Below are 57,671 nucleotides of genomic sequence, written 5' to 3' on the forward strand. Positions count from 1 at the left end.
ACTGACCCTACACATTTGGTTTGTCTAAAACTTTGTTCAGTTTTCAAAGATCTACTTCTTTGTCGTAGCGACAACTTTTACATATTATCATTTCAAAAATATAAAAGCAAGTAAAAATTATAATTTCTTAGTAAAATCAAATTTTATACTTTTCATACGACATTTAAAATTTTAACTGACCTTGTCATAATTGTCAACAACCAATTAAAATTTTCTTTCAAGCAAATACTTTCGTATCAGCAACGAATATTATCTTACCAACTATTTCTTGGCCGGTCAATCTTTTTTTACAAGTTTTTTAAAAATATTTTAAAGCCCGAATTATATTTAAAATCAGATTAAAAAGTTCGTATTATTCCAATCTAATAACTTAAATTCATTAAAATCATTCGTTTCTAATACCGTAACACTCGTATTAGCCACTAACCCAGTAGCTCTAATTTCTTCAAAACTCTTTCCCAATAAGCTCTTAACAGCAAAAGAAATCACCAAAGCGTGGGCTGCCACCAAGACGTTTTCCTCAGCTTTAAATCCTTCTTCAAAAATCGACTTCAACCCAGCTTGCACCCGATGGGTAAATTGATAATAATTCTCTCCGCCTAGTTTTTCGCCTTCAAACTGACTAGGATACTTTAAAAATTGCTCAAATAATTCTTCTCCTTGATGGGCTGCTACTAAATCACCATCCCACTTTCCAAAGTTCATCTCCCTTAGGTCCGCTATTTTCTTAATCTTAGGAGCCACCTCCCACTGATCAACTATATTTTGGGCTGTAACTACCGCCCGTTCTTGTGGACTAGCAAAAGCCCCCGCAAACTTAAGATCAGCTAAATAACTACCGACCTTTTGGGCATTAATAATACTTTCAGGAAGTAATGGTGAGTCAACCGCCCCACCCTGAAACCTTTTTGCCAAGTTAAATTCCGTCTTACCATGTCTCACTAAATAAAATCTCATCTGCCTACCCCTTCATTTAAAGATAACTTTATAGTAGCAATAGTAACTAGCACTAGCAAATTTTGCAAATAAAAATGCCCACCGCCCCTAAAAACGGTAGACATTTTTCCTACTATACTAATAACTAACAAATTAAACCTTTTGACCAAAAATCTGCATTTTAATCTTTTGCCCGGTAGGTGTTCCGGCTAGCCCACCAATTCCAGTTTCTCTCAATGACTCAGGAAGGTTCCGGCCAACTTTATCCATCGCAGAAATAACTTCGTCTGCCGGAATTTTGCTTACGCAACCTGCTAAGGCCATATCGGCTGAAATAAGCGCATTACCTGCCCCAATCGCATTTCTTTTGACACATGGTAACTCTACCAAGCCTGCGATGGGATCACAAACCAAGCCCAACAAGTTACTGATAGCCATTGCCAAAGCCTGGGCACTCTGTTCAGCGTTACCACCAGCGGCTTCAACTGCGGCGGCAGCTCCCATTGCGGAGGCACTACCGACTTCGGCTTGGCAACCACCACTAGCTCCAGCAATGCAAGCCTGGTTGGCAATAATCATCCCAAAACCACCAGCTGTAAACAAGAACCTTATCATTTGTTCTTCACTTAAGTTTAGTCTTTCTTCCAACATAAACAATATCCCAGGTAAAGTTCCGGCAGAACCAGCTGTCGGGGTGGCACACACAACCCCCATTGCAGCGTTAACTTCGTTAGTAGAAATAGCTGCTTGGACCGCACTCATAACGGCGTCACCCGAGAGCGATTTGTGCTCTTGGCGATACTTCTTAATTAAGACAGCTTCCCCACCGGTCAAACCCGTCTTAGAGTAAACACCATCACCCGTTAACCCTCGTTTTACAGCGGCCCGCATCGTTTCGAGGTTATTTTTCATCTTATCCCATACTTCTTGTCTAGAAGCACCAGATGTTGCGCATTCCTCCTGAATCATCAGTTCAGAAATAGGAATATTTTGTGACATTGATTTTTCAACTAATTCTTTGACACTTTCCATTTTAAAAATCTCCCAACCTTATAGACAAATTATTCCATCGTACTTAGAGGCTAAGCTCTTCTTAGTCTTATCGCGCATATAGTTTTTGATATTGAACTCATAGATATTGCACTCTTTTCCTTGTAGAACTTGCCGATTTTCAAAGGGTGCTACTCTTTCGATTTCTTTTGTTAAGGCTAATTCTTTTTCCTTATTCTTATCGCTATCTATATAAAGAATAATTGGCAGTGGTCCGGCCGGTCTGATTTCCATACCCCGTAGCATTATTTCTCTGATTTCGATTGCCCCACCACCAATAGAGCAACCTGATACCCGCATCTTTTTATCACGACCTACCATATCTAAAACAGCTGTGTTAGGGTGATTAATCGGACTATCGCCCGGTTCTTCAATAAATTCAATCTCTAAGCCCATCTTCTTGGCTATCTCTTGAGAATTAGGAACACGAGGATCATCCGTTTCAAACCCCATTACCCCAGCGGTAATTGCATAATCTGTACCGTGACCCTTGTGGGTTTGTGCAAAGGAACCATAATAATGAACTGTTACTTCATCAGGAATTCCGCCAAATAATTTGTTAGCGGCTTACCCAATTGCAACCGCCCCCGCTGTATGAGAACTAGAAGGACCAATCATAACGGGACCGATAATGTCAAATACACTTCTGTAATTTCCACTCATCTTTCTTATCTCCTTTACTTGATTATGCTAGTAATTAAACAGCTGCGTGTCCATGAACTACATGGCCAGCTTCTTTTTCATCTTTAGCTTCGCGAATTTCATCAATGGTGTGAATCTTAATGTCGGCATGGTTGAAGAAGTAAGCCCCAACGTATGCCCAAATCGTACTATTGATAAATATCAAAATAACTGCTATTAAAGTTTTTACGAGCGGATTCATTCCGAAAACAACGATCAATCCGGCCCAAGGAGTAGCCATCCCTGTAACTCTCACTACCAAGCCAAACATGGTTACAATAATACCATTGATTGCCCCGGCTACCAAGTTAGTTACAAAAATCGGAATTGGGTTAGCTGAAATAATGTCTAATTGAGTTAGCGGTTCGATTGTGACCGCAATTGTGGTGGCGTCGTCTCCAAACTTCATCTTTCTAAAGAAGGAGAAGTTTAAGAAGGAGTTCCCTGTACAACCTAAGGCCCCGATAGCCATTGGTGTACCAACTAAGCCAATTAAACTCGTCAATACCATTGATGATAGTGGAGTCATTCCTACTAGCGGAATAATTGCCCCTAAAACGGCCCCCATCACGTAAGGGTTGCCTTTAGTTGCCGCTGTAATTGTACCACCAATTACAGTTAAAATTCCCATTACTCCTGGTTGGATTAAGGTTGCCACTAAATTAGTTAAGAGCGGAGCAACTAAAACCACGACGATTAAATCCAAACCACCGGTAACTCTTTTTTCGATTTCCTTAATTAAGAAGGAAATTAGGTAGGCAGCAATAAAAGCTGGTAATAATTTGAACTTCATCAAAGAAATTCCGACAATCATTGAAAAGACTGGGCTGATTCCAAACGCAAGTGGTACTAAAGCACCAGCTGCTAAACCACCCATTGAACCCATGACATCCCCGATTTGGCGTGCAATCTCAACGTGGAACACTTCACCAATCGCATAACTTAAAAATGCTTGTGGTAAGAAGGTAGCACAAGCTGCACCGGATAAAGCACTAACTGATTTACGACCATAAGGGGCTTTAAAAGTGAATAAACTCATAAGCGCAATTACTGCAAACAACATCAAAACGCCTAAAACAATAGACATAATTACTCGCCTCTTTTTTGTTATTTTGATAATTAATTATCTTTATGATAAAAGAGTATCACTTAGATAATATTTTTGCAAGCGCTCTCTTGTGGTTTTTTTCACTTATTAAAACTTTTATTATTTTAGTCCGCGATTTACCGGCTTTTTCCACAAAAAATCACCAATTATTAAACTTAAATTAGTTTTAGTTGCATAAACATATGTATCTTTAATCATATTTGTAGTAAAATGTTATATATAAGTATTATCAATCTGATAATAAACTATCATCTTATGGAGGGATAGCTATGGAAAGTAATGAAATTCGAACCTATATCGAATCTTTTATCCCGCTTGTTAAATTCATCGCAAGTATCTTGGGCCCTAATAGCGAAGTGGTCCTTAATGATGTTACAGACTTAGAACATTCTGTCATTCACATTGAAAACGCTAACATTACCCACCGTAAAATCGGTGACCCCGCTTCTAACCTAGCTTTGCGCACTATTAAGGCGGGTAAGAAAGAAAACCGCGATTTCATCGCTAATTACCGGGGCCGGGCTGGCAACACCAACCTTCGCTCCTCCACCTACTTCATCCGCTACCAAGGTCAAATTGTAGCCATGATTTGCGTCAACACTGACCAGTCCAGCTTAAATAATTTAACTAAACAACTAGAACTTGTCAACCAAGCCTTCAACCTACCGACCCATTCTTTGGAAGGCTATGATGACCCTAACCAATCACAAGAACCGGTGGAACACTTTAACCAATCAAATGACTCCTTTTTAAAGAACGTTGTTGCCGATAAGTGCCAGGAGTTAAATGTGTCCGTCAAGTACCTACGTAAAAAGGATAAACTAGCCATTATCCAGACTCTTTATAATGATGGCTACTTCTTATTAAAGGACTCCGTTGCCCATGTGGCTGCCGAACTAAGCACTTCGATTCCAACCGTTTACCGCTACTTAAACCAGGTTAAAAAATTAGATAACTAAGCAAAAACTGCCCCCACTTTAAAAGCGGAGGCAGTTTTTGTCTACCAACTAAGAAGCGCCGCTACTTTATCAGTAGCGGCGCTTCTTGCTTTATTAGTCTTGTTTAGTAATAACTTCTAACCCGTGTAAGTAAGGTCTTAATGCTTCAGGCACAGTAACCGTACCATCTTCGTTTTGGTAGTTTTCTAAAATAGCAGCTACCGTTCTACCAACGGCTAAACCAGAACCGTTTAGGGTGTGAACATATTGGAGCTTACCATTTTCATCCCGGTATTGAATCCGCGCCCGTCGTGCTTGGAAGGCTTCACAGTTAGAACATGAAGAAATTTCCCGGTAAGTATCTTGGGCTGGCATCCAAACTTCAAGGTCATGAGTCATAGCAGCACTAAAGCCCATGTCCCCAGTTGAAAGGGTAATTACGTGGTAAGGCAAGCCTAATTTTTCCATGATGTTACCGGCATTCTTAGTCATCTTTTCCAATTCAGCGTATGAGTCTTCTGGCTTAGTGTACTTAACCATTTCGACCTTGTTAAATTGGTGCATCCGAATTAACCCACGGGTATCGCGACCAGCACTACCAGCTTCAGATCTAAATGATGGTGTTAAGGCCGTGAAGTAAACTGGTAATTTTTCAGTTGGGATAACTTCTTCACGGTAGTAGTTAGTCAATGGTACTTCGGCAGTTGGAACCAAGGTCATATCTTCACCGTTTACTTGGTAAACTTGGTCCTTGAACTTAGGGAATTGACCAGTCCCAAACATTGCCTTGGCTTTAACAATGTATGGAGGTAAGACTTCTGTATAACCTTCTTTAGCGTGTTCATCTAACATAAAGTTGTAAACGGCCCGTTCTAATTTGGCACCTAAACCTTTGTAAAAGACAAACCGTGCTCCAGAAACCTTAGCAGCCCGATCAAAATCGAGAATACCTAAGTCTTCCCCAATGTCCCAGTGAGCTTTAGGTTCAAAGTCAAACTTGCGTGGAGTTCCTACCTTGTACAATTCTACGTTGGCATCTTCATCAGGTCCAACTGGAATGGTTGGGTTAGGCATATTTGGTAGGCGGGCAGCCATATCATTAACACGTTCTTCAACGGCTGCTAACTTTTCATCAAGTTGCTTGATTTGTTCCCCAACTTCGCGCATTGCTACGATTTGTTCTTCGGCACTTTCACCATTACGTTTAGCGTTAGCGATAGCTTCTGAAACTTCGTTACGATGCTTCTTCAAATTTTCTGCTTCAACCAACAATTCCCGCCGCTTCTTATCTTCAGCTAGTAAATCATCGATTTCTTTTTCTTCAACCCCACGGGTTGCTAAACGACGCTTATATTCTTCTACGTTATTACGCATGTCCTTCATATCTAACATAATAAAAACCTCCCTAGAGTTATATCACATCAAGGTTTACCTACCGTAGCTCAACTTTTTGCAAAAAATAAAAAGCCCTCTCATCCCCAACATTGGGACGAAAGGACTTCTTACGCGGTACCACCCAAGTTCAATGACAACTGTCATCACACTTAATTGAGTTAACGATCTCCCGTGCAGCATTACCTGCCCATACAACGAACGCTGGAGTTTCGGCTCATGATTCTCACCAACCATCATGTCTCTGGACTGCCTACTTATGGCGTACTCTGATGTTTCTTATAACTTACCTACATGGTAAATCATCTATTTTTAAAATTCAAGTCTTATTTTTATTTTTTGGTAATTTTTTATCTAAAAACTGATAATTATTTATCAGTTTGCTCATGTTCCAGTTCGTGCCGGGTTAAATCAATCTCGGTCAACGGAATTAACTTCGTCTTGTAACGGAGCTTGTAGTATAAATACAAAATAATAAATAACGGTACTGACATGTAGGTTACCGAAATGGCTTGCCAATCTAAGTTAGCAAAGGACTTAATATCCTGCCCAACGATGACCAATAAGCAAATGATTAAAGCTAGTAAGGGCCCGACTGGGAACCACTTAGCCTTGTAGCGCAACTGGGATAAATCTTTCCCCTGCGCTTTAAAAGCCCGCCGGAAGCGGTAGTGAGCTAAGGCAATTCCAACCCAAGCGATGAATCCAGTCAACCCACTAGCACTAACCAAGAAGGAATAAATTTGTTCGCCAAAAATACTGGAAAGAAATGTTAATAACCCAACTAAGGTCGTCCCTAATAAGGCTGGCATTGGAATTCCACGCCCGTTTACCTTACCGAAAATCTTAGGAGCATCCCCACTCACTCCAAGCGCAAATAACATCCGGGTGGAAGCGTACATACCTGAGTTAGCTGCGGAAACAACCGAAGTTAAAATAACGGCATTCATGACAGAAGCGGCCGAGGCCAGTCCTGCCCGTTTAAAGACTAGGGTAAAGGGACTAATGGTAATATCACTTGCATCAGACCCTAATAGGTTAGGACTAGTGTAAGGAATTAAGCACGCAATTACAAAAATAGCTAGAATATAAAATAATAAAATTCGCCAGAAGACTTGCTTAATAGCCTTAGGGATACTTTTAGCCGGATCTTTTGACTCACCAGCCGTAATCCCAATTAATTCCGTTCCTTGGAAAGAAAAACCTGCCACTACAAAGACCGTCAAAATGGAGGGAACTCCCCCTACAAAGGGCGCCTTTTTATAAGCAAAATTTTCCAAATAGGTCGCATGACCACCCATAATTCCCACGATTGTCAAAAAGCCGACTACCAAGAAGATCAAGACGGTCACCACCTTAATTAGCGACATCCAATACTCTGTTTCCCCAAAAGAAGCGACTGATAAAGCGTTAATTAAGAAGATGATAATTAATGCCCCTAAACTAAAGACCCAACTAGGTACATGGGGAAACCAGTAGCGTAAAACAATCGCCGCCGTTGAGATATCTACCGCCAGCGTAATCGCCCAGTTAAACCAATAGTTCCAACCCATTGCAAAACCTAGGGCTGGATCTACAAACCGCCGCGAGTAAGTCGCAAACGAACCGGTCACAGGAAGGTAGGTCGCCATTTCCCCTAGTGAAGTCATCAAGAAATAAACCATTAAGCCAATCCCGATGTAAGCCACTAAGGCTCCACCTGGTCCGGCAGTTGAAATTGCTGACCCACTGGCAACAAATAACCCCGTACCGATACTCCCACCGAGGGCAATCATCGAAAGGTGCCGTGTCTTCAAAGCACGCTTCACATTATTTTTTTCCGCCATTGCGAAAAAACCTCCTAAAAAATAATTTACTAGAGGTTAGGCACAATTAAGAAATAATAATTAATAAATAAAAGAGCGGACCTAAAGAAAAGGTCCGCTCTTACTAACAGTCATTAATCATCAGTGTCTGAATAGCGCTCCGCAGTCATAGGCTGCGACAGTCCCTAACTTATTCAGTTAGGGCCCAGCAAGTAAGCTTAAGGAACTCACTTGCTTCGGCATTCTCTCCTTTAGCCCAGCTTCTTTGCTACCTTACTAGCTCAGCTCGGTTACTCATATCGAATGCGACCTCTTTTCAATACTGACTATTGTATAAAATTTACTTGCAAAAAACAAGTTTTTCTTAATCGGCTTCTTCGGCACTCTTAATCTGTTGCCCCATACTTTCTAAATCGGCTTGATGTTCCATGAATTCCTGGTTATCAACCGGTAAGTGTTGCTCGATTGTCGCAAATGGTTGGAGGTAAACCTGAGCTTGGTCAATTTCAAAGCCCAAAATGTGGCCCCCCATCTTCTTAGCGTTGTTCAAGTAATGAAGGTGATAGCCGGCAGCTGCCATTCCTTGGAACAATTCTGGGGCAAAGTAGCCCACCACCGTTCCTTGACTATCCGCTTCTTCAAAAACAGCTTGCTTATTAGCCACTTCCACTAAGGTTGGGTAAGGTTTTACTTGCCCTTCTACCGCCCTAGTTTGCATGTGCTTGAACTTACCTACAATCTTAACGGCAAAGAAGATATTGTGGTAAGGATACTTGGCTAAAATCTGCTTACCCAGTGCTTGCATGGATAATCCTTGTGCAGCAAATTCAACCTGTGGCTGGTCAAAGTGAACGGTGGCAAAGGGAATCATCGTTTCCGCACTTAGGGTCTTAACTTGGCCGTTGGCTTGGACCAAATAAGGAGTGCCATCTAAAACAATCATTTCCCCATTTAAGCCCGTGGCCGTTCCAATCCCCGTATCACCATGCGCAAGTAGCTCGGCTAGCTTCATGGTTCCATCGAATAAACCTGGAACTAAGAGCGCAAGCGTGCCATGTTGGTAAACTTTTTGTCCATCTTTTGTCATTGTAAAGACCTTCTTTTAAAAAAATTAGTGTAATTGGTCGTCTAAGATTTGCTTACCTAATTCTTGGTTGTCGCTGTAATCAACCGGAACGTCAACGATGACTGGTCCATCGATTGCAAAGGCTTCGTCTAAGACCTTTTCTAAGTCAGCAGCCTTGTTGACCCGTAGCCCCTTGGCTCCAAAACTTTCTGCATACTTAACGAAGTCAACCGGTCCAAATTTAACCGCAGCTGATTGGCCGTACTTCATTTCTTCTTGGAACTTAACCATGTCATAGTTACCATCATTCCAAATAATGTGGACGATGTTAAGGTTCAAGCGGACTGCTGTTTCTAAGTCTTGGGCAGAGAATAAGAAGCCACCATCACCAGAAACTGAAACGATTTGGGTATTAGGACGAACTAAAGCAGCAGAAATAGCCCATGGTAAAGCTACCCCTAGCGTTTGCATCCCGTTACTAAAGAGCAAGTGCCGTGGTTCATAACTCTTGAAGTGGCGTGCCATCCAAATATAGAAACTACCAACGTCAACAGTCACAGTCATGTCGTCAGTCACGCGGTCTTGCAATGCTTGGATGATGCTTAGTGGGTGGCTCCGTACTTGTCCTTCTTCTAAGGCAGGCGGTTCATCCCGCAAAGCTTCTTCTTTTCTGATTGAATCCAAGTATGCTTGGGAATCTTCCGGTAGCTTGTAACCCTTCATGTATGGTAATAAGAAGTCTAAGGTTTGAGCAATGTCCCCAACCAATTCCTTTTCAGGTTGGAAGTTCTTATCAATTTCTGAACGCATTGAATCGATAACCACGATGTGAGTCTTACCATCTTGGTTCCAGTTACGTGGTTCGTATTCGATTGGATCATAACCAATGGCAATTACCAAATCACTTCGCTTAAGCAACTTATCACCGGGTTGGTTTCTAAAGAGCCCTACCCGGCCAAAGAAGTCGGCTTCCATATTGCGTGGGATAATCCCAGCCCCTTGGAAGGTTTCAACAACTGGTAAGTGGGTAGCAGCAATCAAGTTCCGGATAGCGGCAGTTGTATCCGGATCAGAAGCCCGCATCCCTAGTAATAAGACCGGCAACCGTGCTTCTTTAATCCGTTGGGAAAGCAAGGTTGATTCGATTGGACTAGCAGGTCCCAACTTAGGTGGAATCCGTGGTGCAATTACTTCAGTCTTAACTTCTGAATCAGTCACGTCTTGTGGAACTGATACAAAACTTGCCCCTTGCTTGGATGACTCTGCTTCTTGGTAAGCATTAGCGATAACTTCGGAAATGTTTTCTGGTTCTTGAACTTCGGCGCTGTACTTAGTAATTGGCGCAAACAAGGCAGCGTTATCCATGCTTTGGTGAGTTAAACGAAGTAAGTCGGTTCTTTGAACCTGACCTGCAATTGCTAAAACAGGGTCCCCTTCAGCAGTTGCTGTCACCAAACCAGTTGCTAAGTTAGACGCCCCTGGACCGGAAGTTGCAATTACAACCCCTGGCTTACCGGTAATTCGTCCAATCCCAGCGGCCATGAAAGCGGCGTTTTGTTCGTGGCGAGTAACAATTAACTTAGGTGCCTTAGGATTAACAGGATGTTCTAAACGTTCAAACACCCGGTCAATCTTTGCTCCTGGAATCCCAAAAACATATTCAACATCATGATTGGCTAAACTATCAACGATAGCATCAGCGCCAAAACGTTTCTTTTCTTCTGACATTTCATCCTCCTATTTTTTGCCCTTAACTACTTGTTTTCTTACCAATCTTAGCACCTTAAAAATAATAATTCCAACCTTAAGAATTATTGTGAAATCCTTAATTTTAACTAGATACTAAAAGCTTTTATAATCGACTCTAAACCCCTCTCAAAACTTTGTGAATTTGTGTAATTTTTCGCTTTTAAATGGTAACGCTTACCCGGTATATTTAAATAACTGTGCCCCCTTGCGCCAACTTCCTTGCGCTTCAAAGTTACACTTTTACAACAACCTCAGTGAGGCCTCATTATTAGGATACACGTAGGCCAGTACTTCCTTATCGCCCAAATTCTTACAAAGAGCTTGCAACGCTTCGGTCATATATCCACGCTGCCAGTAGTTACTATTTAGAGCGTAACCTAACTCAAATTTGCTACTAGCAAAGCTAGGGTAAAAGCTAATGTTGCCGATTACCTTTTGGTGTAAGTGACTGTAAATCGCTAGTGCCCCCTGATTTTGCAAGACTTCTAAAAATAATAACGCCCCCCGGATATCGCTAACGGCTGCCTGGGCAACCTTTTTTTGGCTGGCATACTCATAGACATCAGTCAAATCGTCAATCACATAGGGTCTAAGTAGTAATCGTTTCGTCTTAATTTCCATTACTTTTTCCTGGCTTTCCGCCGTTTTTTGGCCTCCCTAACAGGGTCGATAAAAGTATAGTCGTTGTTAGTAACCACTTGCTTTTTAGTCGCTAATATATAAGCTGCTATTTCGCCAACAACTGGGATAAAGACCATTACAATTGCAATGACTGGAATCTCCGCATCCCTAAAGCGTCTGATTAGGGCACTCATATTAGCAATCAAGATGAAGCCAATAAATACCCTCACCATAAAGTTCAAAAAGAAGTTGGCAAAATTAGGCTCAACGCTCCTAAGTCCCGTCACGACTACGGATAAGACTAGTGAAAATATAAAAGTCAAACCAATCATCCCTACAAAGCTCCACCAAAAATCGGCCCGGCCCATTCGTTTATTAATATTGAACCAGTCTTTTAGGTATAATTTTGTCGACGGGATTAACCCAGGCTTTTCATTTTCATTTGCCCGCGTTACTTTGCCCTTAAGCTTTTGCAACTCTGAGCGCTGTTCTTCTTCGGCTTTCAAGATGCGCTGGTAGCTTGCATTTAAATCGTCATAATCGCCTTCAAAAATCTGTTTGAAGATATTATCTTGGTCTGGTTGCTCCTCTTTTTCTACCTGGGGCGTCTCCTTTTTTAAGGGTTCACTTTGATAGTAATACTGAGCTTGGTCCGCCCCACAATGATAGCAATAATTAGAGTTTACCGGAATTTCTTGCTGGCACTTCTTGCAAGCTTTTTGCTCCTCATCATCCTTAAAACGATCCTGGCTAACCCCACAAGCCGGACAAACCCGCTCTGCCTCACCAATAATGCGACCACAACGTTGACAATAATAATCCATTACTTCCATCCTTCCTTAATAACACTAATAAATTCTTTCAAAATCGGCCGTAATTCCTTGCCCTTAAGCCAAATTAGCGCCATCTGTGTTTCCCAAGCTGGATAATCAACCGGAATAATGCGACAATTACGGGCTAATTTAGCAATCGATTCAGGTACAAGCGCCAGGCCTAGTTTCATCTCCGCCCAGTAAAGTGCGGTTCGAGCGTCATCACATTCCATCAACACATTGGGCTTAATCCCATAATGTTCAAATGAATCGGTGAAGATATTCTTAAACCGCCGATAGATAATGAGGGGATGTTCTTCCAAATTCGTTAAAGTAAAACTGGTTGGTAGCTGGGGGGAATAGCTATTAGCACTAACTACCACCATCTTTTCTTTAGTGAGGTAGTTTAATTTTAACCCCCGCTGATTAAAGGGCGTCCGCACAATGGCCAAATCCAGCTGGCCTTGGTGAAGCTTCTCGATAATTCCATAGGTATTGTCTTCGTAAATTTCATAACTAACATCCGGATAGCGTGCTTGAAAATCGGCTAAGGCTACAGAAGCCATAAACCCACCCGATGAAGAAATTAGGCCTAACGAAATTGTCCCAAGCTGTCCTTGATTAGCCTTACGGACTTTTTCTTCAGTCACCTGGGTTAAATCCACTATTTGGCGGGCGTAGTCCGTTAGCATCTTCCCTGCCTCAGTTAAAATTACCCCCTTAGCGGTTCGTTTAAACAACTTGACGTCTAAATCCTTTTCTAACTCCTTTAACTGATAGCTTAATGGCGGCTGGGCAATGTGCAGCCGCTTAGCCGCTGCCGTTACCTGCTTTTCTTCTGCCACGGCTAAAAAATACTTTAGTTGCTTTAGATTCAAAGCTCCACCCCCTAATATACTTTTTTTATATATCATCAAGTATAAATTAGTATTTTTCATATATCAATATTAGTGCTATCATTTAACAGAAGCTTTATAAAAAGGAGTTTTTTTGTTATGCTTACAACAGCTTTGACCATGTTACTAGTCGGCATCTTTGCCGGGACCATGGGTGCCATTTTAGGAATCGGGGGCGGAATGATTATCACCCCGATTGTTACCTTAGCACTAGGGTTAGACATTAAATACGCTATTGGCGCTAGTATTATCGCCGTAATTGCCACCAGTTCAGGGGCAACCATCGCCTACCTTAAAGATGATGTTTTGAACTTACGGGTGGCAATGTTTTTGGAAATTGCCACCACCATTGGTGCCATCGTTGGTGCCTTACTAACGGGCTATTTCAATGGCAACATCTTATACTTCTTGTTTGGCGCCTTACTGGTCTTTTCTAGTTGGAATATGTACCGTAAGTTGCGCTTGGGTAAGGAAGTCTTAAAACGAGCTAACCCTGATAAGCTTGCGACTAAATTTAAGTTAAATAGCTCTTATTATGATAAAAACCTCAACCAACAAATTGATTACCAAGTAGAAAATATCCCCTTAGGGCTATCAATTATGTTTGGCGCCGGCCTAGCTTCCGGAATGCTTGGAATCGGTTCGGGAGCCTTTAAGGTTATGGCCATGGATAACGCTATGAAGATGCCTTTAAAACCTTCTAGCGCCACCAGTAACCTCATGATGGGGGTGACCGCCGCTGCTTCTGCTACCGTTTACTTCTTTAACGGAGCCATCAAACCCGAAATAGCTGTCCCCTTAGCCTTGGGAATTTTAGGAGGGGCTGCCTTAGGAAGCAGAATTATGCCACACCTGCCCGCTAAAGTTATTCGGATGATCTTTATTCCCATCCTCCTTTACCTGGGCTTACAAATGATTCTTAAAGCATGTGGGGTGATGATTTAATGACTAAACACGATTTACAAACTGAAATGAATCAAGTTGAGCTCTTAATCGGGAAAATTATGCGGATTGGGGTTTTAATTGCCGCCTTCGTTATGATTATCGGTCTTGGTTTACTACTAGTCACCGGTAAAAGTGGTTACCCCGGTACCCTCTACCCAACAACTCTGCAAGCCATTATCGCCGGTGTCTGCGCTTTTAAGGCCGCTGCTTGGATGATGCTTGGCATTTTCCTACTAATCTTGACCCCAGTCTTGCGCGTTGTTATTTCAATTTACGCCTTCGCTAAGGAAAAAGATCACCTCTATGTTTGGATTACCTCCATCGTCTTAGTGATTCTCGTTATCAGCTTTATCATCGGTCATCACTAGGAGGGAGTTTAATGGAGAATAGTAATGAAAACTTACGGCGAAAAAAAGAATTAAGACGTCCTCGGCCGCAAAAGAAACAAGGCTGCTTTACCCTCGGTTTATTAATTTTTGTTGTACTGGCTTTGGTTGCTGGCAGCTACCTAAAAAAGCATCTAGCAACGGCTAAGCAAACGGCCGCCGATATTTACCAGTCTACCGACACGAAAAAAGCCCGCAACGTTGACGCAATCTTAAAACAAAATAAACCTGTCTCTATCCTGTTACTGGGAACGGACACCGGAGCCTTAGGAAGAACCTTTCAAGGGCGGACCGATACAATGATTTTAGCCGTCCTTAATCCCAAACAAAAGACGATGACAGTCGTCAGCATTCCGCGCGATACTGAGGTGGCTGTTTTTGGCTACGAACAGTATTTCCCAAGTAAAATTAACGCTGCCTATGCCTATGGTGGAGCTAAAACCGCACTCAAGACGGTACAAAAATACCTCAACATTCCCATCGACTACTACGCTACCATCAACATGGGCGGACTTGAGAACTTAATCAATGCAGTTGGTGGCTTAGATATTAAGCCTTTAATCACCTTTAGCTACGACAACCAAAGCTTTACCAAGGATCAGACTACCCACATGAACGGCAAGCGGGCCTTAGCCTACGTGCGGATGCGCGACGACGACCCCCTAGGGGATTATGGCCGCCAAGCACGGCAACGGCAGGTCCTAACTAAGCTCGCCTTCAAGAGCAGTAAGTTAATCAACCTCCTAGATGACGGTTTCTTAAAGACAATTAAAAGTCAAATAAGCACTGACCTCACCTTTGATGACCTAATCTACTTAGGAACTGATTACAGAGTAGCTACCCACCACATGAAGTCCTACTCAATGCAAAGTTCCACCGAGGTCATTGACGGGCAGGATTTCGAGGTGGTTGATACTAAAAACAAACAAGCTATTACCGATATCCTTAGGGCGGCCCTTGACTTAGAACCCGCTACTACCGGTAGCACGCTCGCTAGTGACAATACAATTGATACTCAAGCTAAAGACTAAAAAAGGCCTTGTAACTTACTAATTCGAAGTTACAAGGTCTTTTCTTACGATTTCATCCGGTAATAAGCTTGTCCTAATAATTCGGCTAGAAAAAAGCCCATTGCGATTGCACCAGCAATCATCGCCACCTGAACAACATAGCGTAAGGCGACGGTATTATCGTTTAGGGCAAAATACCTAACCGCCTGGTAGGCCTGGCCTCCTGGCACCAAGGGAACTAGGCTGGGAATGTTAAATAAAATCGTGGGTATCTTTTGCCAACGGGCCATAAAAATTGAACATAAGCCAATCGCTAGCGCAGCCCCTAAGTTGGCAAGCATTGCCCCTGCTTCCAAATTCTTGATGACTAAGTAGGTCAACCAGCCCAACATTCCGATAAAGCCACAGGCATTCAAGGCCCGGCGGGGAACGTTGATAATCACGCCAAAGCCCAGCGAAGATAAATAACTAAAAGCAGCATGCATAATCCATTCCATTTCCAGGCCCCCTACATAAATTTCAAAATAAAGGCAATCCCTAATCCTAAGGCACAGGCAGTTAAGATTGCCTCCATAGCGCGAGCCATCCCACTTAAAATGTGCCCCGCCAAGAGGTCGCGGACTGCATTGGTTAACGGTACCCCAGGAACTAAGGGCATCAAAGCGCCAATGATAATTCGGTCAACGCTATATCCCAGGTTAAACCGAACCAACATTACCGCACTAAAGCCTATCAATAAGGCCGCCAAGAATTCACTAACAAACCTAATTTTATACCGACTGTTGATGAAGTAAAAACAAGTATAGCCTAAAGCCCCAACTAAAGCTGTCGGTAAAAAATCACGCCAGGAAGCTCCGTACATGATAACCAGGGTTGCACTGACCAAGGCAGCAGCCATTAGTTGCCAGTAAAAGGCAAAAAACGGGGCACTCACATCAATGGCTATCAGTTTGAGATAAAAATTTGGTAAGCTAAGTTGCTTATTTTGAAAGGCTCGCGAGGCATCATTTACCCGGGCAACTTTTTCTAAATCAATCGTCCGCTTGTTGATTGGTTCTACCTGGGCTTCATGCCGGTCAGGAATTGACATGGTAATACCTGTGGTTGTCTCAAAAATCTTAGGATCTTTAATCCCTGCATTTCTAGCGATTCTTTTTAAAGTATCGTCTACCCGGGCCATATCAGCCCCACTTTCTATCATGATTCTGCCCGCCAACATGACCGTTTTGATAATTAACCCGTCAGTTTTTTGACTCATCTCAATCACCTATCTTCGCTTTTAGCCTGCGACAAAGAATTAGCCACCCTTCACTCATAAAGACCCCTAACGCCATTAACGTAAATAAAATTCCATATGAGTAATGTTCAATCACCACGCCACCAAATAAAGGCCCGATTGCATGCCCTAAAGAGGCCGCAATTCCGATTTGCCCTTGGTACTTACCTTTTTCACTAGCACTACTTAACTTATCCACAACCGTGGGAATCGCTGGAAATAAACACACTTCCCCAACTGTAACAATCACCATTGACATAATAAACATCCAGTAAGCATGAGCCACGATTAACGAGCTGTATGCCACCACAAATAAACCGATTCCCAGGTAAACTTTCTTAAAAATATCCACATTATAGTGTTCATCTATCCAAGAAATGATTGGCTGTAGGCACACAATAATCACACCGTTAATTGTCCACAGCAAGCTGTACTTGCTTAAAGATATCCCCAGTTTTTCCATGTACACCGATAAATTACTTTGCCACTGGGCATAACCTAGTTGGATGACGAAGTAAGCAATTAAGACCGCCGTAATAATATAGACCGCATAACGCCTAGTCTTCATTCCTCCTTGCTTAGCTTGCTTTAAGTGGTGCTTATCATTTTTTGGTACCTTATAAAAGAGACTAGCAATTACAAAGAAGACTGCAAACATGACAAAGTTAATTATAAAAATCAAGCGGACACTAATATTAATCACAAAGCCTACGCCCAGTGTTCCTAAAACCACCCCGACATTTGCCATGAAGTACATTAAATTAAAGACGTAACGTGAATCATAGCGCTTGATGGTGGTCGCTAACGAGTTGACAATTGTTCCTGAAACCCCAATTGCAAAGTTATTTAGGATAATCATTAGTGGATAGTAAGGCCAGCCACTTTCAAAAACTAAAAAGCCAGTCGCAAATAAACTCAGTGTTAAAGCAAGTAACAAGTAGTGACGGGCATCCTTATGATCATAGAGGTAGCCCCCAGTATAGTTACCAGCAATCATTGCCATTGAGCCAATAAATAAGACAACCCCCGCAACCGTCAAACTTTTACCTAGATAATCATGCATATAGATAGTCGTCAACGGCCAGATGAAACTCATCCCGGTCGATTCGACTAAGTTCCCAATTAATAACCAAATTAATGGTAACTCTTTGACTTGCTTTTCCATCGCCATCCCCCTTCTTTTTGCTTGCAATTATAACAAAAAGGCTGAGAAAGTAAAACTTTCTCAGCCTTGTTTTAATCTACTAAATTCAGCTTACGCTTTAACAACGTTAACTGCTTGTGGTCCACGTTGACCTTCTTCAACGTCGAAAGTAACACTTTGACCTTCGTCTAAACTCTTGAAACCTTCACCTTGAATAGCTGAGAAGTGAACAAATACGTCACTACCATCTTGACGAGTGATAAAGCCAAAACCTTTATCTGCGTTAAACCACTTTACTGTTCCTTGTTTCATTAGAAAAATCCTCCTATGCGCCAACCGGCACGTAATTATTTGTAGTTCTGAATTGGTGCAATGGAGAAAGTTAATTGAAACATCCTTACCATGTAACCTATACAAAAGTACAATACTCAGTATACCACGAAAACATTAAAAAAGATAGGTTATCAGCGAACAAAAATATAATGAGCCGCTTTGTAACCAATACTCATCTTTTCGCCAGAGGCCAACAATACCAACTCGATTGGGCCTTCAAACGGCGTATGTTTTGTCACCTTAATCTTATCACCAATGTTTAGCTTAACATCAGCTAGGTATTCTAAGAGGTCGTGGTTATCAATAAAGCGATCTACTACCGCTTCTTGACCATCTAAGACGCTTGCTAAGACTTTATGGCTATCTTCTTCGTATTGGCCATCTTGACGTGGAATCACCCCACCATGAGGGCAACGCTTAGGGTTACCTAAAAATTCTTCCAAATGATTCATCAAGTTGTTACTAGTAATGTGTTCTAAGACCTCGGCGTCGGTGTGGACGTCCTGGAGCTTATAGTTTAACTTATTCACTAAAAAGGTTTCCCAAAGCCGGTGACGTCTTACTAGGTCTTCAGCTGCCTTAGCACCTTCCGTCGTAAGTGAAATGCCTGCATAAGGTTCATGTTCAACCAAATGACTAGCAACTAATTTCTTCACCATTTCCGTCACGGACCCAGCCGCCACGTTTAAACTCAAGGCGATTTGCTTATTAGAGATTTTCTTTTTCTTACCACCTAATTCAAAAATGATTTTGAGGTAGTCTTCTTTTTTTGGTGTCATTTCTTCACCCCATCTTTAGTCTACTTTCAGTTTGGCAAGCACTGACTTCATATCACTTGGAAGTGGTGCTTCAACCACTAAGCGCTTATTAGTAAAGGGATCATTAAAGGCTAAGTGGTAGGCATGAAGCGCCTGCCGCTCAATCCCCATATCTAAAGGTCCCCCATATAACTCATCTCCCAAAAGTGGATGCCCCTTAGACTGAAAGTGCACCCTAATTTGGTGGGTTCTTCCCGTATGGAGCTTTACTTCCACTAAGCTTCCACCGGCTAGGTTGGCCTTTAACCAGTACTCAGTTACAGCCTGCCTGCCGTCGGGACTAACGATTTGAAAATTTTCGCCCTCTTTCCGCTTCAGCGGCGCTTCAATCAAGCCATGTTGCTTGGTAACTTGCCCGGCCACTATCGCATAGTAACGCTTATCAAATTCGTGGTTACTTACCTGTTTATCAATCAATCCCTGAGCAAAACTGTGTTTAGCCAGTAAGACTACCCCACTCGTGTAGCGGTCTAAGCGGGTAATAATATGGGGCACCACATTTTTGCGACCATTGCGTTCCAAATAATACTTAACTCGGTTCACCAATGTATCCTCCCGATTACTTGGGCCTGGAACACTGGTCAATCCGGCCGGTTTAGCCACTAGTAGCCAGTTAGCATCCTCATAGAGGACCTCAATTGGCTTGGGACTAGCTGCAATTTTGATGACTGGCTTTTCCTCAGGTAAAACCAGGGTCACTTGTTCGTTTTGGTGTAAGACCGTCCCAAAGGGGACCTTTTTGCCATCAACGAGCACGGCTCCCTTCTGCCGTCTAATCTTTCCCATCAAACGATGACTGACACCTCTAGCAGCCAAAAACTTTTTTAAGGTTTGTTGCTTACCTTCGTTTTGCCATGTGAATTCCATAATGTCCTACTTTCTGCTGAAATCTCATCCCAATTATTCCTAAAATTAACAAACCTAACGCTACGATTACCCCGGCAAAGACAGTGGCCTGTAAACTAGCAGTCACTGCCACCGCAATTTTTTCTAAAGGAATTGCGATTGTCCGCGCTGAATAAGGGATAAAACTTGAGTAAATTTGATATTTAGCTAGTAGCCATAACAATAGGTAAAAAGGAACCGTCGCCCAACAACCAGCTAAGCCTAGATAATAAGCCCAGTTAAATGGTCGCAACCCCTGTAAGAGCACTAGTATTACCGCCAAAATGATACTAAGCGTTAAGCCCACCTTAAACAACGTATCAACTATTTGCTTAGCTTTCATAAACTCGGTTTGAACATCATTAATATTAGCATTTTGCCCTAGGTTCCAGGCCAACTTTTCCTGGATGCCAGTCGTCACCGTACTTTTAAGGGCCAGGTATCTTTCAGAATTTGCATTTAAACCTAGTCCTAACTCACCGGTCTGCAGGTAGTTATCCATGTTAGTCGCCACCTGCTCTGCAATTTTCTTAGTGTCTAAGATGGTTTCCTTGCCCGCATAAAAGTTCTCTACCGCCAAAATTATATCTTCATTTATCTGCTGTTTAGTCAATAACTTACCTGGCTCAATTCCAAGGTCGCTCCGATAACTATCCAGTGCTAACATTAAATCAGTAGCTAATTCCTTATTTAAGCCACTGGTTTGTACTTCTTGTTTAGCAAAGTTAACGTTAAAGGCAGTGGTCTTCAACCCCCACCCTAGAAAGGTTATCGCTAACGAAAAAACCATAATAAAGGTTACCACCCAGCTCAACAGTGGCCACCTTTTTACCGTTTGCTTTGGTTTACTTCTTCTTGTTTCCATCTTGTTCCTTCTTATCAATCATGAACGCCAATACGACATCACAGCAACATCCAATAACATCACTGCTAGTAGTAACAGCCCCATTACTTGCATGTATAAACTTTCTGAAATACCTAAGGCTTGCTTAAGGTCGGCGGGACAAAGACTGTATAAAATTGTCACTAACAAAATTATCAGCATCTCTGCATAGTTTCGCTTAGGTAGTAGTTGCATTCTTTACACCTCGTGTTATTCCAATAAAAAAACTTAACAGATGTTAAGCATTTTCATATTCAATTATACCTTATTTTAGATTTACAACAAGCAATTTAATTCTTAAGGCTTATCTAAGTTTTCTTCGGAGTAGCACTAACTTAAAGTAAATATGCTAAAATTTGAAGGATTGATTTATTAAAAAGGAGTTCCTTAAATTGGCAAGCAAAAATAAAGCACACTTGTTAAAAGCCAGCTGTTTTTTAACCGGCTTTTTAATCCTGGCCGTCTTAGTTCATACTAACAACGTGCTCGTCACCAATTTTGATACGGCCATTCAAACCTTACTCAAACCACTGACCAATCCTACTAATACCAGGATTGTTGAGTTCATTACTAACCTGGGCGGGCCGGTAATGGCAACCATCTTTTCGTTACTGGTTATTATCTGCGTTTACCTTAAGTACTCTACCCGCGATGCCATTTGGGCGCTAGTAACCCTGGCTAGTGGTAACTTACTAGTCTTTTTGGTTAAAAACCTGATGCAACGTCCCCGCCCCAGCGATAAACTGGTTGCAATCGGTGGCTTTAGCTTTCCAAGTGGACACACCTTTGGAACGACTATCTTCATCCTCTTTATCGTCTACCTATTGATAGTCCACTTCCAAAGCCGCAACGTCCGCTTAAGCCTAACTTGCCTGGCAGCTATTTGGGCTTTACTAATCGCTTTAAGCCGGATTTACCTACACGTCCACTATCCCAGCGACGTTTTGGCTAGTTTTCTTTTAGCCGGTTTTACCTGGCAGGTTGCAAGAATGTTTCAACCTAAATCATCCTGGCACACACAAAGCTAACTAGTAATCCTAGGCCAATAAGGGTCTAGGTTTTTTTGTAAGCAAAAAGGCCCTAAGTAACCCTTAGTGACCTTTAGCCAGCTTATTTTTCTTTTAACACTTTCACAACGGACTTGTGCTCCTTGTCAGCCTTAATAATTAGGCGCTTCAATTCAGTGGGACTGAGTTTTTTGGTATTCACCCCCGCACGAGCTAACTCCTTTTTAGCTTGAGCTAGGCGTTCAGGACTAATAGCCTTATCGTTTTTAGGGGCCACCTTAGTTTCCGCGCTATCATCATCAACTTCGACGGTGTAGCCAAGACTACGTAAAACATAGTTATTATAGCCTTGTAATTTCTTAGCCTTTTGGCGAATCGTGCGGTAGTAATCTTGGTCAATGCTACCATAACCCAAAATTACGGCTAACTTCGTGTTAGAAGCACTGTACTGGTACCTACTAGAAAGTTTGTAGGCTTTATCATAAGCAGTTTCAAAGATTTTTAGTTCCTTGATTACTTCCTTCAATTCGGTCTGAAGGTTGGCTGACCGTCTAACCAACGTACTAGAACCACCATCCGTGGCGGCAACCATTTGAAAATTAAGTCTAGCCGCTTGATATTGCTTCTGCTTTAGCAACTTTAAGCCAGCTTGATAGGTAGCAATTTGCTTTAGGTAAATTTGAGCCGGCTTATCATTTTGCTTTTTCTTCAACGCATCTTGAAAATTAATCTTGGCCTGCTTATAATCGGCACGGTCAATATTAGCTTGGCCGCGTGCGACCAACTGTTCATAATCTTTTTGTGTCGCTACCTTTTTAGTGTAGCCAAAGCCGATAAAAATTACGGCCGTTATCACGGCCACTAACGACCACCAAACCCAACGCTTCACACTCTCTCCCCCTTATCACTTCTAATTGGACTGCCAGCTTTACTAAAAAAGGAACAAACTAAAAGCACAAATCACTTTTACTTCATTCCCCAAAAATTCTCTTAGACTGGAACTACCATCGCTAGTAAAGCAACTGCAATTAAACCAAAGACTACTGACAGCCCCATAGATCTAGTCTTATAAGCAATCGCCATTACAATAATGGCAGCTAAAATCTTAGCTACATTATCTAAACCTACAAAAGTGTAAGTTTTGGTATTAATAAAAATATCCTTTACCACCAAGGCAGTAAAAAGTGATACCGGTACATACTTCATCCACTCGTTGAACCAGTTAGGAATCTTTCTGGTTGCAAAAATGTGCAACGGCACTACCCGTGGAATAAAAGCTGCTATCATTGAAAAAACGACCAACAAGACGTGGTCAAGCGTTGAATATCCCATACTACTCTCCTTCTGAATCACTTTCAGGTACAGCTACCGGGCGTTTCTTGCGCCGCTTAATCTTACTTAACAAGTAACCCCGTTCACGCCCATGCTTAACAAGGTAATCTTCCATGGCAAAACCGATCAAAGATGCAGCTAAGGTAGCTACAATCAAGCCCATGGTACTCTTCAACAGGCACATAGCAATAATTGCAAAGCAAGCTGATACAAAGCTAATTAAAATCGTCAAGCGATTCTTAAGTTGCATCACAATCATGTACAAGAACATGGCCGTCAAAGCAAAATCAACGATTTCCAAGTTAATATGGATAAAGCCACCAATGATGCTACCAATTAGGTTGGCAACCGACCAAAACAGTAAGGTATAGTGCTCAACCATCAAGGCATCACCGGGACGCCACTCTTTATCTGTCGCAAATTTCAAATAATTGACAGCGTAATTTTCATCGTTCATGTGTAGGGCAAAAACATATAAAAAGCGCTTGCTAGTCCCACGTAAATACTGGGATAAACTAGAGCCAAGCAATGCATACCTTAATTCTAGGAAAAAGAGCATTAAAACAATCGTATGGATTGGCGCGTTAGTTACCAGCATTGATGCAATCAAAAATTGAGCTCCACCTGAAAAAACCATCAGTGAAACCAAAAGGGTCAAAATTGCATTAAAACCAGCTTTATTTAACAAAATCCCACAGGCCAACCCAATGGGAACATAACTAAGGCATAGAGGTAATGCCACGCGCAAAACCTCTAACCAGCGTGGTTCTTCTTTTTTCACAAAAAATAACCTCCATCAATAAATAAAAAAGTCCCTTTGCTGTTAATTATAACATATTACTTGAGAAAAATAATTCTTTTCCAAGCTATAAGAAGAATTTCGCCTAGAAGAAACAAGCTTAGACTATTTAGCTGGGAGTAACTGCATCTTTGAATACGAAATCACGATTAACTGCTTCATATCCATGGCTGTTGTTGTCTTAGCAAACTCCTGGTCAAATTTAAGAATGGCCGAGTTGCGTAGTTGCTTTTCAACTACCCCCGAAAAATGATGCCGGTGAAAAGTAAAGCTGACGTGGCTCCCCTTAACAAATGGCTTACCTAAGCTACTAACTTCAATTTCTTTACCATCCGTCCGGTTCTTTTCACTCATGATTAAATCCCCCATTCAAATTTTGAAACTAATTTAATTATAGCTCAATTATCTTAAGTAAGTAAAAAATCTGCTTGTGATAAAAAAAAGAGCACGGCCCATAAAAAGCCATGCTCTTTAAACTAACTATTAGTTTTGCTTAGTGTAGTTATTGATATCTACTTCTTCGACGTATTCAACGTTAGGACGAACCACAACCATTGCTACGTATAACAAGCCTAGTGAAATTACTAAGAAGAGTAGTGAAACAGAGTAAGAAGTAATCATTTGACTAGCACCTAACCCTGATGTCAAGGCTTGTCTGAACCCATAAATTGAGTAAGTCATTGGTAAGTATGGGTTAACAGCTTGGAAGAAGCCACCTAAGCCCTTGGTAATTTCAATTGGGAAGGAACCACCACTAGCCCCTAATTGGACAACCAATAAAATCATACATAAGAAACGACCAGGGTTTTGGAAGGCCACTGAGAAGAACATGATGAGGAACATCATTGCTAATGAGAAGAGGATTCCGTTAGCAAGCATTGCTCCCAAATGATCTGGGTGTAAACCAGCAGCTATCATCAATAATGCTTCCACTAAGGCATTACCAATTGCCACAATCGAACCGATTGTTACCTTAGCCATAAACCATTCAAAGGCTGTTTCATCTTCTGATTCCAGGCGTCTGATTGGGTAAACTAAGTTAAAGACCATTGCCCCAACAAAGAGTGCCACTGACAACATGTACGGTGCCAAGGCGTAACCATAGTTAGGTACGTAACTGTAGTGTTTTTCCACCAAGTTAGATGGAGCAGCAAACATCTTCGCATTATCCTTACCAGTCTTAACCTTCTTAATGGTGTTAGCCCCTTGCTTCATGCTCTTAGCTAACTTCTTGTTACCCTTGTAAATCTTGTCAGAACCATCAGTTAAGGCAGAACTATTAGCCGCCAACTGACCAGTCCCACTTGCTAATTGGTTAACCCCGTTAGTCATAGTTGGAATTTGCGCATTCAATGTACCCAAACCACCAGCTAATTGACTTGCACCCGAGTTAAGTTGACCATTATTAGCTACTAATTGACTAGTACCACTTGCTAACTGGCTAACCCCACTTGTAAGTGCTGGTACGTTAGCATTTAACGTACCAAGTCCACCGGCAAGTTGGCTTGCACCGGAGTTTAACTCAGCGTTCTTAGAAGCTAATTGGTTGGTTCCGTTAGCTAACTTAGTTACCCCGTTAGTTAATGCTGGAATACTATCGTTTAACGTACCCAAACCAGTTGCGATTTGATTAGAACCAGCAAGAAGGACCCCGTTATTAGCTGATAATTCCTTTACGCCGCTACTTAACTCAGCTAAACCAGCCACTAAAGTTGTGAACTTCTCTGTCGAAGGTCCAGCTAACTTAGCAGTATTTTGGGCAACTAATGCAGTTGTAGCATCGGAGCTTACTTGAGCTGTTTGCTCAAGTTTAGCTAGGTCACTACTACTCAAGTCTTGAACATTAATATCACTATTAAGCTTTTGAGCAATACTACTTGCCTTAGCAGCTGCTGTTTGTAATTGTTGTAATTGACCTAAAGCAGTTTGTAATTTATCTAACTTATCCTTGTCTAAGGCACCTTGCATCTTTGTCAAAAGGGCAAGTTGTGATTGCAAACCTTTAACGTCTAAACTACTTACTTGCTTTTGTAAGTCAGCCATTTGGGTCTTTAACTCACCTAAACTAGCCAGTGTTTTATCTAATGTACCTTTTAGCTGTGTAAGATTATTACCAACAACACCAACCTCGGTTAAACTATTAGTCGAATTAGTTTTAATAGTTGCAGTGTTCTTTATAGTATCTTGAAGTTTGGCCTTATCCGCTTCACTTAAGGTACTATTAGAACTAGCCAAAACGGCGTTAACATCACCGGTCACAACGTCAGCAAGTTTTTGGTTAGTCCCATTGTAAGTGGCAATTTTGCCTAGACTATCTGCTATCGCCTGTTGATTTTTGCTGATTGCTTGTTCCATAGCGGGTAGCCCACTTTGCATTTGGTTTGCCGTCGTTTGCAAGCTTTCCATTTGGCCCATTAGGTTATTCATTACCGTTAGACTTGTAGCTAATTTCTGGGTGTCAACTTGACCGACACCTGTTAATAAATCATTCAAAGATTGTTGATCAATTTGCTTTAGGCCATTATCAATGCTAGCAGACATAATGTAGTTTAATTGGTACAAAGCAGCTGCGGCTGCTGGTAATTGTTTTAGCGAAGTCAACTTTTCAGCTGGAATTTGACTTAAACCAGCATTTAATTTATCAACCCCGTTAGTGTATTGTGCAAGCTTGGTGTTAAATTCTTTAGAACCAGCTGCTAACTTACCAACTCCGTTAGCTAAGGTTGGTGTCTTGGCTTGCAATTCACCTACCCCAGCGTTAACTTGACCAACCCCAGCAGTATATTGGCCAATCCCATCCTTAAGGGAGTTTGAACCTGTTGCTAAGGCATTAACACCGGTTGCTAAAGTACCTGTGCTTGAATTTAAAGTTTGAACACCGTCATTGACTTGGCTAACCCCAGCCGTGTAGGTCTTAAGCCCGGTAGCTAAGGCCGTTGAGCCTGCAGTTAGTTTTTGGACCCCGTCACTTAGGGGTACAACGCCGGCTGCTAGTTGGATAACCCCGTTGTTAACTTGACCAACCCCGGCGGTGTAGGTATTTAGGCCATCGTTTAAAACCTTGGAGCCATCGGCTAATTGCTTAGAACCACTGGCTGCTTTGTTGAAGCCCTTGCCAACCTTTTTTACGACCTTGAACATTGTGTCGGCATAAGCAGTTGAGACGGATTCTCTAATTTCTGAGTTGACTTGCTTAGCCCCGGTTTCGGAAATAACCTTCCCAATGTAGTTTAAAGAGTCGTTGGTCTTGTATGTCAAATTCATTTTGTGGGGATGGCGATTCAAAACGGTTGTTGCATTCTTAGAAAAGTTCTTAGGAATGGTAATAACCATATAATATTTCTTATGGCTTAAACCGTCATTAGCTTCCTTTTCGGAAACGAAGTGCCATTCCAAATCATCATTATCTTTTAGTTTGGACACTAGGTCATGTCCAACTTGGAATTTCTTACCTTGATAGTAAGTAGCTTGGTCCTTATTAACCACGGCTACGGGTAAGTAGCTCGTGCTTCCATAAGGGTCCCAAACAGACTTTAAGAAGAATAGTGAATATAAGAATGGTAAACTCATAATCCCTAAAATGGTTGCGATTAAGATCTTATGCCGTTTAAGGTTCTTAAATTCTTCAATAATCATTCTCAAAAGCTTTTCCCCCTTATTCATAATTTTTTCGTCAAAAATTCACTTTAACATAGAATAATATACTCTTTTGCTTTCAAAAATACAAAGAACAAACTGCGACATGTGTTTTATTTTTCAGAAAAATTAGTCCCTTATTTGATTTAGCGTGAAAATTTTCAGTTTAAAAAGAAAAAACTGAGCCAATTTCCACCTAGTTTGAGTGGAGATTGACTCAGTCGTTAAAGAAAGCTGTTATTTAAATAAGCCGGTTAAAGCACGCCAACCAATCACAAAGATGTTAGCCTTATCAACTGCCACCTTAGTTTGGGCAGGAACCTTAAGCGCGTTAGCCCCATCTAGGAAGTAGAGCTCTTGGCCCTTGAGTTTCAAGTTGTAAGTTCCCACTGTTTGGCCCTTCTTAAGTGGTGCTTGCAAGCCACCCTTTTCATAAAGGCTCTTCTTGCCACTAACACTAGCAGTTACCTTAGCATCAGTGTCAGTATTCTTAACCCATAAGTGGGTTTCCTTGGCAGTTACAACCTTAGTAGTTAAATCTTTACCATTGTGCACTGGTAAAGTTTGCTTGTAATCAGATTGGGCTTTGATGGTCTTGTAAGTAAAGCCATTGTAAACATATGACATTAACTTTTGTGTTTGTTCAAACCGTGATAGGTCGGTATCACTGGAATGAGGTGCACCTAAGATGACGGTAATAATGCGGTGCCCATCCTTGTGAACAGTTGCAACGAAGCAAGCCCCGGCTGTATCAGAGGTCCCGGTCTTCAAACCATCGACTGGTAAGGCTGTGTAAGCTTTAGCTAAACCCTTTAACATCCAGTTCCAGTTTTCCATCATAGTCTTATCTGTGCCGTTGTTAAATTCTTTTTTAGTGATCGAAGTTGTTTGCAAAACTTCTGGGTAGTCGGTCAAAATCTTTTGAGCAATGATGGCCATATCTTGGGCGGAGAACTTGTTTTCATCGTCTTTAGTAGCACCCGGATATGCTGCTGAGCCAACTTCACCATTAGTTAAACCGTTAGCAGTGTAGATGCTAGCATCGTTGATGCCAAATTCCTTAGCTTGCTTTCTCATCATGTTGATGAAGTTTTGATGGGAACCACCCACCTTATAAGCCAAAGCCATTGTGGCCCCGTTAGCAGAATAGATTAACATTGCTTCATATAATGACTTAACAGTGTAGCTGTGGTCTGCTTTTAACGGTACGTTGGAAAGGGTCGTGTTTTGACTAACCTTTTGTGAGGCTTCATCAGGGGTAATCTTGTCGTTCCAAGATAACTTCCCTGAATGAATGGCCTTTAAAACTAAGTAAGTTGTCAATAATTTTGACATTGAAGCAACTGGCAAGGCTTCTTGGGCATTCTTAGAATACATTACCTGACCAGTAGTCGCATCGACTGCGATGGCAGCCTTAGCATCCAAATTTAGCGAACTGTCGCTATTAGCTGGTAGTGAAGCTGCAGAAACGGTAGTTAAGTTACCCAATCCTGCTGCGGTTGTTGCAAACAAGGTGACCCCTGCTAGCAAACCGACTAATGTTTTTTTCAAACCTTTGAAAAATTCCATGACTTTCGGTCCCTCTCAAATTAATAATTTCATGTATTAGCATAACTAAAAAAGCCTATTCATTCAAGCCCTAATTGCCGTATTAGACAATCTTAAGAACTTGTAAATAGACTTTACTGTGGTTACTTTTCTTCTTTTGGATGCTTGAGGGGTAGCCGCATTACAAATGAGGTCAATTTATCGTTAGAGGTAACGTTAATGCTACCATGATGCAAGTCGATAATTCCCTGGGCAATCGCTAAACCCAACCCGGTCCCCCCGGTTTTGCGCGAGCGTGATTCTTCCACCCGGTAAAAGCGTTCAAACACCTGGCCTAAAGCCTCGGTTGGAATCTTAGCGCCGTCATTAGCAATGGTGATTTCAGCCTCTGTTTCAGAAATTTGGGTCAAGTTAATGAAAATATTTTTACCGTCGCTACCGTACTTCAAGGCATTTGTTAACAAGTTATTGAAAACCCTGGCTAGTAACTCTGGGTCGGCTTCAATCATCAGCGGGGTTGTGGGTTCATCTAAGTGAATCACCATCCCCTTTTTCTGAGCTTCAAGTTCAAAGGAGGCCCCCAATTGTTCAAGCATTGCCCCCATATCGACACTCACGATGTTTAACGGCCGGTCTATCTGTCTAACCTTAGTATATTCAAAGAGGTCGTCTACTAAAGCTTTCATTTGCACAGCCTTAATGTAGGCCGTGTGCGTATACTTCAGCATTTCTTCTTCATTATGGTACTGCCGATTTTCAATCAAGCCTAAATAGCCAATAATCGATGTTAACGGCGTCCTAATGTCATGGCTGACGTTAGTAATCAATTCATCTTTAGAGCGTTCAATCCGCCTTTCTTCTTCCATCGAGTTGATGGTTGAATCAACCAAGGCGTTAACACTGGCAATAATTCGTTGGGTCTGCCCCTTAAGGGTAAAGGGAATCCGGTGATCAAAGTGGCCAGCCGCAATATAGTGTAGCTCCGCGATAATGTGGCGGACTTGCATTTGGCTGTACCTTCTCATCAAGCGCCAGTAGACGATGAAGCAGTCAATAATTGCCATCAAGACTACAAATAGCCAACCCCAACTCCAAATTTGAAAGTCACTCGGTCCAAATTTCAAGGACATCTTAATTTGAAAAATCCCGTTTTTCAAACCCGGATTGGTCGCAATCAGTTGACTTAAAATCACATAAATCGACATATTAAGCAAAATTAACAGGATGATGGTTACAATTCCTTCACCAAAAAGTTCACTCTTCTCGCGGCCTGTTAGCTTAAACTTTGCTGATTTCACCATTTAACCTCTCTTCTTAACGGGCTTCAATCTTGTAACCAACACCCCAAACAGTTTGAATCACCTTTTCACCATCCGTTGCTTCTTCAATCTTATCGCGCAAGTGACTCACGTGTACCATCACGGTCTTAGCAGAAACAACCGATTCTTGTTGCCAAACCCTCTCAAAGATTTCATCCGCTGAAAAGACCCGGTTAGGGTGGCTAGCAAGTAAGTGCAAGATTCCAAACTCAAGGGCGGTTAGCTGGATTGAATTCCCTCTAACGGTCGTCACTTCGTGCGAGTCCTTCTTAATAATCAACGGCCCAACTTCAATTTGATCTGGCTCATCGTTTTTAACTTCGTGTTGGGAACGGCGTAATAAGGACCGGACTCGCGCCATCACTTCTAAGGGGTTAAATGGCTTAGTTACATAATCATCTGCCCCTTGGATTAAACCTTGAATTTTGTCCAAATCATCCGTCTTGGCAGATAGCATCAAGACTGGAATTTGTGAATCCTTTCTAACTTCCCTAACAACTGACAAGCCATCCATTTGTGGCATCATTACGTCTAAAATCATGAGGGCAATGTCGGGATTAGTATTTAATTTAGTAATTGCCTCTTTACCATTGTAGGCTTTTTCAACTTCATAACCTTCATTTTTAATGTAAATAGATAATAATTCAACGATGTCTTTATCATCGTCAACAACTAAAATTTTCATATATCGATGTCTCCTTATCGGTCTCTTGCCTAGATTATAGCAAATCTCAATTCAATCGTACCTAAAGAAAGTTTTAAATTCAAGCATTTAGGTAACCCTTTCCAAAAATGTCTCTTTTTCTTCATAGAAAGGTTACACTTTCTTAGGCAAAACTTAAAAAAGTGTGTTCCTTGAAAAGATTTACTTCTCCAAAGAACACACTTAGTGAGTAGTTATTTTTGTTCGTAGGCAGCCGCCTTTTGCTTGTACATCTCAATTTCATCTTCAGCACAACGAACAAAGTGGTTCGGTGTGATTTCGTGTAATTTACGTGGCCGGCCTTCCTTATCTTCTTCAATTGAAGGATCGTAATCAATTTGCTTCCGATTACGTTCAAATTCAGGATCTGGCACCGGCACAGCTGAGATTAGGCTGGCTGTGTAATCATGTAGGGGCTTGAAGTATACGTCGTCGGCTGGACCAACTTCAAGTAGGCGCCCATAGTGCATAACCCCGATACGATCAGAGATATACTTAACCATTGATAAGTCGTGAGCAACAAAGAGGTAAGTTAAGCCCCGTTCCTTTTGCAAGTCCTTAAGCAAGTTAACCACTTGGGCTTGGATAGAAACGTCCAAGGCTGAAATAGGTTCATCGGCAATGATGAACTTAGGTTCAACCGCTAAGGCCCGGGCAATCCCAATTCTTTGACGCTGACCACCCGAAAATTCGTGTGGGTAACGACTAGCGTGGTCCTTATTAAGCCCAACCGTTTCTAGTAATTCTTCGACCCGGGCCCGTCGTTCTTCCTTATTCTTAACCAAATGGTGAATGTCTAACCCTTCGGCAATAATATCTTCAATGGTCATCCGGGGATTTAAAGAAGCGTATGGATCTTGGAAAATCATCTGCATTTCCCGAGCAAAGGCTAGCTTGTCAGCCTTAGTATGCAACTTACTTACATCCTTGCCATCGAAAATAATTTGGCCATCAGTTGGATCGTAAAGGTGAATAATCGAACGCCCTGTAGTCGTCTTACCTGACCCTGATTCACCTACGAGCCCAAAGGTTTCGCCTTCATAGATATCAAAGGTTACGTCATCGACAGCCTTGACCATATCAGGCTTGCCCACGCCGAAGTATTGTTTTAAGTGCTTTACTTCGAGAATTTTTTTAGGTTTTTCTGGCATGTGGTTTCCGTCCTTCCTTGGTCTAATCTACCTTTTTGGCTTGCATCTCTGCAAAAAGCTTCCGCCGTCTTACAATTTCATCTGGAGGAGTAATCTTTGGTGCATCTGGGTGTAATAACCAGGTAGCAGCATAATGCGTCTCAGAAACTTTGAAGAATGGTGGTTGTTTTTCCGCATCAATCTTCATAGCATAAGGATTTCTAGCCGCAAAGGCGTCACCCTTTGGTGGATCCAATAGATCTGGTGGGGTCCCTGGAATTGCTTCTAGTTTAGTAGAATCTAGGGTTGGCATCGAGTTTAGTAACCCCCAAGTATATGGGTGTTGTGGGTTATAGAAAATTTCGTCCACTGTCCCGTACTCGATAATCTGGCCAGCATACATAACTGCTACCCGGTCCGCCATCCCTGCAACAACCCCCAAGTCGTGAGTAATGAAAATGATTGAGGTTTCAATCTTAGCCTGCAATTCCTTCATCAAATCCAAGATTTGTGCTTGGATTGTTACGTCCAAGGCAGTCGTTGGTTCATCGGCAATCAAGATCTCTGGGTAGCAAACCAAAGCAATCGCAATCACAATTCTTTGCCGTTGTCCACCGGAAAATTGGTGCGGATAATCGTTAATTCGCTTTTCAGCATCCTTAATCCCAACTAACTTAAGAATTTCTAAGGCTTGTGCCAACGCCTTCTTCTTTTCCATGTGCTTGTGCTTGATTAATGGTTCAGCAATTTGCATCCCAATTTTCATGGTTGGATCTAGAGATGTCATCGGATCTTGGAAAATCATGGCAATATCCTTGCCCCGAACACTTTGCATCTCTTTTTCCGTCTTCTTTAATAAATCAGTTCCGTGAAAGAGGATTTCTCCTCCCTTAACCCGGGCATTGTTAGCCAATAAGCCCATTAAACTCTTAGTGGTAACTGACTTACCTGAGCCTGATTCCCCCACAATTGCTAGTGTTTCACCTTTATCAAGGTGGAAGCTGACATTACGAATCGCCTTAACCTCACCAGCATATGTGTGGAAGTCAATTTCTAAATTTTTAACATCTAAAATTCTTTCACCCATAATTCAGCCTACTTTCTTGTCTTTGGATCAAATGCATCACGAAGACCATCACCTAAGAGGTTAAAACTAATCATCAAGACACATAATACAATAGCAGGATACCACATTTGGTATGGTAAGAACTGGAAGTTCTTTTGCCCATCGTTAAGCAATACCCCTAATGAAGTTTCCGGTGCAGAAATCCCAATCCCAATGAAACTTAAGAAGGCTTCGAAGAAGATAGCCGTTGGAATAGTATACATCGTTTGGATAATGATGATACTTGAGAGGTTTGGTACCAAGTGCTTCCAAGCAATCTTGATTGGTGATTCCCCTAATGACTGGGCAGCCAATACATACTCTTGCGTCTTTAGCTGAAGTGTTTCCGCACGAATCATCCGCGCCATGGTTGTCCATGAAGAAATGGCAATCGCTGCGATGATTGAGGTCATCCCTGGCTTCATAACTAAGAGCATCAAAACAACAATTACTAAGTTTGGCACAGAGGAGATAATTTCGATAATCCGTTGCATAACGTTATCGACCCGGCCACCTTTCCAACCGGAGATAATCCCGTAGGTAACCCCGATGGTTAGGTCAAAGAAGGTCGCCACTAACGCAACGATTAAGGAAATCTTAGTCCCGTAAATAATTCTTTGGGCCAAAGAACGACCAAGGTAGTCAGTCCCTAAGTAGAAATACTTACCGCTCGCACCATTTTGGGCATATTGATCAACCCATTGGCCGCCAACCTTAAGCTTACCATTTAAACCGTTGATAAAGTCCAAGCCAGGTACCCGGGCAGGTAAGTTAGCATATTGGGGGGCAGACTTAACCAAAGTTGACTTATCAATAAATGGTGTTGACCCAAAGGCAATAATCACCATAATCAAGATGATAAACAGGGAGATTACCGCCCCTTTATTCTTTTTTAACCGCCGCCATGCATCCTGGGTAAAGGTTAGTGAAGGCGCCGCAATTTTTTCATTATCCAGTTCTTCTTCCTTGGGTAAAGGTTGAAAGCTGTCTGGACTTAATTTAATCTTTTCTTCCATAATCTAGTCCCCATTTCCTGTCAAGCGAATTCGTGGATCGATGATACCGTAAACAATGTCTGTAATCAAGATGATAACCACTAACCCAAAGGAGTATAACATTGTAACCCCCATGATAGTTGGGTAGTCATTAGTCAAGATTGACTTAACGAATTGTTCCCCAATCCCTGGAATTGAGAAGATATTTTCAATAACCATTGACCCTGTCATCAAAGCAACAGTATATGGTCCGATTAGAGTAACCAATGGAATCAAACTATTACGTAAAGCGTGGTGGAAGACAATCCCAAACTTGCTTAAACCTTTAGCCCGAGCAAGTTCGATATAATCAGAGTTCAAAACATCGACCATCCCGGTTCGAATAAACCGGGCCGTTTCCGCTAGGGGTCCTACCCCCAAAGCAATCATCGGCAAGATGGTGTATGAAAAACCACCCCAGTCGGCGATTGGGAACCAGCCTAACTTCAAGGCGATGTAGTATTGTAAAAGTACGGCCAAAACGAAGTTAGGTACTGATTTACCGATAATGGAAACAACTGTAGCCGTCGTATCAATCCAAGTATTGTGGTTGATGGCTGCGATAGAACCAATAATAATCCCAAATACCAAACCAAAAATCATTGCCTGTAACCCTAGCTGTGCAGAGGGTCCAATCCGGCTAAAAATCAAGTAGGTAACTGGTTGGTTACTGTATTGGAAGGAAGTTCCCAAATCACCATGGAGCATATCGGCAATATAAATTAAATATTGTTGCCAAACCGGCTTATTCAAACCGTACTGTTCGTTCATGATTTGAATTTGTGCCGCCGTCATTTTTTCTTGGTTAGAATATGGCGTCCCTGGCATTAACTTCATTAAAAAGAAGGTAATGGTTGCTACTAAAAAGAGGGTTAGCAGCATGTAGAACACCCTTTTTAAAAGGTATTTACGCATAAATTATTCCTCTCATTTCTCGGAATTTTTCTCTCAGAGAAAGCCCCGTATAAATTTATTTAAAATTATTGCTAATAATCAGAATAGGGAATTGACAATTCTATTACAAATTAGTCAATCCCCCACTGATTATAAGAATCTATGTCTTATTTAATATATGCTTCTTTGAAGTTGTAGTTAGCACCAGCTGAATTGTAAACGATGCCCTTAACTTTAGGGTTAACCATCCATGCTGTTGCTTGGTGGTAGATTGGTGAAATTCCGACGTCATTCATCAAAATCTTTTCAGCGTCAACCATATCATTCCAACGTTTGCCTGTGTTACCAGCATCTTCATTCCCAGCAGCTTCAATTAACTTGTCAAATTCGGCGTTCTTCCAAGCCCCATCGTTTTGTGGGTTATCGGATGTGAACAATTCCAAGAATGAAATTGGATCTGAGAAGTCAGCCCCCCAAGCAGAAAGAACGATGTCAAAGTCGCCACTTTCTGAGCGAGCAAGCCGAGTCTTGAATGGAACGTTAGTTGCAGTTACCTTAGCACCCTTCAAGTTAGATTCAATTGCACTTTGCAAGAATTCAGTTGATTGCTTTGCCTTATCTGAATCATCACTCATCACTGAGAAGGATAATTCTGATACCCCAAGTTCTTTCAAACCTTCAGCCCAAAGCTTCTTAGCCTTAGCAACGTTGTAGCTAACTGCAGCGGCTGTGTAAGCTTGGTCTGAGAAGTCTTTGCCATTGTAAGTTGCAAGTCCTGGTGAAACTAAGCCCTTAGCAACAGTTGAACCGTCCCCTAAAACCTTATCAACGAATTGCTTACGGTTAATTACAAGTGAGATTGCTTCGCGAATCTTAGCATTCTTGAAGTATAGATCTTTGTCTTGGTTGAATTGGAGATAGAAGGTAGAAGCTGCCCGGCGGATAGTGTAACCTTCCTTACCCTTCAATTGTTTTGCTTGTTGTGAAGAAAGTGGAGTTGCATCTAACTTACCAGATTGGTACAAGTTGTATGAAGTGGTGTTAGACTTGTTAACACTGAAGTTAATCTTAGCTAACTTAACATCCTTCTTATCCCAGTAATCATTGTTCTTAGCTAAAGTCCAGTTAAGGTCAGAACCAGTCCAGCCAGTTAACTTAAATGGACCATTGTAAACCATGTACTTAGATTGGGTCCCATACTTGCTACCGTACTTTTCAACCACTGCCTTGTCTTGAGGGAAGAAGGTTGGGAAACCCATCAATAACTTGAAGTATGGAATCTTCTTATCTAAGGTTACGACTAACTTGTAGTCACCATCGGCCTTTACCCCTAAAGTAGATACGTCGGCCTTACCATTCATAATGTCATCGGCGTTCTTAATCCCTGAGAAGAGGTAAGCATATTGTGAAGCTGTCTTAGGATCAACGGTTCTTTGCCATGAATAAACGAAGTCATTGGCTGTTACCTTGTCTCCGTTTGACCACTTAGAATCTTTACGCAATGTGAACGTATAAGTCAAACCGTCTTTGGAAACCTCTGTCTTAGTTGCCAAACCAGGTTCCAACTTAGAATCCTTGCCTAAACGATAGAGACCTTCCATCGTGTTATTCAAAGTATCAAAACTAACAACGTCTGTAGCTGTAGATAAATCCATGGTTGGTAGCTCAGCAGTCTCATCCCAATTTAAGACTTGTTGCGAGCTAGATGATGAGCTCTTTTGGCCACAGGCTACTAAGAAAGTAGCTGACAATGCAGCAACTGCACCGAGCTTAACAATCTTTGAAAGCTTCATTTCTAACAACTCCCTTAACAAAACATATATATTTTTACATAACGATTAACTCAATTCTATATGATAATGTTATTAAATACAAGTATATTTTTTAATTTTCTTCATAATTTTTACACAAAAAGCCCATATTTAGCCTTTTTCAGGTATTTTTAACCCCGGTTTTTTTTAATAATTCAGTAATTAAAAGGCTCACATTGCAAGCAATTTAATTCTTCCTAACATCAAAATGTGAGTTATTTGCTCATTATTTTGCAATCTAATTTCAAAAAACCTGTCCTTCCTTTCATTTTGGCTACTAATCCTCACTATGCTGGTTAATGGTATACTAGTTACGAGGTGAATTTTAATGAACACTATTATTGCAGGCATCGAAAACAATCAGGCTAATTTCGATTACACAATGGAAGAATTAGCCGCTTTAGCCAGCGCCGATAACTTAACGGTTGTTAAAGAAATCCGGCAAAAGCTAGAACAACCTGTAGCTGCCACTTACTTCGGTAAAGGTAAGGCGGAAGAAATTAAAACCGCTAGTGAGATTTATGACGCCCAGTTACTAGTCGTTAACGATGAACTCACGCCTACCCAAATCCGCAATTTAGAAACTATCACGAACCTAACCATTCTCGACCGGACCGCCCTTATTTTAGAAATCTTTGCTTCCCGTGCCCGCACCAAGGAAGCAAAACTCCAGGTCCAGATTGCCAAGCTCCAATACCAACTGCCGCGCTTACAGACCGGTAAAAAAGACCAGTTAGACCAACAAACAGCTGGAAATGCGGGTGGTGGTTATACCAACCGGGGGGCCGGTGAAACCAAGCTCGAGTTAAACCGCCGGGTCATTCAAAAGCGCATAAGCAATTTGCGCAAGGAGTTAAAAGAACTCACTAAAAATCACGCAGTCCAGCGGCAACAGCGGCAAAAAAATCAACTAAAAACCGTCGCTTTAGTTGGTTATACCAACGCAGGAAAGTCTACCACCATGAACCAGATTTTGGCTCTGACTGGCGCCAAGCAATCTAAGCAGGTCTTCGAAAAGGATATGCTCTTTGCCACCTTAGATACTGCTGTTAGAAAAATTAGCTTAGATGACAAGAAGGAATTCCTACTTAGCGATACCGTCGGGTTCGTGTCTAAACTCCCCCACCAGTTAGTCAAATCCTTTAGGGCTACCTTGGAAGAAGCTGCCCAGGCCGACTTGTTGATTCAAGTTATCGATGGGGCAGATGAACATGCTAAAGAGATGATTGCCACGACTGAGGCTACCCTAAAAGAAATCGGTGTGACTGACATCCCCATGATTTATGCCTATAACAAGGCCGACAAAAGTCAGCTAACCTATCCAGTGGCTGAAGGAAATCAAATCACTTACAGCGCCCGCCAAGTCGAATCAATCGAACTGTTACTGGAACTGATTAAAAAAGAGTTATTCAAAGACTACGAAGAACACACCTACTTAATTCCTTATGATCAAGGTCGCTATTTAGACCTGCTTAATCAACAAGCTAGCATCTCTAAGCAAGACTACCTAGAAACAGGCTATTTAGTTAAGGCAGAAGTTGCGCCTAAATTAGCTGGTCAATTGGCACAGTTTTTAAGTGAATAAAAGTAAAAAGCGGACGCAACTGGTCCGCTTTTTGTTAGCTTTTTAACTACCTCGCCCTTCGATCAACGAAGTATGTCTCCAATCCCTGTTCAACTCCAGCACTAAAGCCCAATTGGCGGTAAAACTTGGCATCCGCTTTGATTAGGGGAGAAATTACTACCTGTTCAATTGTTCCAAAGTAGTTCAATAAGTGGTGCATGAGGGTTTTATTAACGCGCAAATGTTGATAACTTGGTAACACTAGTAAATCTTGAATGTATACTAGCGTTGCGTAGTCGCTAACGGCTTTGACAAAACCAATTAGCTTTTTATCCTCATAAGCGGCTATTACATAAGATTTCTTTAACCCTTTTTTAAAACTCGCCACTTCCTCGGCATCAGCTTGCTGCTCCATTTCGGTAAAGAAACGACTGAGTTCCGACTTATTGATTTTCGGATTAACCACAATGTCCATGCTTTCATCCCCTATCTACATAAAAATAAAATTAGAAAAAAATTATAAAAAGACATTTTAATTATATTGTAAAAAATTATCTTTTTCAAGAATTTATCCGCATTTTTATGCAAATTTACTCATTTTTTCTTAAAAAAACTTGCATAGCTTGTAATTTCAATTAAAATTAACCTTAAGCAATTTTTAAATTCTTATTCAAAAAACTATAGAAAGCAGGAACTTAAAATGAAACAATCAGAAGAGCAGATTGGTCTTAACCGTTCTTTAGGACTAATCTCCTCCCTCTCCTTAGTTATCGGGACCGTTATTGGTTCGGGAATCTTTTTCAAACAAGCGGCGGTTTTAGACTACGCTCATTCAACCAACCTTGCTTTAGTCGCCTGGTTAGTCGGCGGCCTAATCACCATGGCTTCTGGCTTAACGATTGCCGAGATTGGTTCTCAGATGCCCCATACAGGCGGACTGTACGTTTACCTAGAAAAGATTTATGGCAAATTCTGGGGCTTTTTAGCTGGGTGGATGCAAATTATCGTCTACGGTCCTACCTTAATTGCGGCCTTAGGCTCCTACTTAGCAACACTTCTAGTGGCCTTCTTTGACCTTCCCAAGACAAGTACGCCCCTCTTGGCGGTCATTGTGATTGCTTTAATTGCAGCCTTTAACTTGCTCTCTAACCGTTATGGGGCAGCCTTTCAGGTAATCACTACCATCGGTAAACTCTTGCCAATCGCAGCGATTATCATCTTTGGGCTGCTATTTGGTAAAGCCAACGCTTTTAACCAGGTAGCCACTACCAGTGGCTCCGTCAGTTTCAATGGTTTTGGGATGGCGATTCTTGCCACCCTCTTCGCCTATGACGGCTGGGTCTTAATCGCCAATATGGGGGGCGAGATTAAAAATCCCCAAAAACTGTTGCCTAAAGCTATCGTCTTTGGAATTGGGCTGGTCTTAATCATCTATATGCTAGTTACCGCCGGTATCTTCCGGGTAGTACCAGCCAGTCTCATTCACAGGCTAGGTGACCAAGCCGCCGCCCACTTTGCAACCATCGCCTTTGGACAAGTCGGTGGCAAGTTACTTAATATCGGAATCATCATCTCCATTGCCGGTTGTATTAACGGTAAGGTGATGACTTTCCCCCGGATTATGTACGCCATGGCTAAAAATGACGAGCTACCTTTTTCTAAGCAGTTAGCCTACCTTAATAAAAGGATGCGCACACCGATGGTGGCAACCTTAACCGTCTGCTCAATTGCTGCTCTTATGGCCGTAACCGTCGATGCCGACCGCCTATCGGAATTATGTATTTTTACAATTTACTTATTCTACGTCCTGGCCTTCTTTGGTCTCTTCAAATTACGGCGCCTAAAGACAGCTAGTCCTTTCCGGGTACCCCTTTATCCCTTCACCCCGATTGTCGCTATTTTAGGCGGGGTCTTTGTCTTAGTAAGTGAACTAAATTCCGATTTAACGGGAGTGTTAGCCTCCATTTTCTTTGTGGCTTTAGGCATTCCCGTCTACCTGATTAAGTGTAAAAAATAATCCATAAGAAGGTCTAATAAATAACCAAGCCCTAGATAAAGCAGTTAGCTTCACCTAGGGCTTGGTTATTATACTTTTAGACAGACCTAAATTAGGCCAACCTTTTTTCTAAATAGCGTGCTACTAACGATAAGAGGTAACACACTACAAAGTACATGATTGCAATCATTAAGTACATCGGTAACATATAAGTCGTATTTTGACTATAAATAATTTGGGCGTGGTAAAGTAGGTCCGGTAAGACGATAATCGTCGCCAAGGAAGTATCCTTAATTAAGGAAATAAACTGGGATACTAGTGGCGGAATCATCTTGGTTAAGGCCTGCGGTAAGATAATGTGTTGCATTGCCTGCCAATAAGTTAAACCGTTGGCCCGGGCTCCTTCCATTTGACCGGGGTCAACTGCCAAAATCCCACTTCTCACAATTTCAGCCAGCATCATCGATTCAAAAATCACTAGGGCCATAATTGAAGCAGACACCGGATTTACCCGCAAACCCAACTCTGGTACTCCAAAGTAGGTAAAAAAGAAAATCAACAACAGGGGTAGATTTCTAATAATATCAATTATAAAGCCAACGATCTTTGACAAGTAAGGAAACTGAACGTACCGAATAATCCCGAAAATTAGGCCAAAAATAAAGCTTAAGATAATCGAAATTAGTGAGACTTTGATTGTTACCCACAATCCTTGGAACAAAAAGTTAATATTTTCAGCCGAATAAGCATGTGCTAGTAATGTCATCAAAATCCCCCCCTTAAGCTAATTTCTTTTCTAGGTAGCGCATGTAGTAGCTTAACGGCAAGGTCAAAACCAAGTAAAAGAAGCCAACGATAAAGTAGGCCGAGAAGGTTTTAAAGGTCGCTGAAGCCACCGTTTGCGCTTGATACATTAAGTCAAAGCCAGCCAAAAAGGCTAAGACAGACGAATTTTTAATCAAATTAATGAATTGGTTTCCTAGCGGTGGAATCACAATCTTATAGGCTTGGGGCAAAACAATGTATCTCATAGCTTGCCAGTAAGTTAAGCCGTTGGCTCTTGCCCCTTCCATTTGCCCTGGGTCAACCGCTAAAATCCCAGCGCGAACAGTTTCTGCGATAAAAGAAGACGTATATAGGGTTAACCCAATCGTCCCCGCCGTAAAGCCATCTAGCTTGACCACGTATTGGGGAACCACAATGTAAAAGAACATCGCCACTACCAAGAGCGGGATATTTCTAAAAACTTCAATGTATATGTGAGCTATTACTCGTAATAGCCGACTTGGCAACAGTTCCATAATCGCAAACGCCGAGCCGATTATTAAACTAAAGACTAACGCTATTATGCTGGCCAAAATGGTGTTGCCAAAGCCGGTCAAATAAGTTTGCCAATTATCTAAAAATAAAGTTATCATTCTCCCTTGGCCCCCTTCAAATCAAAACCAGCAACGTCGCCAAACCACTTGGTGGCAATGCGGTCATAGGTTCCATCAGCCTTCAATTCGCTTAGGGCTTTATTGATTGCCGCAAGCAACTGCTTTTGGCCCTTATTAACCGCAATTCCATAAGGTTCATTGGTAAAGGTACCACCTACCACCGCGTAACCAGGGTTTTCCTTAGCAATTCCATATAAAATCCCGTTATCGGTAGTCATGGCGTCACCTTGCCCGGATTTCAGGGCGGTAAACGTTTGGCCGTAATCGTCATACTCTAATACTTTAGCCTTAGGAGCGTACTTCTTAACGTTTGCAACCGCGACAGAGCCTTTAACCGCTAAGACCACCCGCCCTTTTTGATTGAGGTCCGCAATGCTTTTTACAGGGCTGCCCTCCTTGACCAACAAGGATTGCCCGGCGTTAAAGTAAGGCTTAGAAAAGTCAACGTATTTCTGCCTTTCCGGTGTGATTGTCATCGCCGCGATTACCGCATCGATGTTGCCATTTTTTAATAGCGGAATCTTCGTGGTGATGGTAGTGGTCTCAAATTTAGCCTGGGCATCTTGACCGTAGATTTTCTTAGTTAAAGCCTTGGCTAAGTCAATATCAAACCCTTCAGACTTACCGTTCTTAATGTTCATCAAGCCAAATAACCTAGTATCACTCTTTATCCCCCACGTAATCGTTTTGGTCTGTTGATCCGCTTGGTAAAGGTTCTTTTGGCTACTTTTGGAACAGGCGCTGGTTGCAAACAGACAGACCAACCCTACCGCCATTAAAGCTAGCTTTTTAAAATTAACTCTCAATTTGCTCACCCCGCTTACTTATGGGTAATGATCTTACTCAAGAATTGCCGTGCCCGTTCTTCTTTAGGATGCTTAAAGAAATCTTCAGTACTATCATCTTCAACGACTTGCCCTTGATCAAAGAAAATCACTCGGTCTGCCACTTCCCGGGCAAAACCCATTTCGTGCGTGACAACCACCATGGTCATATCACCTTTCTTGGCAATCTCTTGCATAACATTTAACACATCATCAATCATTTCCGGGTCTAAGGCTGAAGTGGGTTCATCAAATAAGAGCACCTTTGGTTTCATAGCCAACGAACGGGCAATTGCCACCCGTTGTTTTTGCCCCCCAGATAACTGCCGGGGATATGAATTTGCCTTTTCAGCCAAACCAACCGTTTCCAACAGCTCCATCGCTAGGCGCTTATTTTCTGCTTCATCCCGCTTAAGTACCAATCTTGGAGCCAACATAATATTTTCCAACACGGTCTTGTTAGCATAGAGGTTAAAGTGTTGAAATACCATCCCCACGTTACGCCGTAATTCATTTAGATTAGTCTTCTTATCAGCAAGGTTAAGGCCATTGACAACTAGGCGACCAGACTCGATTTCCTCTAACCCGTTGATTGTCCTAATCAAAGTACTTTTACCCGAACCAGAAGGTCCGATAATAACGACAACTTCGCCCTGGGAAATCTCCAAGTTAATATCCTTTAACGCCTGGAATTTGCCATAGTATTTGTCAACATGACTAAATTCAATCATTGCCATCTTCATCCCTGCTTTCTTAAAATTAAGTTACTTTTTAAGTATAATTTCTAATTCTAATTTTAGCAAGAATTTTTTGCGATTTAATGTAATGTTTTATCACGTGACTTCTTTGCTTTCAGCCATCAAAAAAGCCCGCGCAAGGAATTTGCGCGGGCTAAAACCAACCCGATGTTAAAAGATATTACTTGTTTTTTAATGACGCCGCCGTCTGTAGGTCGGGGTCGCTTGGGCAGATACATTCACCGAATTCTTAGGCTGAGCTTGGCTTCGCTTTCTATAAGCCACTTGAATCTCTAAGCGGTATGGTTCCACCTTTTCAATCACATCAACCCGGCCAGCTACTTTTACCGGTCCCCCAGTAATCATCGCCGTCGCTAAGTAGAGGTGGTAAGTCTTATAAGCCTCTAAGGCCGGCATTAAACCTACGGTGGTTATTTCTCCTAAGACCATTTTCTCCATCTGATTTAGCCCCCCATAGATTAGCAGCTTCTTTTCGCTAGCCACTAATTCAAAGTAAGGTAATGCCTTAGGCTGGCCGAGTGCTCGTTGAGCTTGGCCTTGCTTGGCTAATTTAAAGAGTACCTCGTCACTTTGACCATCATAATCCAGGCTTAAATAACCAACTTGCACTAAGGACTTAACCAATTTTTCTAGGTTTTCCTTAGCTTGCGTATCAAACTTCACTTCGGCTGGGAGGAAATCCTCATTTTTAAAAATTCCATTTGTTTGGACAAAACCAACTTGGCTGGCTTTCTTTTTAGCAGCCTCAGTTAGGGGATCCTTAGGTGTTAGATGGAATGTCTTCTCAATCCATGGTGAAATATCATACCGTGACTTTTTGTCCTTTGTAAAGTAATACAAGATATTCAGGTAGGCGAAGTAAGCTATTAGCAAAAAGGCTAAGATAAATAATAAGCCCCGCACAATAAAGCCATTCACAAAGAAACGGTAAGAAACGTAGAGTAAATAAAAATTCCCAATCGTCGCTAAGGTCGTATAGACTTGATTTTTAATTTTAACATTTAAGTTGATATAAGATAGGTAACTGTTAATCATGCTTAAAATACTAACCACTCTATTTTCCCCCTAACTTATTGATTATTGGTAGTTGTATTATCATTAGTCGTCGTCCCACCGTCATTGGTGTTAGTCGTGTCCGTAGTTTGATTGGAACTAGCAGTTTGGTCAGTGGCCTGGCTTGAAGAACTAGCCTTAGCTGTACTTGAAGAAGAGCTGACCTTGTCTGCGCTGGAACTAGCTGCGTCATCATCAGTCGTTGTTGGCGTGTCATCATCGACCTGGGAAGTAGTCGTTTTGCTACTACTTGACCGCAACTGCTCCTCACTGGAGGTCATACTAGACTTACTTGCGCGTTCGTCTTCCGGCTTAGATTTTTCAGAAACCATTGAACTGCTTGCTTGGCTAACACTACTAACCGCAGAACTACGAACCTTTCCTTCCGAAGTATGTGTAACTGTGTTAACAGCCACGTTAGTTGCACCTAAAGCTAAAACGGCTGACATAATTGCAAATGGTGTTATGAAAGGTGCAGTACGATATGCCATTAAAATTCCCTCGTTTCTAACTGATTTCTAGCTAATTGTACGTCAAAAAAACCTAGATAGCTAGCTTATTCATTAATAATTTACGAATTCTTAGCCTGCTTGTTAGCACAGTCAGCGCACAAGCCGTGAAGTTCAAAGCGGTGTTCTTCTATTTGACAACCCGGCAACTGACTTTCAAAGACTGTCATTGGGCACATTTGTACCTCCTTGACTAGCCCGCACTTCCGACAGATGAAATGGTGGTGATGCAAATTACTAAAATCACACTGATACTTGACGCAAGCACCGCTAGCCTTAGTTTTCATTTCAATAATACCAATTTGAGCAAACTCGCGCATGTTACGGTAGATGGTATTGTGGCTCATTCCCGGGTAAAGCTTGCGTAACTCGGCATCAATCTCGACTACGTCAACGTAATGGTGGCGACACTTACTATAAAGACATTCAAGCAGACTCTTTCTTTGTTTAGTTACTTTATAGTTGTGGGACTTTAATAAGTACAGGGCTTCATCTAACATAAACTCACCTCTAAATAGTAATTATTACCCTTAAAAGATTTTAACATAGACCGTTTCCAATTGCGACCACCTTAATCTTAAGTTAATATTGTAAAAAAAATCACATTTCTCATTGACATCTAATCTTAACTTAAGTAAGATAAGTCTATCCTATTAATATATCTAAGGAGGAAAAATCATGGGGATTAGAGAGCGGATTTTTCAAAAAGAAAGTTTATCACGCTATCTCGACAAAGATAAAAAATTAGTCAAAACCCTTAACGCCCGCGACTTGATTGGGATGGGAATTGGGGCCGTTATCGGGACGGGGATCTTTATCCTGCCCGGGACAGTAGCCGCCGTCCATAGTGGGCCAGCCATCATGCTCTCCTTTGTCTTGGCAGCTTTAGTCTGTTCTACCGTAGCGATGTGTTACGCTGAATTTTCATCTGCCTTGCCAATTGCTGGGAGTGCTTATTCATTTGGAAATATCATTTTCGGTGAAGTTGTCGGCTGGTTTTTAGGTTGGGCTTTAATTTTGGAATATATGTTAGCCGTGGCGGCTGTATCTACTAGTTGGGCCGCCTATTTCAACTCACTGTTAGCAGGCTTTGGCATTCACATGCCTAAAGCATTAACAGCCAACTTTGATCCAACTCATGGAACCTACGTTAACCTTGTTGCTATTTTAATCATTTTGTTTATTGCCTTTATTTCCAGCCGCGGGGTTAGTTCGTCCATTAGGCTTAACAATATCATGGTTTTAGTTAAGATTGCGGTCATCGTCCTCTTCTTACTAGTCGGGGTCTTTTACGTTAAGCCAGCCAACTGGTCACCATTTATGCCTTTCGGTGCTAGCGGGATTTTCAAGGGGGCTTCCTTAGTCTTCTTTGCCTACCTTGGTTTTGACGTAGTTGCCGCTTCTGCTGCCGAAGTTAAGGAACCTAAGAAAAACATGCCCCGCGGGATTTTAGGAACCCTAATTATTTGTACCGTCCTTTATATCCTGGTGTCCATGGTCTTAACCGGAATGGTATCTTACACTAAGCTAGATGTCGGTGATCCTGTTGCCTTTGCCTTAAACGTAGTTAACCAAAACTGGGTGGCTGGTATCATTTCCTTAGGGGCTTTAGCCGGGATGTTTACCATGATGTTTTCCATGATTTTTTCATCATCCCGTTTAATCTACTCAATTGGACGCGATGGCTTGTTACCTAAGTTCTTAGGGCAAGTTAATGAAAAAACTCATACCCCTGAACACAGTATGACGGTGGTCGTCATCATCGTGGCTTTGATGGGGGGCTTTGTTTCCCTAACACAGTTAATCAACCTGGTTAACATTGGGACTTTAATCGCCTTCACCTTCGTTTCATTAGGGGTCATTCCTTTAAGAAAGCGGACTGACATCCCTAACGAGGGTGGTTACAAGGTACCATTTTATCCAGTTTTGCCTTTGATTTCCGTGTTCTTATGCCTCTTCATGTTAAACCAACTTTCACTAGAAACATGGATTGCTTCCCTTATCTGGTTTGCAATCGGGGCGGTAATTTACTTTACTTACGGAATTAAACACAGTCTCTTAAATAAAGACTAAAAAATAACGACTTTCCCACTTACGAGAAAGTTGTTATTTTTTAGTTAGCTTCCAATTTACGTTGGCGGTTAATTGCCCCTTTAAGCATAAAGGGTGCAATCACCGTCGTTAAGATAATTACGATAATCACGCCTGAATAGTATTTGCTACTCAAAAGGTGGGCCTCATAACCGACTTGAGCGATAATTAATGCCATTTCTCCGCGCGAAACCATCCCCGAGCCGATAATATTTCCGGATGAAAAGTCCATCCCGAGTAACTTTGCACCTAACCCACAACCGACCCACTTGGTTAGTAAGGCCAAAATGGTTAGGCCGATGATAAAGACTAAATCATCAAAGAAGCCTTTAAAGGTCATATTTAAGCCGATGCTAATAAAGAAGACGGGAATAAAGACCGCATAACCAATCGGCTCAATGTTTTCATCAATCTTGTTTTTAGCTGGGGTTTGGGCAACAGCCACCCCCGCAAAGAAGGAACCGACAATTCCACTTAAACCAACCATTTCTGCTAAGTAGGCCATGCCTAAGCAGATTACCAATGAAACCAAAATGACAGCAGAGGGGATAGTCATCTTCTCGGCCACCTTAATCAAGAGGGGCGCAATCCACTTGAAGAGTAGGTAAATTACCCCAAAGAAGAGCACTTGGTAGATTAACCCCGCCCAAAGATTGGTTTGAACGTGGCCCCCTTCAGCTTGAGCCACATCGCTGAAGACACTGACTAAAGCACCTAGGATAAGCACGGCTAAAATATCGTCGATTACCGCCGCCCCCAGGATAGTTGTTCCTTCTTTCGAGTCCAACTTGTGAAGCTCCTTAAGCACTTCGACCGAGATGCTAACGGAAGTCGCCGCAAAGGTTACACCTAAAAAGATAGCCTCTTCGTTGTTAAAGTCAAACAAGCGCCCGAAACCATAAACTAAGATTACCGGAACAATCACGCCCATCACGGCTACCGACGTCGCGGGTTTAACATATTTTTTCAATAAACCGAGGTCACTTTCCAACCCCGCCATAAACATTAAGATAATTACCCCAATCTCTGCAAAAATTTCTACAAAATCATTGGTTTTGATTAAGCCTAAGACAGCTGGACCTAAGATAATCCCGACTAATAATTGTCCAATGACGGCGGGGATCCCAAACCTACGACAGAGCTGGCCGGCTAATGCTGTCGTAATTAAAATTAAACTTAGGGTCCCTAAATATGCCATATTTCCTTCATCCTTCCTTTCAATTTACATACATAAAAAAACTTTCCCTTTAATTATACAAAAAAGCCCTAGCCTAGGCCAATTTTTTGCCACCTAGGCTCTAACCGTCCTTCTTCATATTTAATATACGCAAAGAAAGTGGCAATTAATTTCAGCTTTAGAAAAATTTAATAATTAACTTCTGCTACTAAAAAAGAAGTCAAGCTCCTAATAAGTAGCTTAACTTCTCGATTATAACTTATTACTTGATGGTTACGTCACGATAGAAGAGCATCGTCCCGTATGGTGAGATATTTAATCCATGAACCTTGTCTTTCAATAGGTAAGCCATTGCCCCTTGGTAAACCGGTGCGGTAAAGGCATCGTCTTTAATTAACTGCTTTTCAGCCTTGATTAACGTTGCCCACCGTTTGTTAGTATCGGTCGCATAGGTTGTGGCCGCTTGGTTCAACAAGTTTCTGTAGTTGGCATTGTGGTAATCATCATCCAAGTGGTATTGACCCCCGTCGCTGATGAAGTTAACTGGGTCGGCGTAATCCGGTTGCCAAGTTCCGTAGACAATATCGAAGTCATAGTTAGTTGTGGCCTGTAAGCGGGACTTAAGCGGAATAGATCTAACCGTCACTGTTAAACCTTTGAGGTTAGCCTCCAACTGGCTTTGGAGGTATTCGCCGACTTGCTTAGACTCAGTCGTATCTGAGGTTAAAATTTCAACGCTTAACTTATCCTTACCCAGTTCCTTTTTAGCTAAGGCCCACTGCTTGCGCGCCGCCTTTAGATTGTAGGTTAACATGTCACCGGCATCTTTGCGGTAATCCGTGTCCGTTTGGCTATTAAAGGCAAAGTTAGCTGGCACAATTCCGTTTAATGGTGAACCAGCGTGAAGCACCTTTTTCACCAATAACTGCTTATCGTAAGCCTGTGCAATCGCCTTTCTAAAGTGAACGTTGGCGGTATCTGGCCGGTGAACATTAAAGGCCATGTAACCAATTAAAGGAATACTCTTAGTGTGATAACCCGGGGTGCTCTTGTATTGTCTAATATAATCAGTGCTTAAAGCGGTGTAGTCGAGCTTACCGGTTTGGTAAAGCTTGGCTGCCGTTGAAGTATCTTTAACCACTTGCACGTTAACTTGCTTCAAGCTAACCGCCTTTTTATCCCAGTAATCCTTATTCTTGACATAATTCCACTTGAGGTTTGTTCCCGTCCAGTTCTTTACGACAAAGGGACCATTAAAGACGGTCTTAGCCGCGCTAGTTCCGTAAGCAGAACCGGTTTTTTCAACAAATTTTTGGTCTTGCGGATAAAATGGCGCCCCGGTTAGTAATTCTGGTAAATATGAGATAGGAGCTTCTAATTGAACTTCCAGTTGGTACTTGCTAAGTGCCTTAACCCCCAATTGGTCAACCGGTAACTCACCAGTAGCTGTTTTCAAGCCATTTTTAATTGGTAAAAAGCGTTGGGAGTTAGGGGAAGCTTGCTTAGGATCAACCATGTTGCGCCAAGCGTAAACATAGTCGCTAGCCACAACCGGATCACCATTAGACCACTTGGCATCTTTTCTTAAAGTAAATGTATAAGTTTTCTTATCTGCACTAACCTTGACACTTTGGGCCCCGGCTAAGACTGGCTTACTCTTAGTGTTGAAGCGATACAAACCTTCAAAGGTATTTTGTAAGGCTTCTAGACTAGAAGTATCGCTATACTTCACGGTGTTTAACGTAGCCATTTCCGCCGTGGTCGCAACGTTTAATTCTTGCTTATTACTAGCCTGTTGGCTTTTTGTCTGACCGCAAGCGGCCAAAAAAAGTGTCCCCACTAAAGCCGTACTAACTAAGGCTAGCCACCCTTTCTTAATCATAACATTAACCCCTCTCTTATCTTTGCTAAATTTACCTACTAATTGTAAGTTATTTTTTCTGAAATTGCACGCAATAACCCTCGTCTACCCCAAGAAATTTTTTAGTTGTAAGTGGTATAATAATGCTAATTAATCTTACGGAGGGTTGTTTATGCGTTTTAATCAATTTGGAAAAGTAACCGTTTCTTACCCCCAAGCTTTAAAAGAGCTTCAAACTATTCGCTTTTTAACTGGGGTAGAGCTTAATAAAATTACCCCTAATGCCTTATGGCTCCACTTCTTGGCCCAAGCATCGCCCTTAGCCCACAGTCAAAGCGCGAAGAAGGCCCGGCTTAATAGTCTGTTAGCTAACGAATACCAAACGGTCCTAGAATATACCACCACTAATACCGTTAACGCCGCAAGTTTCTACGCGGTGGCCTTACAATTGCTAGGCTTTGAAGTCGACGAAGACTTTGACTTAGCGGACGTTTTTACAGCTTTAAAACGGCTAAACCTCGCTTACCACCCTACTATTAATAGCAAGGAAGACTTGCTACTGGCTTGGTATGATTTGCTAGAAACCGTTGGTAAAAATGGGCGTACCCTCTTAGATAACCTGGCTAGTGCCGGCTACTTCACCTCGTTTTATGAATTAGCTGCCACACAAAAGCCCCTCTTTTTCAACGGCAAATCCCTGCCGATTTTTGATACCAGTAAGCTCATTTCCGAAGTTGTTTACGTCGAATCGGACCTCGACAGTGACCATGACGGCCGCGCAGACTTGCTTAAAGTTGAAATCATTCGGCCACTAGATACTAACAACGGTTTGAAGGTGCCCGCTTTATACACAGCTAGTCCCTATAACCAGGGAACTAACGATCAGCTTGGTAAAAAGCTAACCCATAAGGTCGACGTTAAGCTAGCTACCAAGTCGGTCACAAACACTAGCTACGAAGAGATTGCCTACCATGCTCCTAAAGTTGGGCCAATCGAAAAAAGACCGGTTGCTGGCCACGCCCAATTTGCAGAGGAAAGCTTGGAGCGTGAGCTATCATACACATTTAATGATTACATGCTCGCTCGGGGCTTCGCTGCCGTTTACGCCGCCGGAATTGGTACTAAGGACTCAGATGGCCTAAGAACCTGCGGGTCTCCGGCAGAAACAGCCTCAACGGTTGCAGTTATCGAGTGGCTCGCCGGAAGTCGTAAGGCCTTTACTAATAAAACCGATAATATCGAAATTAAAGCCTGGTGGTGTAATGGCGCGGTAGCAATGACCGGTAAATCCTACTTGGGAACACTTGCAACTGCAGCAGCTACTAGCGGGACCCCTGGACTTAAGACCATCATTTCCGAAGCCGCTATTTCCAACTGGTATGACTACTACCGGGATGGTGGGCTAGTAGTCGCTCCCGGGGGCTTTCCTGGCGAAGATGCCGACGTTTTAATTGCCGAATGTTTTAGCCGGAAAAAAGAGGCAGCCGATTACCTGCAAATCAAGGCCAAATTTGAAGCTGACCTCAAGCAGGTAACAACCGACCAAGACCGGACCTCGGGAAACTATAACCGCTTTTGGGATGCCCGTAATTACCTCAAGGATTTGCACAATATTAAGTGCGGCATCGTCATGGTTCACGGTCTAAATGACTGGAACGTTAAGCTCAGAAACGTCTTTAACCTCTACAAACAAACTGAAAACCTCAAGCTCAAGCGCAAACTCATCTTACACCAGGGCCAACACATTTATATCAATAATTTCCAATCTTTGGATTTCTCAGATATGATGAACCTGTGGTTGAGCCATAAACTCTACGGCCTGGATAACCAGGCTCCAGAAATCTTGCCAGATGTTTTAGTGCAAGATAATACGTTAGAAGGAACTTGGCATCAATTTGCTGATTGGGATGGCGCTGAAACCGAGCTTCATAGCTTGCACTTTGATCAGCATCAACTAGTCGCTAAGCCTAATCCGGCCGCTGGCCCGGCTAGTTTTACTGACCACCTACCAGCCGAGGCTTTCAAGCGCTACAGTCAAAATTACCACCAATGGCAAGCCGACCTCCTAGCTAGGAAGGCCCCGCTAACAACTAGCTCCCTTCTATTCGAGAGTCAACCGTTAACTACCGCTATTTACCTACAAGGGACTCCCCGCTTAAAACTTAGGGTCGCAGCTAGCCAAGACCACGGGTTATTAAGCTTTATGCTCGTCGACTACGGTCAAGCTAAACGTTTAGGCAAGACCCCGGACCTCCTTTTAAGCAAGGGCTTAAATGCCGGCTATCGTTTCCGGGAAGATAACCTGGTTGAATTTAAGTTAAAAAAGGCTAGCCCTTACCAACTGATTACCAAGGGCCACATCAACCTCCAAAACCGGACCAGCCTTTGGCAAAATGATGAACTGAAGCCTGATACCTTCTACGATTTGAATGTGGTCTTGCAGCCAATGTTTTATAAACTACCAGCCGGCCATAAACTAGGCTTAATTGTTTACAGTAGCGACATGGAAATGACTGTCCACGCTAACGAAGAGCTTAATTACAGCTTAGACTTAGCCGCTTGTCGTTTAGATTTTGATGCCAGCAGGATTGCTGACTAACTAAAAATGGTCGAAGATAACGTTTTAAGTAACGCTATCTTCGACCATTTTTAATCTGCACCAAACTCTGGGTGCGAGTGCTTTCGCGCCTGGAGTTTGAGACAGAATCTATAAGTCATGTATTAGCCTTCATAGCCTGCAAATAGGTCGGTTGAAAGGTAACGGTCACCACCATCGGGAGCAAGCGTTACAACCTTCTTACCCTTACCTAACTTCTTCGCCACTTCAATGGCCCCATAAATATTGGCACCGGCAGAAATTCCTGGTAAGAACCCTTCCTTGTAGGCAACTTGACGGGCCATGTTAATGGCATCGTCACTAGCCACTTCAAGGACGTCATCGTAGATTTCTCTGTCTAAAACTTCTGGGATAAAGCCAGCAGAAATCCCTTGAATCTTGTGCTTACCACCCTTACCTTCTTTTAGGAGGGGGGATTCAGCTGGTTCCAGGGCATAAACTTGAATATTCTTGTCGGCTACCTTTAAGGCGTGCCCTACCCCGGTCAAGGTTCCCCCAGTTCCAACCCCTGCTACAAAGGCGTCTAACTTACCGTCAAAGGCTGCTAAAATCTCTTGACCAGTTGTTTCTTCATGGACAGTCGGGTTAGCTGGATTTTCAAACTGCATGGGCATAAAGTAGCCATTATCTTTAGCCAACTGGCTAGCCTTAGCAATTGACCCCTTCATTCCATCAGCTCCTGGAGTCAAGATTAGCTTGGCCCCGTAGCCTTGCATTAACTTCCGCCGTTCCAAGCTCATGGTTTCTGGCATCACAATAATTACTTGGTAGCCCTTAGCTGCCCCAACTGCAGCTAACCCAATCCCAGTGTTACCTGAGGTTGGTTCGATAATCGTGCCACCAGGAGTCAACTTACCAGCCTTTTCAGCATCTTCAATCATTGCCAAAGCAATCCGATCCTTAACGGAACCAGCCGGATTGAAGAATTCTAACTTAACGTAGACATCAGCCGCATCTTCAGGGACTAAGTTATTTAATTTTACAATCGGAGTGTGTCCAATTAATTCTGTTACTGAATCATAGATTTTATCCATAGTATAGCCTTCTTTCACTTTTTACTTATTCGTTACACTTACTCTAACATGCCGCGCCACTAATTGAAGCCAGTTGGCGAAAAAGGCTTGCTGCGCTTCTTGCCACTTAAACAAGGGCCCTTGCATGCTTGCGGGCTGTGCGAAGTAATTTTGCGGCCGGGCCAAGGTTTGGGCCTGGTCTGGATAAGCCGCTAGCTCCCGCTGATACTCTTTTAGTAAGGCGTCACCTTCATATTCAAGGTGGGAGAAAAGATACGCCTGTAGGCCATCCCTACTCTCCATTGCAAAAAGCTCGTCTTTTGCCGTCGTTGCAAGCAACCTTAACTCAGGGGTTTGCTTAATCTGAGCTAGACTTAATTCCGCATAGCGCGCATGTGGTGCCAAAAAGCCAGGAGTTAATCCGGCAAGCAAAGGCGAGTCATTAACGATGACTTGGGGATAGATTCCAAATAGCTTTTGGGCTAGGAGGTGCTTTTCTATTCCATAAAAGTAGTTGGCAGCCGCCATCGCCCCGAAGCAAACATACAGCTGACAAATCTGCTTAGCTTCTAAAAAAGCGAACAGCTCATGTAACTCAGCCATATAGGTTACTTCACTAAAAGCTATTTTTTCAATCGGAGCCCCAGTCACAATGAAAGCATCTAACTTGGCAACTTCCTCCAATTCTAGCGGGGCCGCCATTGCGCTTACTTCCGACGGAACCGGCCTACCTTGATAGTGATCCTTAGGATAGAAATACTTTAATTCCACCGGCATTTGCGCCCTGGTTAGCACGTAGTCAAACCTCTTTTTGGTATCAACCTTATCGTGCATAATATTAAGAATTCCAATTTTAAGTGGACTACTGCTTGCCATGAAAAAAACTAACTCCTTAATGTTAAAATTAATCTGCTTACTTTTTGTACACGGCTTTTATTATACAAGACCTCTCCCTGTCTACGCAAGCGTTTACCTTTGGACTGACTTGCTTAATTAAAAAAACTATTTCCTAAAAATTTTCTCTTTAAGAAATAGTTTTCCAAGCTTTATTCCGTTAAGAACTCTTGCCAGCGCGGACCCCAACTAACTAAAATACTGTTTAGACCAAAGGTAAGCGCCGTTGCTACCCCCATTTGGGCGAACTCTAACTTAGCTTTGGGGAAATCTTGTCTTAAATTAGGCACCCAGTGGTCACGAAAGGCTTCGTTGTCGTAATCACCCACAATGGTAATCTGCATCCGGTCTTCAAGCGCATCGTAGTTAGCATAAATCCAACTTTGAAGCTCCGCATAGGCATTCTTGGCCCGGCGCTTGGTATTGAACACTTCAAATTGTCCCTGTTCGTTAATCTCACCTAGAGTCTGTAACGGTAAGATTTTCTTACTTAAAAATGACTTGCCATTTGAAACGTAGCCCTGTTTTTGAAGGCTCTTCAAGTCGGTGAGAGCTATAAATGTTTGTAGCTGACGGCGCATCCGGCCCAGCTTTCTCAAGATAGTCTGTATATCATCACCCCTGGCAATCATTTCCGCACTTGCTTCAACAAACTGCCCTTGTAGGCGGCCAATGGTTTGCGTGTCAAAAGCATGAATAGTTAGCCCGGCAATTTGACCGCTACAAGCCTGGAGGTGGGTGGCAAGTGTGCTTAGGCCGCCGGCAGGACATATTCCTAGGACGGTATCATATCCTTGTGCCACCAGTTGCTCTAAGTTCTTTACAAGTTCAGCCACCCGAACCTGAGCGATACTTCCTACTAGCTTATCTGCAAGCATGTCCCGGTATTGTTCTAAGTTCAAGTCCCGGTCCTCATAATACCGGACGCCATTGATTTCTAGTGGTACCGGGATTACCTTGACCTGATATTTCTTAAGCAGCTGCGGTTCTAATCCAGCCGCACTATCCGTTAAAAGTGCTATCTGCATCCCTGCTTACCTTCACTTTCTATTAGTCTACTATGCTATTTTAACACGTTTTTCCCAAAAACAAGCCGGCTAAGGCTAAAGCCAGCCCCCCAAGGTAACTAATAACCAGGTACAGCACGGCTAAAGTTTTTAGTCCCCCATCACCTAGGGCAAAGACCTCGGTATTAAAGGTAGAAAAAGTAGTAAATCCCCCCATAAATCCTGCCCCTAAAAAGGGGTTAACCATCTGACTTCCAGTCAAGAAGCCTAAGCAAAAAGCCCCGCTTAGGTTAATCAATAGCGTTGCCCAGGGAAAGTTAAAGTGTGAGTGCCTTTTAATTAAGGTTGTTACTAGGTACCTTAGACATGCCCCTAAGGCAGCCCCCGTTCCGACTAGCATCATCTGTTTAGCCCCCTTAATCTTTGGGCTAAGAGGTAGCCTAGCCAAACTGAGGTTAAGCCCCCAACACTAGAAAGCAAAAAGTAAGCGCTAGCTGCACCCCATGCGTGGGCCAAAAGTAACTTGCTTAGCTCTAAGCTAAAAGTCGAAAAGGTGGTAAAGGCCCCAATTAAGCCGGTGCCTAGTCCGGTTGTTAGCCAGCTTGGAACGTGGCGTCTGTCAAATAGATAGTAGGTCAAAAAGGACAACAAAAAGCAGCCACCTAGGTTAACACTAAGTGTGCCGACTAAGCCTAACGCTTGCCCAATTAAGTAACGTAAATTACCACCAATAAAGGCGAAGAAAGCGACACTGAGTAGGTTAGTTAGTTTCATTATTTTTCTGCCAACTTACTGTCTAAATACTTTTCCATTGCCTCTTGAGGCTTATAACCCACTACTTTTTCCTTGGCCACTCCGTCTTTGAATAAAATTAGCGCAGGGATACTCATAATTTGATAACTTTGGGCCAAAGCTTGGTTAGTATCAACGTTAACCTTGGCAAACTTGATTTGCCCCTGGTACTTCTTTTCTAACGCCTCTAACACGGGATTCATCATGCGGCAAGGCCCACACCATTCTGCCCAAAAATCTACCAAGGTCAAGCCTGATTGTGTTTCTGCTTCGATGTTACTTGCGGATAAATTTTTTGCCATTTTAATCAAACCCTTCTCACGTAATATTGATAACTACCCTAACTTACCATAGTTTTTACAATCTTACCAACTAAAAAACCCGTCCCCCTTGCTTAACAAGAAATACGGGTTGTTCACACTTAGTCTGCTGGGTTTAAAATAAATTTTTCAATGACCTCTGCTACCCCATCGTGATTATTATCATTTTGGGTAACGTATTGAGCCTTGGCCTTTAAGAAGTCACGTCCATTAGCCATACTTACTCCTAAGCCACAAGCTTCAATCATGGATAAATCGTTGCCGTTATCCCCAATCGCAATAATTTCCTCGCGCTTAATTCCGAGCATTTCCCCTAGTTTCAAAACGGCTGCCCCCTTTGTGGCCGCTTGATCGTTAAATTCGACATAGCGGTCAGATGAGAAGGTAATATTTAGGCTAGCATCAATTTCAGCGTTTACAGTTACTTTTACCTCAAGCCGTTTTTGTTCATCTAGGACTTCATAAAGCACCTTAACGATTGGAGTGGTTGCTAAGATGTCAATGGCTTCCTGCGGCAATTCCCAACCGGCAACCCGGCCAGTTAAATAGGCTGCATCAGTTTGGGATGGATTCCAAATATAAAGCTTATCAACCGTGTAGACATGCACGCAGTACCCCCGGTCCATTCCAAGTTGCCACAATTTCTTAGCAATTTCAAAGTCTAAAGCCTGGGTTGTTAAAACTTTAGGGCCCGCATTTTCAAC

57 protein-coding genes, 1 pseudogene and 1 riboswitch (1 of these 59 running past the window's edge) are annotated in these 57,671 nt (G+C 42.3%); of the genes and pseudogenes, 9 read left to right on the plus strand and 49 right to left on the minus strand.

The window, feature by feature from the left end; genetic code table 11:
• Window positions 1-333: 333 nt before the first annotated feature.
• From FC14_RS04345 to FC14_RS04360, 4 genes and pseudogenes are all read right to left on the minus strand, one after another.
• The gene (locus tag FC14_RS04345) at window positions 334-957 is read right to left on the minus strand and encodes a histidine phosphatase family protein (RefSeq protein ID WP_056976625.1); all 624 of its coding nucleotides are present in this window, start codon (window positions 955-957) and stop codon (window positions 334-336) included.
• Between the two features lie 132 nt (window positions 958-1,089).
• On the minus strand, window positions 1,090-1,968 hold the full coding sequence (gene sdaAA / locus FC14_RS04350; RefSeq protein WP_050611249.1) for an L-serine ammonia-lyase, iron-sulfur-dependent, subunit alpha: 879 nt from the start codon (window positions 1,966-1,968) through the stop codon (window positions 1,090-1,092).
• A gap of 18 nt (window positions 1,969-1,986) precedes the next feature.
• Window positions 1,987-2,649, minus strand: a pseudogene (locus FC14_RS04355) (serine dehydratase beta chain).
• Window positions 2,650-2,683: 34 nt separating this feature from the next.
• The gene (locus tag FC14_RS04360; protein ID WP_056976626.1) at window positions 2,684-3,754 is read right to left on the minus strand and encodes a PTS sugar transporter subunit IIC; all 1,071 of its coding nucleotides are present in this window, start codon (window positions 3,752-3,754) and stop codon (window positions 2,684-2,686) included.
• Between the two features lie 290 nt (window positions 3,755-4,044).
• On the opposite strand from FC14_RS04360, the gene FC14_RS04365 reads away from it, so the two are divergent.
• Window positions 4,045-4,734: a helix-turn-helix transcriptional regulator gene (locus FC14_RS04365; RefSeq protein ID WP_056976627.1), complete on the plus strand. Its 690-nt coding sequence runs from the start codon at window positions 4,045-4,047 to the stop codon at window positions 4,732-4,734.
• Between the two features lie 93 nt (window positions 4,735-4,827).
• Here the strand turns inward: FC14_RS04365 and serS are convergent, their stop codons facing one another.
• The 7 genes from serS to FC14_RS04400 all read right to left on the minus strand — a co-directional run bounded on the left by serS (window position 4,828) and on the right by FC14_RS04400 (window position 13,036).
• Window positions 4,828-6,105, minus strand: a complete 1,278-nt coding sequence (serS, locus tag FC14_RS04370; RefSeq protein ID WP_056976628.1) for a serine--tRNA ligase — start codon at window positions 6,103-6,105, stop codon at window positions 4,828-4,830.
• A gap of 368 nt (window positions 6,106-6,473) precedes the next feature.
• Window positions 6,474-7,931: an amino acid permease gene (locus tag FC14_RS04375; RefSeq protein ID WP_050611254.1), complete on the minus strand. Its 1,458-nt coding sequence runs from the start codon at window positions 7,929-7,931 to the stop codon at window positions 6,474-6,476.
• A 124-nt stretch (window positions 7,932-8,055) separates the two neighbouring features.
• Window positions 8,056-8,233: riboswitch (Lysine riboswitch) on the minus strand.
• A 41-nt stretch (window positions 8,234-8,274) separates the two neighbouring features.
• Window positions 8,275-8,997 carry an acetolactate decarboxylase gene (budA, locus tag FC14_RS04380; protein WP_056976629.1) on the minus strand — a complete coding sequence of 241 codons (723 nt, stop codon included), beginning with the start codon at window positions 8,995-8,997 and terminating at the stop codon, window positions 8,275-8,277.
• A 24-nt stretch (window positions 8,998-9,021) separates the two neighbouring features.
• A complete protein-coding gene (gene alsS / locus FC14_RS04385) occupies window positions 9,022-10,704 on the minus strand; it encodes an acetolactate synthase AlsS (RefSeq protein WP_056976630.1) in 1,683 nt (560 codons plus the stop codon).
• Window positions 10,705-10,965: 261 nt separating this feature from the next.
• Entirely contained in the window at window positions 10,966-11,346 is a 381-nt protein-coding gene (locus tag FC14_RS04390) for a GNAT family N-acetyltransferase (protein WP_056976631.1), read from the minus strand.
• Window positions 11,346-12,170, minus strand: coding sequence for a DUF805 domain-containing protein (locus tag FC14_RS04395; RefSeq protein WP_056976632.1), 825 nt, complete (start codon window positions 12,168-12,170; stop codon window positions 11,346-11,348). Before FC14_RS04395 ends, FC14_RS04390 begins: the two co-directional genes overlap by 1 nt.
• Complete coding sequence (locus FC14_RS04400; protein WP_056976633.1) at window positions 12,170-13,036, minus strand: LysR family transcriptional regulator; 867 nt, start codon at window positions 13,034-13,036, stop codon at window positions 12,170-12,172. Before FC14_RS04400 ends, FC14_RS04395 begins: the two co-directional genes overlap by 1 nt.
• 117 nt (window positions 13,037-13,153) lie before the next feature.
• Between FC14_RS04400 and FC14_RS04405 the strand changes: the two genes are divergently transcribed.
• From FC14_RS04405 to FC14_RS04415, 3 genes are read left to right on the plus strand one after another with little or no spacing between them, the layout of a single operon-like run.
• On the plus strand, window positions 13,154-13,999 hold the full coding sequence (locus FC14_RS04405; RefSeq protein WP_056976634.1) for a sulfite exporter TauE/SafE family protein: 846 nt from the start codon (window positions 13,154-13,156) through the stop codon (window positions 13,997-13,999).
• Window positions 13,999-14,367 carry a DUF1634 domain-containing protein gene (locus FC14_RS04410; protein ID WP_056976635.1) on the plus strand — a complete coding sequence of 123 codons (369 nt, stop codon included), beginning with the start codon at window positions 13,999-14,001 and terminating at the stop codon, window positions 14,365-14,367. Before FC14_RS04405 ends, FC14_RS04410 begins: the two co-directional genes overlap by 1 nt.
• An 11-nt stretch (window positions 14,368-14,378) precedes the next feature.
• Window positions 14,379-15,416, plus strand: a complete 1,038-nt coding sequence (locus FC14_RS04415) for an LCP family protein (RefSeq protein WP_056976636.1) — start codon at window positions 14,379-14,381, stop codon at window positions 15,414-15,416.
• A 44-nt stretch (window positions 15,417-15,460) separates the two neighbouring features.
• Here the strand turns inward: FC14_RS04415 and FC14_RS04420 are convergent, their stop codons facing one another.
• From FC14_RS04420 to FC14_RS04455, 8 genes are all read right to left on the minus strand, one after another.
• Complete coding sequence (locus FC14_RS04420) at window positions 15,461-15,892, minus strand: threonine/serine exporter family protein (protein WP_056976637.1); 432 nt, start codon at window positions 15,890-15,892, stop codon at window positions 15,461-15,463.
• Window positions 15,893-15,903: 11 nt separating this feature from the next.
• Window positions 15,904-16,653 (minus strand): threonine/serine exporter family protein, encoded by a 750-nt coding sequence (locus FC14_RS04425; RefSeq protein WP_056976638.1) that lies wholly within the window; start codon window positions 16,651-16,653, stop codon window positions 15,904-15,906.
• Window position 16,654: 1 nt separating this feature from the next.
• Entirely contained in the window at window positions 16,655-17,836 is a 1,182-nt protein-coding gene (locus FC14_RS04430; RefSeq protein ID WP_056976639.1) for an MDR family MFS transporter, read from the minus strand.
• 90 nt (window positions 17,837-17,926) lie between these two features.
• Complete coding sequence (locus tag FC14_RS04435; RefSeq protein ID WP_056976640.1) at window positions 17,927-18,127, minus strand: cold-shock protein; 201 nt, start codon at window positions 18,125-18,127, stop codon at window positions 17,927-17,929.
• Window positions 18,128-18,279: 152 nt separating this feature from the next.
• Window positions 18,280-18,927: a metal-dependent transcriptional regulator gene (locus FC14_RS04440; protein ID WP_056976641.1), complete on the minus strand. Its 648-nt coding sequence runs from the start codon at window positions 18,925-18,927 to the stop codon at window positions 18,280-18,282.
• Window positions 18,928-18,942: 15 nt separating this feature from the next.
• The gene (locus FC14_RS04445; protein WP_056976642.1) at window positions 18,943-19,833 is read right to left on the minus strand and encodes an RluA family pseudouridine synthase; all 891 of its coding nucleotides are present in this window, start codon (window positions 19,831-19,833) and stop codon (window positions 18,943-18,945) included.
• Complete coding sequence (locus FC14_RS04450; protein WP_056976643.1) at window positions 19,805-20,716, minus strand: hypothetical protein; 912 nt, start codon at window positions 20,714-20,716, stop codon at window positions 19,805-19,807. Before FC14_RS04450 ends, FC14_RS04445 begins: the two co-directional genes overlap by 29 nt.
• An 18-nt stretch (window positions 20,717-20,734) precedes the next feature.
• Window positions 20,735-20,929, minus strand: a complete 195-nt coding sequence (locus tag FC14_RS04455; protein ID WP_056976644.1) for a hypothetical protein — start codon at window positions 20,927-20,929, stop codon at window positions 20,735-20,737.
• Window positions 20,930-21,126: 197 nt separating this feature from the next.
• Between FC14_RS04455 and FC14_RS04460 the strand changes: the two genes are divergently transcribed.
• Window positions 21,127-21,762 (plus strand): phosphatase PAP2 family protein, encoded by a 636-nt coding sequence (locus FC14_RS04460; RefSeq protein ID WP_056976645.1) that lies wholly within the window; start codon window positions 21,127-21,129, stop codon window positions 21,760-21,762.
• 82 nt (window positions 21,763-21,844) lie between these two features.
• Here FC14_RS04460 and FC14_RS04465 read toward each other — a convergent pair whose 3' ends face one another.
• The 13 genes from FC14_RS04465 to FC14_RS04525 all read right to left on the minus strand — a co-directional run bounded on the left by FC14_RS04465 (window position 21,845) and on the right by FC14_RS04525 (window position 37,034).
• Entirely contained in the window at window positions 21,845-22,630 is a 786-nt protein-coding gene (locus FC14_RS04465; RefSeq protein ID WP_056976646.1) for a hypothetical protein, read from the minus strand.
• A gap of 101 nt (window positions 22,631-22,731) precedes the next feature.
• Window positions 22,732-23,073: an AzlD domain-containing protein gene (locus tag FC14_RS04470; RefSeq protein WP_050611272.1), complete on the minus strand. Its 342-nt coding sequence runs from the start codon at window positions 23,071-23,073 to the stop codon at window positions 22,732-22,734.
• Between the two features lies 1 nt (window position 23,074).
• Window positions 23,075-23,854: an AzlC family ABC transporter permease gene (locus tag FC14_RS04475; protein ID WP_056976647.1), complete on the minus strand. Its 780-nt coding sequence runs from the start codon at window positions 23,852-23,854 to the stop codon at window positions 23,075-23,077.
• Between the two features lie 123 nt (window positions 23,855-23,977).
• Complete coding sequence (locus FC14_RS04480) at window positions 23,978-24,226, minus strand: hypothetical protein (protein ID WP_089145169.1); 249 nt, start codon at window positions 24,224-24,226, stop codon at window positions 23,978-23,980.
• A gap of 129 nt (window positions 24,227-24,355) precedes the next feature.
• Window positions 24,356-27,508 carry a YhgE/Pip domain-containing protein gene (locus tag FC14_RS04485; protein WP_056976648.1) on the minus strand — a complete coding sequence of 1,051 codons (3,153 nt, stop codon included), beginning with the start codon at window positions 27,506-27,508 and terminating at the stop codon, window positions 24,356-24,358.
• Between the two features lie 237 nt (window positions 27,509-27,745).
• Window positions 27,746-29,077 (minus strand): serine hydrolase, encoded by a 1,332-nt coding sequence (locus FC14_RS04490; RefSeq protein ID WP_050611276.1) that lies wholly within the window; start codon window positions 29,075-29,077, stop codon window positions 27,746-27,748.
• 122 nt (window positions 29,078-29,199) lie between these two features.
• Window positions 29,200-30,354: a sensor histidine kinase gene (locus tag FC14_RS04495; RefSeq protein ID WP_235804504.1), complete on the minus strand. Its 1,155-nt coding sequence runs from the start codon at window positions 30,352-30,354 to the stop codon at window positions 29,200-29,202.
• A 16-nt stretch (window positions 30,355-30,370) separates the two neighbouring features.
• Window positions 30,371-31,060, minus strand: a complete 690-nt coding sequence (croR, locus tag FC14_RS04500; RefSeq protein WP_056976650.1) for a response regulator transcription factor CroR — start codon at window positions 31,058-31,060, stop codon at window positions 30,371-30,373.
• A gap of 212 nt (window positions 31,061-31,272) precedes the next feature.
• Entirely contained in the window at window positions 31,273-32,229 is a 957-nt protein-coding gene (locus FC14_RS04505) for an ABC transporter ATP-binding protein (protein ID WP_056976651.1), read from the minus strand.
• Window positions 32,230-32,251: 22 nt separating this feature from the next.
• On the minus strand, window positions 32,252-33,295 hold the full coding sequence (locus FC14_RS04510) for an ABC transporter ATP-binding protein (RefSeq protein ID WP_056976652.1): 1,044 nt from the start codon (window positions 33,293-33,295) through the stop codon (window positions 32,252-32,254).
• Window positions 33,296-33,303: 8 nt separating this feature from the next.
• Complete coding sequence (locus FC14_RS04515; protein WP_056976653.1) at window positions 33,304-34,329, minus strand: ABC transporter permease; 1,026 nt, start codon at window positions 34,327-34,329, stop codon at window positions 33,304-33,306.
• A gap of 3 nt (window positions 34,330-34,332) precedes the next feature.
• Window positions 34,333-35,262, minus strand: coding sequence for an oligopeptide ABC transporter permease (gene opp3b / locus FC14_RS04520; protein WP_056976654.1), 930 nt, complete (start codon window positions 35,260-35,262; stop codon window positions 34,333-34,335).
• A 146-nt stretch (window positions 35,263-35,408) separates the two neighbouring features.
• On the minus strand, window positions 35,409-37,034 hold the full coding sequence (locus FC14_RS04525) for a peptide ABC transporter substrate-binding protein (RefSeq protein ID WP_056976655.1): 1,626 nt from the start codon (window positions 37,032-37,034) through the stop codon (window positions 35,409-35,411).
• Window positions 37,035-37,380: 346 nt separating this feature from the next.
• On the opposite strand from FC14_RS04525, the gene hflX reads away from it, so the two are divergent.
• Window positions 37,381-38,637, plus strand: coding sequence for a GTPase HflX (gene hflX, locus FC14_RS04530; protein WP_056976656.1), 1,257 nt, complete (start codon window positions 37,381-37,383; stop codon window positions 38,635-38,637).
• Window positions 38,638-38,683: 46 nt separating this feature from the next.
• Here hflX and FC14_RS04535 read toward each other — a convergent pair whose 3' ends face one another.
• Complete coding sequence (locus FC14_RS04535; protein ID WP_056976657.1) at window positions 38,684-39,091, minus strand: GNAT family N-acetyltransferase; 408 nt, start codon at window positions 39,089-39,091, stop codon at window positions 38,684-38,686.
• A 225-nt stretch (window positions 39,092-39,316) separates the two neighbouring features.
• On the opposite strand from FC14_RS04535, the gene FC14_RS04540 reads away from it, so the two are divergent.
• Complete coding sequence (locus FC14_RS04540; RefSeq protein ID WP_056976658.1) at window positions 39,317-40,633, plus strand: APC family permease; 1,317 nt, start codon at window positions 39,317-39,319, stop codon at window positions 40,631-40,633.
• Between the two features lie 91 nt (window positions 40,634-40,724).
• On the opposite strand, the gene FC14_RS04545 is transcribed toward FC14_RS04540, so the two are convergent.
• From FC14_RS04545 to FC14_RS04575, 7 genes are all read right to left on the minus strand, one after another.
• Entirely contained in the window at window positions 40,725-41,378 is a 654-nt protein-coding gene (locus FC14_RS04545; RefSeq protein ID WP_050611287.1) for an amino acid ABC transporter permease, read from the minus strand.
• Window positions 41,379-41,391: 13 nt separating this feature from the next.
• Complete coding sequence (locus FC14_RS04550) at window positions 41,392-42,030, minus strand: amino acid ABC transporter permease (protein WP_056976659.1); 639 nt, start codon at window positions 42,028-42,030, stop codon at window positions 41,392-41,394.
• The gene (locus FC14_RS04555; RefSeq protein WP_056976691.1) at window positions 42,027-42,827 is read right to left on the minus strand and encodes a transporter substrate-binding domain-containing protein; all 801 of its coding nucleotides are present in this window, start codon (window positions 42,825-42,827) and stop codon (window positions 42,027-42,029) included. Before FC14_RS04555 ends, FC14_RS04550 begins: the two co-directional genes overlap by 4 nt.
• A 44-nt stretch (window positions 42,828-42,871) precedes the next feature.
• Window positions 42,872-43,612: an amino acid ABC transporter ATP-binding protein gene (locus FC14_RS04560; protein WP_050611547.1), complete on the minus strand. Its 741-nt coding sequence runs from the start codon at window positions 43,610-43,612 to the stop codon at window positions 42,872-42,874.
• 192 nt (window positions 43,613-43,804) lie between these two features.
• A complete protein-coding gene (locus FC14_RS04565; protein ID WP_082618683.1) occupies window positions 43,805-44,686 on the minus strand; it encodes a DUF6681 family protein in 882 nt (293 codons plus the stop codon).
• A 17-nt stretch (window positions 44,687-44,703) separates the two neighbouring features.
• Window positions 44,704-45,177 (minus strand): hypothetical protein, encoded by a 474-nt coding sequence (locus FC14_RS04570; RefSeq protein WP_056976660.1) that lies wholly within the window; start codon window positions 45,175-45,177, stop codon window positions 44,704-44,706.
• An 80-nt stretch (window positions 45,178-45,257) separates the two neighbouring features.
• Window positions 45,258-45,695, minus strand: coding sequence for a Fur family transcriptional regulator (locus FC14_RS04575; RefSeq protein ID WP_056976661.1), 438 nt, complete (start codon window positions 45,693-45,695; stop codon window positions 45,258-45,260).
• A gap of 178 nt (window positions 45,696-45,873) precedes the next feature.
• Between FC14_RS04575 and FC14_RS04580 the strand changes: the two genes are divergently transcribed.
• Window positions 45,874-47,268 carry an APC family permease gene (locus tag FC14_RS04580; RefSeq protein WP_056976662.1) on the plus strand — a complete coding sequence of 465 codons (1,395 nt, stop codon included), beginning with the start codon at window positions 45,874-45,876 and terminating at the stop codon, window positions 47,266-47,268.
• 40 nt (window positions 47,269-47,308) lie between these two features.
• Here FC14_RS04580 and FC14_RS04585 read toward each other — a convergent pair whose 3' ends face one another.
• Together FC14_RS04585 and FC14_RS04590 are read right to left on the minus strand one after the other, a co-directional pair.
• A complete protein-coding gene (locus FC14_RS04585) occupies window positions 47,309-48,484 on the minus strand; it encodes a cation:proton antiporter (RefSeq protein ID WP_056976663.1) in 1,176 nt (391 codons plus the stop codon).
• A gap of 241 nt (window positions 48,485-48,725) precedes the next feature.
• Complete coding sequence (locus FC14_RS04590) at window positions 48,726-50,345, minus strand: peptide ABC transporter substrate-binding protein (protein WP_056976664.1); 1,620 nt, start codon at window positions 50,343-50,345, stop codon at window positions 48,726-48,728.
• 151 nt (window positions 50,346-50,496) lie between these two features.
• On the opposite strand from FC14_RS04590, the gene FC14_RS04595 reads away from it, so the two are divergent.
• Window positions 50,497-52,923, plus strand: a complete 2,427-nt coding sequence (locus tag FC14_RS04595) for a Xaa-Pro dipeptidyl-peptidase (RefSeq protein WP_056976665.1) — start codon at window positions 50,497-50,499, stop codon at window positions 52,921-52,923.
• Window positions 52,924-53,045: 122 nt separating this feature from the next.
• Here the strand turns inward: FC14_RS04595 and cysK are convergent, their stop codons facing one another.
• The 7 genes from cysK to FC14_RS04630 form a co-directional block, all read right to left on the minus strand.
• Complete coding sequence (gene cysK, locus FC14_RS04600) at window positions 53,046-53,975, minus strand: cysteine synthase A (protein ID WP_056976666.1); 930 nt, start codon at window positions 53,973-53,975, stop codon at window positions 53,046-53,048.
• Window positions 53,976-53,996: 21 nt separating this feature from the next.
• Window positions 53,997-54,830: a homoserine O-acetyltransferase/O-succinyltransferase family protein gene (locus FC14_RS04605; RefSeq protein WP_056976667.1), complete on the minus strand. Its 834-nt coding sequence runs from the start codon at window positions 54,828-54,830 to the stop codon at window positions 53,997-53,999.
• Between the two features lie 170 nt (window positions 54,831-55,000).
• The gene (locus FC14_RS04610; protein ID WP_056976668.1) at window positions 55,001-55,876 is read right to left on the minus strand and encodes a DegV family protein; all 876 of its coding nucleotides are present in this window, start codon (window positions 55,874-55,876) and stop codon (window positions 55,001-55,003) included.
• A gap of 40 nt (window positions 55,877-55,916) precedes the next feature.
• On the minus strand, window positions 55,917-56,258 hold the full coding sequence (locus FC14_RS04615; protein ID WP_056976669.1) for a fluoride efflux transporter FluC: 342 nt from the start codon (window positions 56,256-56,258) through the stop codon (window positions 55,917-55,919).
• Complete coding sequence (locus FC14_RS04620; RefSeq protein WP_056976670.1) at window positions 56,255-56,629, minus strand: fluoride efflux transporter FluC; 375 nt, start codon at window positions 56,627-56,629, stop codon at window positions 56,255-56,257. The genes FC14_RS04615 and FC14_RS04620 overlap by 4 nt, the downstream gene beginning before the upstream one ends.
• Window positions 56,629-56,949, minus strand: coding sequence for a thioredoxin (gene trxA / locus FC14_RS04625; RefSeq protein WP_056976671.1), 321 nt, complete (start codon window positions 56,947-56,949; stop codon window positions 56,629-56,631). Before trxA ends, FC14_RS04620 begins: the two co-directional genes overlap by 1 nt.
• A gap of 119 nt (window positions 56,950-57,068) precedes the next feature.
• Window positions 57,069-57,671, minus strand: the 3' portion of a protein-coding gene (locus FC14_RS04630) for a Cof-type HAD-IIB family hydrolase (RefSeq protein ID WP_056976672.1). 222 nt of this gene lie beyond the right edge of the window; 603 of the gene's 825 nt are visible here — the last part of the coding sequence; its start codon lies off the right edge, out of view; the stop codon is at window positions 57,069-57,071.

Source organism: Ligilactobacillus agilis DSM 20509 (assembly GCF_001436215.1).
GTDB classification, from domain to species: domain Bacteria; phylum Bacillota; class Bacilli; order Lactobacillales; family Lactobacillaceae; genus Ligilactobacillus; species Ligilactobacillus agilis.

What these genes read in the sequence shown, in the direction of transcription:
- FC14_RS04505 (WP_056976651.1), bottom strand. Translation starts at nt 32,229, where the DNA reads ATGCCAGAAAAACCTAAAAAAATTCTCGAAGTAAAGCACTTAAAACAA.
- FC14_RS04455 (WP_056976644.1), bottom strand. Translation starts at nt 20,929, where the DNA reads ATGCAACTACTACCTAAGCGAAACTATGCAGAGATGCTGATAATTTTG.
- alsS (WP_056976630.1), bottom strand. Translation starts at nt 10,704, where the DNA reads ATGTCAGAAGAAAAGAAACGTTTTGGCGCTGATGCTATCGTTGATAGT.
- FC14_RS04545 (WP_050611287.1), bottom strand. Translation starts at nt 41,378, where the DNA reads ATGACATTACTAGCACATGCTTATTCGGCTGAAAATATTAACTTTTTG.
- FC14_RS04375 (WP_050611254.1), bottom strand. Translation starts at nt 7,931, where the DNA reads ATGGCGGAAAAAAATAATGTGAAGCGTGCTTTGAAGACACGGCACCTT.
- FC14_RS04450 (WP_056976643.1), bottom strand. Translation starts at nt 20,716, where the DNA reads ATGGAAACAAGAAGAAGTAAACCAAAGCAAACGGTAAAAAGGTGGCCA.
- FC14_RS04595 (WP_056976665.1), top strand. Translation starts at nt 50,497, where the DNA reads ATGCGTTTTAATCAATTTGGAAAAGTAACCGTTTCTTACCCCCAAGCT.
- FC14_RS04345 (WP_056976625.1), bottom strand. Translation starts at nt 957, where the DNA reads ATGAGATTTTATTTAGTGAGACATGGTAAGACGGAATTTAACTTGGCA.
- FC14_RS04365 (WP_056976627.1), top strand. Translation starts at nt 4,045, where the DNA reads ATGGAAAGTAATGAAATTCGAACCTATATCGAATCTTTTATCCCGCTT.
- FC14_RS04580 (WP_056976662.1), top strand. Translation starts at nt 45,874, where the DNA reads ATGGGGATTAGAGAGCGGATTTTTCAAAAAGAAAGTTTATCACGCTAT.
- FC14_RS04590 (WP_056976664.1), bottom strand. Translation starts at nt 50,345, where the DNA reads ATGATTAAGAAAGGGTGGCTAGCCTTAGTTAGTACGGCTTTAGTGGGG.
- serS (WP_056976628.1), bottom strand. Translation starts at nt 6,105, where the DNA reads ATGTTAGATATGAAGGACATGCGTAATAACGTAGAAGAATATAAGCGT.
- FC14_RS04480 (WP_089145169.1), bottom strand. Translation starts at nt 24,226, where the DNA reads ATGAGTGAAAAGAACCGGACGGATGGTAAAGAAATTGAAGTTAGTAGC.
- FC14_RS04510 (WP_056976652.1), bottom strand. Translation starts at nt 33,295, where the DNA reads ATGGGTGAAAGAATTTTAGATGTTAAAAATTTAGAAATTGACTTCCAC.
- FC14_RS04435 (WP_056976640.1), bottom strand. Translation starts at nt 18,127, where the DNA reads ATGAAACAAGGAACAGTAAAGTGGTTTAACGCAGATAAAGGTTTTGGC.
- FC14_RS04535 (WP_056976657.1), bottom strand. Translation starts at nt 39,091, where the DNA reads ATGGACATTGTGGTTAATCCGAAAATCAATAAGTCGGAACTCAGTCGT.
- FC14_RS04525 (WP_056976655.1), bottom strand. Translation starts at nt 37,034, where the DNA reads ATGAAGCTTTCAAAGATTGTTAAGCTCGGTGCAGTTGCTGCATTGTCA.
- FC14_RS04410 (WP_056976635.1), top strand. Translation starts at nt 13,999, where the DNA reads ATGACTAAACACGATTTACAAACTGAAATGAATCAAGTTGAGCTCTTA.
- FC14_RS04620 (WP_056976670.1), bottom strand. Translation starts at nt 56,629, where the DNA reads ATGAAACTAACTAACCTACTCAGTGTCGCTTTCTTCGCCTTTATTGGT.
- FC14_RS04610 (WP_056976668.1), bottom strand. Translation starts at nt 55,876, where the DNA reads ATGCAGATAGCACTTTTAACGGATAGTGCGGCTGGATTAGAACCGCAG.
- FC14_RS04445 (WP_056976642.1), bottom strand. Translation starts at nt 19,833, where the DNA reads ATGGAATTCACATGGCAAAACGAAGGTAAGCAACAAACCTTAAAAAAG.
- FC14_RS04615 (WP_056976669.1), bottom strand. Translation starts at nt 56,258, where the DNA reads ATGATGCTAGTCGGAACGGGGGCTGCCTTAGGGGCATGTCTAAGGTAC.
- FC14_RS04490 (WP_050611276.1), bottom strand. Translation starts at nt 29,077, where the DNA reads ATGGAATTTTTCAAAGGTTTGAAAAAAACATTAGTCGGTTTGCTAGCA.
- trxA (WP_056976671.1), bottom strand. Translation starts at nt 56,949, where the DNA reads ATGGCAAAAAATTTATCCGCAAGTAACATCGAAGCAGAAACACAATCA.
- hflX (WP_056976656.1), top strand. Translation starts at nt 37,381, where the DNA reads ATGAACACTATTATTGCAGGCATCGAAAACAATCAGGCTAATTTCGAT.
- FC14_RS04570 (WP_056976660.1), bottom strand. Translation starts at nt 45,177, where the DNA reads ATGGCATATCGTACTGCACCTTTCATAACACCATTTGCAATTATGTCA.
- FC14_RS04420 (WP_056976637.1), bottom strand. Translation starts at nt 15,892, where the DNA reads ATGGAATGGATTATGCATGCTGCTTTTAGTTATTTATCTTCGCTGGGC.
- FC14_RS04415 (WP_056976636.1), top strand. Translation starts at nt 14,379, where the DNA reads ATGGAGAATAGTAATGAAAACTTACGGCGAAAAAAAGAATTAAGACGT.
- FC14_RS04430 (WP_056976639.1), bottom strand. Translation starts at nt 17,836, where the DNA reads ATGGAAAAGCAAGTCAAAGAGTTACCATTAATTTGGTTATTAATTGGG.
- budA (WP_056976629.1), bottom strand. Translation starts at nt 8,997, where the DNA reads ATGACAAAAGATGGACAAAAAGTTTACCAACATGGCACGCTTGCGCTC.
- FC14_RS04405 (WP_056976634.1), top strand. Translation starts at nt 13,154, where the DNA reads ATGCTTACAACAGCTTTGACCATGTTACTAGTCGGCATCTTTGCCGGG.
- FC14_RS04585 (WP_056976663.1), bottom strand. Translation starts at nt 48,484, where the DNA reads ATGGCATATTTAGGGACCCTAAGTTTAATTTTAATTACGACAGCATTA.
- FC14_RS04440 (WP_056976641.1), bottom strand. Translation starts at nt 18,927, where the DNA reads ATGACACCAAAAAAAGAAGACTACCTCAAAATCATTTTTGAATTAGGT.
- FC14_RS04560 (WP_050611547.1), bottom strand. Translation starts at nt 43,612, where the DNA reads ATGGCAATGATTGAATTTAGTCATGTTGACAAATACTATGGCAAATTC.
- FC14_RS04575 (WP_056976661.1), bottom strand. Translation starts at nt 45,695, where the DNA reads ATGTTAGATGAAGCCCTGTACTTATTAAAGTCCCACAACTATAAAGTA.
- FC14_RS04515 (WP_056976653.1), bottom strand. Translation starts at nt 34,329, where the DNA reads ATGGAAGAAAAGATTAAATTAAGTCCAGACAGCTTTCAACCTTTACCC.
- FC14_RS04390 (WP_056976631.1), bottom strand. Translation starts at nt 11,346, where the DNA reads ATGGAAATTAAGACGAAACGATTACTACTTAGACCCTATGTGATTGAC.
- FC14_RS04395 (WP_056976632.1), bottom strand. Translation starts at nt 12,170, where the DNA reads ATGGATTATTATTGTCAACGTTGTGGTCGCATTATTGGTGAGGCAGAG.
- FC14_RS04605 (WP_056976667.1), bottom strand. Translation starts at nt 54,830, where the DNA reads ATGGCAAGCAGTAGTCCACTTAAAATTGGAATTCTTAATATTATGCAC.
- cysK (WP_056976666.1), bottom strand. Translation starts at nt 53,975, where the DNA reads ATGGATAAAATCTATGATTCAGTAACAGAATTAATTGGACACACTCCG.
- FC14_RS04555 (WP_056976691.1), bottom strand. Translation starts at nt 42,827, where the DNA reads ATGGCGGTAGGGTTGGTCTGTCTGTTTGCAACCAGCGCCTGTTCCAAA.
- FC14_RS04550 (WP_056976659.1), bottom strand. Translation starts at nt 42,030, where the DNA reads ATGATAACTTTATTTTTAGATAATTGGCAAACTTATTTGACCGGCTTT.
- sdaAA (WP_050611249.1), bottom strand. Translation starts at nt 1,968, where the DNA reads ATGGAAAGTGTCAAAGAATTAGTTGAAAAATCAATGTCACAAAATATT.
- FC14_RS04425 (WP_056976638.1), bottom strand. Translation starts at nt 16,653, where the DNA reads ATGAGTCAAAAAACTGACGGGTTAATTATCAAAACGGTCATGTTGGCG.
- FC14_RS04540 (WP_056976658.1), top strand. Translation starts at nt 39,317, where the DNA reads ATGAAACAATCAGAAGAGCAGATTGGTCTTAACCGTTCTTTAGGACTA.
- FC14_RS04470 (WP_050611272.1), bottom strand. Translation starts at nt 23,073, where the DNA reads ATGGGATATTCAACGCTTGACCACGTCTTGTTGGTCGTTTTTTCAATG.
- croR (WP_056976650.1), bottom strand. Translation starts at nt 31,060, where the DNA reads ATGAAAATTTTAGTTGTTGACGATGATAAAGACATCGTTGAATTATTA.
- FC14_RS04485 (WP_056976648.1), bottom strand. Translation starts at nt 27,508, where the DNA reads ATGATTATTGAAGAATTTAAGAACCTTAAACGGCATAAGATCTTAATC.
- opp3b (WP_056976654.1), bottom strand. Translation starts at nt 35,262, where the DNA reads ATGCGTAAATACCTTTTAAAAAGGGTGTTCTACATGCTGCTAACCCTC.
- FC14_RS04360 (WP_056976626.1), bottom strand. Translation starts at nt 3,754, where the DNA reads ATGTCTATTGTTTTAGGCGTTTTGATGTTGTTTGCAGTAATTGCGCTT.